The organism is Citrobacter sp. RHBSTW-00881 (genome assembly GCF_013728515.1).
Lineage (GTDB): Bacteria > Pseudomonadota > Gammaproteobacteria > Enterobacterales > Enterobacteriaceae > Citrobacter > Citrobacter braakii.
Genome location: NZ_CP056269.1, coordinates 1,671,367 through 1,729,037 on the forward strand (window position 1 = coordinate 1,671,367; position 57,671 = coordinate 1,729,037).

54 protein-coding genes, 1 tRNA gene and 2 pseudogenes (2 of these 57 only partly in view) are annotated in these 57,671 nt (G+C 53.1%); 37 read left to right on the top strand and 20 right to left on the bottom strand.

The features are described from left to right. From HV311_RS07890 to mgtE, 6 genes are all read left to right on the top strand, one after another. A protein-coding gene (locus HV311_RS07890; RefSeq protein ID WP_016157015.1) for a porin OmpC crosses the window boundary here: on the top strand, positions 1–114 show its end. It extends 1,011 nt beyond the left edge of the window; the window shows 114 of its 1,125 coding nt (coding positions 1,012–1,125); the start codon falls outside the window, past its left edge; it ends in the stop codon at positions 112–114. Positions 115–229: 115 nt separating this feature from the next. Then, the gene (gene apbE, locus HV311_RS07895) at positions 230–1,282 is read left to right on the top strand and encodes an FAD:protein FMN transferase ApbE (protein ID WP_016153786.1); all 1,053 of its coding nucleotides are present in this window, start codon (positions 230–232) and stop codon (positions 1,280–1,282) included. Positions 1,283–1,361: 79 nt separating this feature from the next. Further along, on the top strand, positions 1,362–2,426 hold the full coding sequence (ada, locus tag HV311_RS07900) for a bifunctional DNA-binding transcriptional regulator/O6-methylguanine-DNA methyltransferase Ada (RefSeq protein ID WP_151222484.1): 1,065 nt from the start codon (positions 1,362–1,364) through the stop codon (positions 2,424–2,426). Beyond that, the gene (gene alkB / locus HV311_RS07905) at positions 2,426–3,076 is read left to right on the top strand and encodes a DNA oxidative demethylase AlkB (protein ID WP_016153784.1); all 651 of its coding nucleotides are present in this window, start codon (positions 2,426–2,428) and stop codon (positions 3,074–3,076) included. The genes ada and alkB overlap by 1 nt, the downstream gene beginning before the upstream one ends. Before the next feature lie 75 nt (positions 3,077–3,151). After that, the gene (locus tag HV311_RS07910) at positions 3,152–4,795 is read left to right on the top strand and encodes a multidrug ABC transporter permease/ATP-binding protein (protein ID WP_016157011.1); all 1,644 of its coding nucleotides are present in this window, start codon (positions 3,152–3,154) and stop codon (positions 4,793–4,795) included. Between the two features lie 105 nt (positions 4,796–4,900). Beyond that, positions 4,901–6,337, top strand: coding sequence for a magnesium transporter (gene mgtE, locus HV311_RS07915; protein WP_016153782.1), 1,437 nt, complete (start codon positions 4,901–4,903; stop codon positions 6,335–6,337). Here mgtE and HV311_RS07920 read toward each other — a convergent pair. Beyond that, complete coding sequence (locus HV311_RS07920; protein ID WP_191220940.1) at positions 6,300–7,547, bottom strand: SulP family inorganic anion transporter; 1,248 nt, start codon at positions 7,545–7,547, stop codon at positions 6,300–6,302. The two genes, mgtE and HV311_RS07920, sit on opposite strands and share 38 nt — an antisense overlap. A 277-nt stretch (positions 7,548–7,824) precedes the next feature. Here HV311_RS07920 and mqo point away from each other — a divergent pair, with 277 nt between their 5' ends. Next, the gene (gene mqo, locus HV311_RS07925; RefSeq protein ID WP_191220941.1) at positions 7,825–9,486 is read left to right on the top strand and encodes a malate dehydrogenase (quinone); all 1,662 of its coding nucleotides are present in this window, start codon (positions 7,825–7,827) and stop codon (positions 9,484–9,486) included. 47 nt (positions 9,487–9,533) lie between these two features. Here the strand turns inward: mqo and eco are convergent, their stop codons facing one another. After that, the gene (gene eco, locus HV311_RS07930) at positions 9,534–10,031 is read right to left on the bottom strand and encodes a serine protease inhibitor ecotin (protein ID WP_029139607.1); all 498 of its coding nucleotides are present in this window, start codon (positions 10,029–10,031) and stop codon (positions 9,534–9,536) included. Positions 10,032–10,443: 412 nt separating this feature from the next. Here eco and napF point away from each other — a divergent pair, with 412 nt between their 5' ends. The 15 genes from napF (at position 10,444) to HV311_RS08005 (ending at position 22,629) form a co-directional block, all read left to right on the top strand. After that, positions 10,444–10,935, top strand: coding sequence for a ferredoxin-type protein NapF (gene napF / locus HV311_RS07935; protein WP_016157008.1), 492 nt, complete (start codon positions 10,444–10,446; stop codon positions 10,933–10,935). Next, positions 10,925–11,188 carry a chaperone NapD gene (napD, locus tag HV311_RS07940; protein WP_016153776.1) on the top strand — a complete coding sequence of 88 codons (264 nt, stop codon included), beginning with the start codon at positions 10,925–10,927 and terminating at the stop codon, positions 11,186–11,188. The genes napF and napD overlap by 11 nt, the downstream gene beginning before the upstream one ends. Continuing rightward, positions 11,185–13,671, top strand: a complete 2,487-nt coding sequence (napA, locus tag HV311_RS07945; RefSeq protein WP_016153775.1) for a nitrate reductase catalytic subunit NapA — start codon at positions 11,185–11,187, stop codon at positions 13,669–13,671. Before napD ends, napA begins: the two co-directional genes overlap by 4 nt. A gap of 6 nt (positions 13,672–13,677) precedes the next feature. Further along, positions 13,678–14,373, top strand: a complete 696-nt coding sequence (gene napG / locus HV311_RS07950) for a ferredoxin-type protein NapG (RefSeq protein ID WP_016153774.1) — start codon at positions 13,678–13,680, stop codon at positions 14,371–14,373. Continuing rightward, positions 14,360–15,223, top strand: coding sequence for a quinol dehydrogenase ferredoxin subunit NapH (napH, locus tag HV311_RS07955; RefSeq protein WP_019077252.1), 864 nt, complete (start codon positions 14,360–14,362; stop codon positions 15,221–15,223). The genes napG and napH overlap by 14 nt, the downstream gene beginning before the upstream one ends. Further along, positions 15,220–15,669 carry a nitrate reductase cytochrome c-type subunit gene (gene napB, locus HV311_RS07960; RefSeq protein WP_016153772.1) on the top strand — a complete coding sequence of 150 codons (450 nt, stop codon included), beginning with the start codon at positions 15,220–15,222 and terminating at the stop codon, positions 15,667–15,669. The genes napH and napB overlap by 4 nt, the downstream gene beginning before the upstream one ends. A 9-nt stretch (positions 15,670–15,678) precedes the next feature. After that, on the top strand, positions 15,679–16,281 hold the full coding sequence (gene napC / locus HV311_RS07965; RefSeq protein WP_003027548.1) for a cytochrome c-type protein NapC: 603 nt from the start codon (positions 15,679–15,681) through the stop codon (positions 16,279–16,281). A 20-nt stretch (positions 16,282–16,301) separates the two neighbouring features. Beyond that, entirely contained in the window at positions 16,302–16,922 is a 621-nt protein-coding gene (gene ccmA, locus HV311_RS07970; RefSeq protein ID WP_016153771.1) for a cytochrome c biogenesis heme-transporting ATPase CcmA, read from the top strand. Next, a complete protein-coding gene (gene ccmB, locus HV311_RS07975; protein ID WP_003027542.1) occupies positions 16,919–17,578 on the top strand; it encodes a heme exporter protein CcmB in 660 nt (219 codons plus the stop codon). The genes ccmA and ccmB overlap by 4 nt, the downstream gene beginning before the upstream one ends. Positions 17,579–17,654: 76 nt before the next feature. Continuing rightward, on the top strand, positions 17,655–18,392 hold the full coding sequence (locus HV311_RS07980) for a heme ABC transporter permease (RefSeq protein ID WP_016153769.1): 738 nt from the start codon (positions 17,655–17,657) through the stop codon (positions 18,390–18,392). Further along, positions 18,389–18,601, top strand: coding sequence for a heme exporter protein CcmD (gene ccmD / locus HV311_RS07985; protein WP_016153768.1), 213 nt, complete (start codon positions 18,389–18,391; stop codon positions 18,599–18,601). The genes HV311_RS07980 and ccmD overlap by 4 nt, the downstream gene beginning before the upstream one ends. Further along, positions 18,598–19,077: a cytochrome c maturation protein CcmE gene (gene ccmE / locus HV311_RS07990; protein ID WP_016153767.1), complete on the top strand. Its 480-nt coding sequence runs from the start codon at positions 18,598–18,600 to the stop codon at positions 19,075–19,077. The genes ccmD and ccmE overlap by 4 nt, the downstream gene beginning before the upstream one ends. Beyond that, positions 19,074–21,029, top strand: a complete 1,956-nt coding sequence (locus HV311_RS07995) for a heme lyase CcmF/NrfE family subunit (RefSeq protein ID WP_191220942.1) — start codon at positions 19,074–19,076, stop codon at positions 21,027–21,029. The genes ccmE and HV311_RS07995 overlap by 4 nt, the downstream gene beginning before the upstream one ends. Further along, entirely contained in the window at positions 21,026–21,583 is a 558-nt protein-coding gene (gene dsbE / locus HV311_RS08000) for a thiol:disulfide interchange protein DsbE (protein ID WP_003834613.1), read from the top strand. The genes HV311_RS07995 and dsbE overlap by 4 nt, the downstream gene beginning before the upstream one ends. Next, a complete protein-coding gene (locus HV311_RS08005) occupies positions 21,580–22,629 on the top strand; it encodes a cytochrome c-type biogenesis protein CcmH (protein WP_016153765.1) in 1,050 nt (349 codons plus the stop codon). The genes dsbE and HV311_RS08005 overlap by 4 nt, the downstream gene beginning before the upstream one ends. 59 nt (positions 22,630–22,688) lie before the next feature. Here HV311_RS08005 and narP read toward each other — a convergent pair whose 3' ends face one another. Further along, on the bottom strand, positions 22,689–23,336 hold the full coding sequence (gene narP / locus HV311_RS08010; RefSeq protein ID WP_016153764.1) for a nitrate/nitrite response regulator protein NarP: 648 nt from the start codon (positions 23,334–23,336) through the stop codon (positions 22,689–22,691). A 402-nt stretch (positions 23,337–23,738) separates the two neighbouring features. Between narP and HV311_RS08015 the strand changes: the two are divergent. The 4 genes and pseudogenes from HV311_RS08015 to HV311_RS08030 all read left to right on the top strand — a co-directional run. Beyond that, positions 23,739–23,996 (top strand): annotated as a pseudogene (locus tag HV311_RS08015) (transposase); the annotation flags it as partial. Between the two features lie 67 nt (positions 23,997–24,063). Then, entirely contained in the window at positions 24,064–25,215 is a 1,152-nt protein-coding gene (locus tag HV311_RS08020; protein WP_001254932.1) for an IS30-like element IS30 family transposase, read from the top strand. Positions 25,216–25,224: 9 nt separating this feature from the next. After that, positions 25,225–25,629 (top strand): annotated as a pseudogene (locus tag HV311_RS08025) (IS3 family transposase); the annotation flags it as partial. A gap of 166 nt (positions 25,630–25,795) precedes the next feature. Further along, a complete protein-coding gene (locus HV311_RS08030) occupies positions 25,796–26,113 on the top strand; it encodes a hypothetical protein (RefSeq protein ID WP_094761810.1) in 318 nt (105 codons plus the stop codon). A 374-nt stretch (positions 26,114–26,487) separates the two neighbouring features. Here HV311_RS08030 and HV311_RS08035 read toward each other — a convergent pair. The 3 genes from HV311_RS08035 to HV311_RS08045 all read right to left on the bottom strand — a co-directional run bounded on the left by HV311_RS08035 (position 26,488) and on the right by HV311_RS08045 (position 28,658). Next, positions 26,488–26,564, bottom strand: a tRNA-Pro gene (locus tag HV311_RS08035). 74 nt (positions 26,565–26,638) lie between these two features. After that, positions 26,639–28,399, bottom strand: a complete 1,761-nt coding sequence (gene yejM / locus HV311_RS08040; protein WP_191220943.1) for an LPS biosynthesis-modulating metalloenzyme YejM — start codon at positions 28,397–28,399, stop codon at positions 26,639–26,641. Between the two features lie 31 nt (positions 28,400–28,430). Continuing rightward, on the bottom strand, positions 28,431–28,658 hold the full coding sequence (locus tag HV311_RS08045; RefSeq protein WP_003027506.1) for a YejL family protein: 228 nt from the start codon (positions 28,656–28,658) through the stop codon (positions 28,431–28,433). A gap of 134 nt (positions 28,659–28,792) precedes the next feature. Between HV311_RS08045 and yejK the strand changes: the two genes are divergently transcribed. Next, positions 28,793–29,800: a nucleoid-associated protein YejK gene (yejK, locus tag HV311_RS08050; protein ID WP_016157002.1), complete on the top strand. Its 1,008-nt coding sequence runs from the start codon at positions 28,793–28,795 to the stop codon at positions 29,798–29,800. Positions 29,801–29,920: 120 nt separating this feature from the next. On the opposite strand, the gene rplY is transcribed toward yejK, so the two are convergent. Both rplY and HV311_RS08060 read right to left on the bottom strand, forming a co-directional pair. Next, a complete protein-coding gene (gene rplY, locus HV311_RS08055; RefSeq protein WP_016153758.1) occupies positions 29,921–30,205 on the bottom strand; it encodes a 50S ribosomal protein L25 in 285 nt (94 codons plus the stop codon). 124 nt (positions 30,206–30,329) lie between these two features. Continuing rightward, on the bottom strand, positions 30,330–32,090 hold the full coding sequence (locus HV311_RS08060) for a DEAD/DEAH box helicase (protein WP_191220944.1): 1,761 nt from the start codon (positions 32,088–32,090) through the stop codon (positions 30,330–30,332). Between the two features lie 150 nt (positions 32,091–32,240). Between HV311_RS08060 and rsuA the strand changes: the two genes are divergently transcribed. The 3 genes from rsuA (at position 32,241) to HV311_RS08075 (ending at position 34,832) form a co-directional block, all read left to right on the top strand. Continuing rightward, positions 32,241–32,948 carry a 16S rRNA pseudouridine(516) synthase RsuA gene (rsuA, locus tag HV311_RS08065; RefSeq protein WP_016153756.1) on the top strand — a complete coding sequence of 236 codons (708 nt, stop codon included), beginning with the start codon at positions 32,241–32,243 and terminating at the stop codon, positions 32,946–32,948. A 15-nt stretch (positions 32,949–32,963) separates the two neighbouring features. Next, complete coding sequence (locus HV311_RS08070; protein ID WP_016153755.1) at positions 32,964–34,154, top strand: Bcr/CflA family multidrug efflux MFS transporter; 1,191 nt, start codon at positions 32,964–32,966, stop codon at positions 34,152–34,154. 333 nt (positions 34,155–34,487) lie between these two features. Beyond that, entirely contained in the window at positions 34,488–34,832 is a 345-nt protein-coding gene (locus HV311_RS08075; protein WP_029139605.1) for a YejG family protein, read from the top strand. A gap of 3 nt (positions 34,833–34,835) precedes the next feature. On the opposite strand, the gene yejF is transcribed toward HV311_RS08075, so the two are convergent. From yejF to HV311_RS08120, 9 genes are all read right to left on the bottom strand, one after another. Then, a complete protein-coding gene (gene yejF, locus HV311_RS08080) occupies positions 34,836–36,425 on the bottom strand; it encodes a microcin C ABC transporter ATP-binding protein YejF (protein ID WP_049268560.1) in 1,590 nt (529 codons plus the stop codon). 1 nt (position 36,426) lies between these two features. Further along, on the bottom strand, positions 36,427–37,452 hold the full coding sequence (locus tag HV311_RS08085) for an ABC transporter permease (protein ID WP_053389538.1): 1,026 nt from the start codon (positions 37,450–37,452) through the stop codon (positions 36,427–36,429). Continuing rightward, a complete protein-coding gene (locus tag HV311_RS08090) occupies positions 37,452–38,546 on the bottom strand; it encodes a microcin C ABC transporter permease YejB (RefSeq protein WP_016153751.1) in 1,095 nt (364 codons plus the stop codon). The genes HV311_RS08085 and HV311_RS08090 overlap by 1 nt, the downstream gene beginning before the upstream one ends. Then, positions 38,547–40,361, bottom strand: coding sequence for an extracellular solute-binding protein (locus HV311_RS08095; RefSeq protein WP_047500957.1), 1,815 nt, complete (start codon positions 40,359–40,361; stop codon positions 38,547–38,549). A gap of 99 nt (positions 40,362–40,460) precedes the next feature. After that, the gene (locus HV311_RS08100) at positions 40,461–42,020 is read right to left on the bottom strand and encodes a cyclic di-GMP phosphodiesterase (protein ID WP_016156997.1); all 1,560 of its coding nucleotides are present in this window, start codon (positions 42,018–42,020) and stop codon (positions 40,461–40,463) included. 172 nt (positions 42,021–42,192) lie between these two features. Continuing rightward, entirely contained in the window at positions 42,193–42,762 is a 570-nt protein-coding gene (mepS, locus tag HV311_RS08105; protein WP_003027474.1) for a bifunctional murein DD-endopeptidase/murein LD-carboxypeptidase, read from the bottom strand. Positions 42,763–43,175: 413 nt separating this feature from the next. After that, entirely contained in the window at positions 43,176–43,889 is a 714-nt protein-coding gene (locus HV311_RS08110; protein ID WP_181630643.1) for a phosphatase PAP2 family protein, read from the bottom strand. 35 nt (positions 43,890–43,924) lie between these two features. Beyond that, entirely contained in the window at positions 43,925–44,911 is a 987-nt protein-coding gene (locus tag HV311_RS08115; RefSeq protein ID WP_016153747.1) for a CobW family GTP-binding protein, read from the bottom strand. A 119-nt stretch (positions 44,912–45,030) separates the two neighbouring features. Beyond that, the gene (locus HV311_RS08120) at positions 45,031–46,497 is read right to left on the bottom strand and encodes a mannitol dehydrogenase family protein (RefSeq protein WP_191220945.1); all 1,467 of its coding nucleotides are present in this window, start codon (positions 46,495–46,497) and stop codon (positions 45,031–45,033) included. 202 nt (positions 46,498–46,699) lie between these two features. Between HV311_RS08120 and uxuA the strand changes: the two genes are divergently transcribed. Then, positions 46,700–47,890, top strand: a complete 1,191-nt coding sequence (gene uxuA / locus HV311_RS08125) for a mannonate dehydratase (RefSeq protein WP_016156994.1) — start codon at positions 46,700–46,702, stop codon at positions 47,888–47,890. A gap of 45 nt (positions 47,891–47,935) precedes the next feature. Here uxuA and pdxR read toward each other — a convergent pair whose 3' ends face one another. After that, on the bottom strand, positions 47,936–49,408 hold the full coding sequence (pdxR, locus tag HV311_RS08130) for a MocR-like pyridoxine biosynthesis transcription factor PdxR (RefSeq protein ID WP_016156993.1): 1,473 nt from the start codon (positions 49,406–49,408) through the stop codon (positions 47,936–47,938). A 165-nt stretch (positions 49,409–49,573) separates the two neighbouring features. Between pdxR and torC the strand changes: the two genes are divergently transcribed. The 3 genes from torC to torD are packed head-to-tail and all read left to right on the top strand — an operon-like array spanning position 49,574 to position 53,837. Further along, on the top strand, positions 49,574–50,713 hold the full coding sequence (torC, locus tag HV311_RS08135; RefSeq protein WP_191220946.1) for a pentaheme c-type cytochrome TorC: 1,140 nt from the start codon (positions 49,574–49,576) through the stop codon (positions 50,711–50,713). A 3-nt stretch (positions 50,714–50,716) separates the two neighbouring features. Then, positions 50,717–53,215, top strand: a complete 2,499-nt coding sequence (gene torA, locus HV311_RS08140) for a trimethylamine-N-oxide reductase TorA (protein WP_191220947.1) — start codon at positions 50,717–50,719, stop codon at positions 53,213–53,215. Continuing rightward, positions 53,205–53,837, top strand: a complete 633-nt coding sequence (gene torD, locus HV311_RS08145) for a molecular chaperone TorD (protein WP_191220948.1) — start codon at positions 53,205–53,207, stop codon at positions 53,835–53,837. The genes torA and torD overlap by 11 nt, the downstream gene beginning before the upstream one ends. Positions 53,838–53,893: 56 nt before the next feature. Here torD and yeiP read toward each other — a convergent pair whose 3' ends face one another. Beyond that, the gene (gene yeiP / locus HV311_RS08150; RefSeq protein ID WP_016153740.1) at positions 53,894–54,466 is read right to left on the bottom strand and encodes an elongation factor P-like protein YeiP; all 573 of its coding nucleotides are present in this window, start codon (positions 54,464–54,466) and stop codon (positions 53,894–53,896) included. A 157-nt stretch (positions 54,467–54,623) separates the two neighbouring features. Between yeiP and HV311_RS08155 the strand changes: the two genes are divergently transcribed. Further along, positions 54,624–54,878, top strand: coding sequence for a YkgJ family cysteine cluster protein (locus HV311_RS08155; RefSeq protein WP_181627205.1), 255 nt, complete (start codon positions 54,624–54,626; stop codon positions 54,876–54,878). Here the strand turns inward: HV311_RS08155 and setB are convergent. Continuing rightward, a complete protein-coding gene (setB, locus tag HV311_RS08160; RefSeq protein WP_191220949.1) occupies positions 54,875–56,056 on the bottom strand; it encodes a sugar efflux transporter SetB in 1,182 nt (393 codons plus the stop codon). The two genes, HV311_RS08155 and setB, sit on opposite strands and share 4 nt — an antisense overlap. 368 nt (positions 56,057–56,424) lie before the next feature. Between setB and fruB the strand changes: the two genes are divergently transcribed. Together fruB and fruK are read left to right on the top strand one after the other, a co-directional pair. Next, positions 56,425–57,555, top strand: a complete 1,131-nt coding sequence (gene fruB / locus HV311_RS08165) for a fused PTS fructose transporter subunit IIA/HPr protein (RefSeq protein ID WP_016156988.1) — start codon at positions 56,425–56,427, stop codon at positions 57,553–57,555. Further along, a protein-coding gene (fruK, locus tag HV311_RS08170; RefSeq protein WP_003834544.1) for a 1-phosphofructokinase crosses the window boundary here: on the top strand, positions 57,555–57,671 show its 5' end (the start). It continues 822 nt past the right edge of the window; only the first 117 of its 939 coding nucleotides appear in the window; the start codon lies at positions 57,555–57,557; its stop codon lies beyond the right edge, outside the window. The genes fruB and fruK overlap by 1 nt, the downstream gene beginning before the upstream one ends.

Sequence of the window (57,671 nt, forward strand, 5' to 3'; positions counted from 1 at the left end):
ATGTCTACCTATGTTGATTACAAAATCAACCTGCTGGATGACAATGCGTTTACCCAGGCAGCAGGTATTGCTACCGATGATATCGTAGCGCTGGGTCTGGTTTACCAGTTCTAATCTGCGCTCATGTCGTTAAAAGGCCCTGCGGGGCCTTTTTTAATGCCGTTTTTTCGTCGTACAAACAACGATTTTTGGTGTACTCTTGCGCCCGTTCGCATGAGGATAATTACGTATGGAAGTGAATTTCTATCGCGCAGCACTACTGGCTGTGACGATCTTTTTTGTCGGGTGCGATGAAGCCCCGAAACCTGCCCAGACCACACAACCTGCCACCGTTCTGGAAGGTAAAACCATGGGCACTTTCTGGCGGGTCAGTGCGGTGGGCGTAGATGCCAAACGCGCCGGGGAACTGCAGGCGAAGATCCAGGCTCAGCTGGATGCCGACGATCAGCTTCTCTCTACCTATAAAAATGATTCTGCGTTAATGCGCTTTAACCTGTCGAAAAGCCTGTCGCCATGGCCGGTTAATGATGCTATGGCCGATATCGTGACTTCGGCGCTACGCATTGGCGCAAAAACCGGTGGGGCCATGGATATTACCGTGGGTCCGTTGGTCAATCTGTGGGGCTTTGGCCCGGATCAGCAACCGGTGCATATTCCTACGCAGGCGCAAATTGACGCCGCAAAAGCGCAAACCGGGCTTTCACATCTGAAGGTTGTTAATGAGGCGCATCGGAACTACCTGCAAAAAGATTTGCCCGAGCTGTACGTGGATCTCTCGACCGTTGGCGAAGGTTATGCCGCCGATCATCTCGCACGATTAATGGAGCAGGAAGGGATCGCCCGTTATCTGGTATCCGTTGGTGGAGCATTGAACAGCCGCGGTATGAATGCAGACGGGCTTTCGTGGCGAGTCGCGATTCAGAAACCGACCGATCGCGAAAACGCGGTGCAGGCGATTGTCGACATTAACGGGCATGGCATTAGCACCTCCGGCAGCTACCGTAACTATTATGAGCTGGATGGTAAGCGCCTTTCCCATGTTATTGATCCGCAAACCGGTCGTCCGATTGAACACAACCTGGTGTCTGTAACGGTAATCGCACCAACGGCGCTGGAGGCTGACGGCTGGGATACCGGATTGATGGTTCTCGGCCCGGAAAAGGCCAAAGAGGTTGTGCGTCGTGAAGGACTCGCGGTCTATATGATTATAAAAGAGGGCGAGGGGTTTAAAACCTGGATGTCGCCGCAGTTTAAAAGCTTCCTGCTCAGCGAAAAAAATTAAAAAGCAAGATTGCGGGTTTTTGTATCCGGCTATGGGGACACTCTGAGGCTAAGCGCTATGCTTAACAAAGGAGTCCATAATGAAAAATCGTTTACACATAACTGATGATGACCGCTGGCAGTCCGTTGTGGATCGTGACGCTGACGCTGACGGTCAGTTTGTTTTCGCCGTCCAGACTACCGGCATTTTCTGCCGTCCGTCCTGTCGGGCGAAACATGCGCTGCGCAAAAATGTCACTTTCTTTGCCGATGCCCGGCAGGCGCTGGCCGCCGGTTTTCGTCCCTGTAAACGTTGTCAGCCGGATAAAGACAGCGCCCACCAGCATCGGCTGGAGAAAATAGCCCACGCCTGCCAGTTGCTGGAGCAGGAATCTCCCCTCACGTTGGACGAGCTGGCTCAGCAGGTGGCGATGAGCCCGTATCACTTACATCGCCTGTTCAAAGCCACAACGGGCATGACCCCCAAAGCGTGGCAGCAGTCCTGGCGCGCCCGCCGTCTGCGCGATGCGCTGGCGAAAGGCGTTCCGGTAACGCAGGCAATTCTCAACGCCGGATTTCCCGACAGCAGCAGCTACTACCGAAAAGCGGATCAGACGTTAGGCATGACCGCAAAGCAATTTCGTAAAGGTGGTGACAACGTTTCTGTACGCTATACCCTGGCAGATTGCTCTCTGGGTCGCTGTCTGGTGGCGGAAAGCGAACGCGGTATCTGCGCGATCTTACTTGGTGATGATGACGCTACGTTGGTTGCGGATCTGCATGAGCTGTTTCCGGCCGCTCAGGATGTGCCAGCAGATACCGATTTTCAGCAGCGCGTGCGCGAAGTGATCGCCGCAATCAATGCGCGTGACGCGCCGTTATCGCTGCCGCTGGATATCCGGGGAACCGCATTTCAGCAGCAGGTGTGGCAGGCGTTGCGCGCAATTCCGTGCGGCGAAACGATGAGCTACCAGCAACTGGCCAGCGCCATCGGCAAACCGAAGGCGGTGCGTGCGGTGGCCAGTGCCTGTGGGGCGAATAAACTGGCAATCGTCATCCCGTGTCACCGGGTGATCCGCGGCGATGGCGCGCTTTCGGGCTACCGGTGGGGCATTGCGCGCAAAGCACAGTTACTGCAACGTGAAACGACTGGCGAGGAAACATAATGCTCGATCTCTTTGCGGATGCGAAACCCTGGCAGGAGCCGCTGGCGTCAGGCGCGGTTATTCTGCGACGCTTCGCTTTTGACTGCGCACCGTCTCTGCTGCAGGCGATAGCGGCTATCGCCAGACAGTCGCCGTTTCGCCAGATGGTGACGCCCGGCGGCTACACGATGTCGGTGGCAATGACCAACTGCGGTCGTCTGGGTTGGACAACGGATCAACATGGTTACCTTTATTCTCCTTTTGATCCGCTAACCGGCGCGCACTGGCCGCCGCTGCCGGATGCATTCGCTGACCTGTGCCAACAGGCAGCGACGGCGGCGGGCTATGCTGATTTTCAACCCGATGCCTGTCTGATTAACCGCTACACGCCAGGGGCAAAACTGTCCTTACATCAGGATAAAGACGAGCCCGACCTGCGGGCGCCGATTGTCTCGGTGTCGCTAGGATTGCCGGCCATCTTTCAATTTGGCGGCTTGCGCCGTAATGACCCCTTAAAGCGTTTGCTGCTGGAACATGGCGATGTGGTGGTGTGGGGCGGTACTTCGCGGCTGTTTTATCATGGGATCCAGCCGCTTAAGACGGGGTATCATCCGTTGACCGGAGACTGTCGCTACAATCTGACGTTTCGTCAGGCGGGTAAAAAAGAATAAAAATAAGAATTATTATTGCTGTCAGCGAAGAGATGTTTAAACTGCGGGCTGTTATTACTTGTCCGGGTTGTTCGCATGGAACTTTTACTTCTTGTCTGGCGGCAGTATCGCTGGCCATTTATCAGCGTCATGGCGCTCAGCCTCGCCAGCGCTGCGTTGGGGATTGGGCTGATTGCGTTTATCAACCAGCGTCTGATTGAAACGGTCGACACCACGCTGATGGTGCTGCCGGAGTTTCTTGGCCTGTTGCTGCTATTGATGGTTGTCACTCTCGGCTCTCAGCTGGCGTTGACCACGCTCGGCCACCACTTTGTCTACCGTCTGCGTAGCGAATTTATCAAACGTATTCTGGATACCCACGTCGAGCGTATTGAACAGCTTGGCAGCGCCTCGTTGCTGGCCGGTTTAACCAGCGATATTCGCAACATCACCATCGCCTTTGTTCGTCTGCCTGAGCTGGTGCAGGGGATTATCCTGACCATCGGATCGGCGGCGTATCTGGCGATGCTGTCGACCAAAATGCTGCTGGTGACGGCTATCTGGATGGCAATCACCATCTGGGGGGGATTTGTGCTGGTGGCGCGGGTGTATAAGCACATGGCTACCCTGCGCGAAACAGAAGACAAGTTGTACAACGATTATCAGACGGTGCTGGAAGGGCGCAAAGAGCTGACGCTCAACCGCGAGCGCGCCGAGCATATCTTTAATCAGATGTACGTCCCGGATGCCAAAGAGTACCGTCACCATATTATTCGCGCCGATACCTTCCACCTGAGCGCGGTCAACTGGTCAAACATTATGATGCTGGGCGCCATTGGCCTGGTGTTCTGGATGGCCAATAGTCTGGGCTGGGCGGATACCGCCGTGGCGGCGACTTACTCACTGACGCTGTTATTCCTGCGTACGCCGCTGCTCTCTGCCGTTGGCGCGCTACCGACCCTGCTCACTGCGCAGGTGGCTTTCAACAAGCTGAATAAATTCGCACTGGCACCTTTTAAGGCCGAATTCCCGCGCCCAACCGCTTTTCCAAACTGGCAAACGCTGGAACTGCGTAACGTGGTTTTCCACTATCAGGATAATGCCTTTTCCGTAGGGCCGGTCAATCTGACGATTCATCGCGGTGAACTGATTTTCCTGATTGGCGGCAACGGCAGCGGGAAATCTACGCTGGCGATGTTACTGACCGGGCTATACCAGCCGCAGTCAGGTGAAATTTTGCTTGATGGTAAGGCCGTGGCTGTTGAAAAGCCGGAAGATTATCGCAAGCTGTTCTCCGCCGTGTTTACCGACGTCTGGCTATTCGACAAACTGCTGGGGCCGGAAGGTAAAGAAGCCAATCCGCAGCTGGTAGCGAAGTGGCTGGAACATCTAAAGATGGGTCACAAGCTGGAGATGAACGATGGTCGCATCCTCAATCTGAAGCTGTCGAAAGGGCAGAAGAAACGCGTGGCGCTGCTGCTGGCTTTGGCGGAGGAGCGCGACATCATTCTGCTGGATGAATGGGCTGCCGATCAGGATCCCCATTTCCGTCGTGAGTTCTATCAGGTCCTGTTACCGCTGATGCAAGAAATGGGTAAAACTATCTTCGCCATTAGCCATGACGATCACTATTTTATTCACGCCGATCGTCTGCTGGAAATGCGTAACGGACAGTTGAGTGAACTGCTGGGCGATGAGCGTGATGCCGCCTCGCGTGACGCGGTGGCCCGCACTGCGTGATCCCACATGCCGCCGGTTTTTTATCCACCCGGCGGCACTGTTTATTGTTATTTACATAAATCGGCATCATGATTAATGATATTTCATATAATGGATTTATGATTAATGCCTGTAACAAACAAAAACAGCGCCAGACTGCGTGATGAAGAGCGTGCGCGTCTTATCTGGCTGCTGACCACTGATAAAGCCGTTGTTTCAACGCTATTGGGCAAGCTTACCCTGGCTGAGCAATATGACGTCGGCACGTTAGCCGACGATATTGCTGAGGTAGGGGCGCTGGTCGCCCACCTGCCGCCGCCCGATCTGGCGGATACCCTCGAAGCATTACCTTCTGAAGAGCGTCACGCCCTGTGGCGGCTGGTCGAAAGTGAAAAGCGCGGTAACGTCCTGCTTGAGGCGTCAGAAAACGTCTGGGACGACCTGATCGATGAGATGAGCGACCGTGAGCTGCTGGATGCGTTGCAATACCTTGATATCGACGAACAGATTTATCTGGTTCAGCACCTCCCTCGTAACCTCACGGGTCGACTGCTGGCGACGTTACCGGCCGAGGAGCGGGCGCGCGTCCGCCAGGTGCTGCACTACGAGAAGAATCGCGTCGGTGCGATTATGGAGTTCGAAGTTATCACCGTGCGTCCGGACGTGACGCTGGAAGTGGTGCAACGCTACCTGCGGCGGCTGGGAAAAATGCCGGAGAACACCGATAAACTCTTCGTGACCGACCGCAATAAAGTGCTGGTCGGGGAACTGACGCTCACCTGTATTCTGCTCAATGACGTGCAGCGAAAAGTCAGCGAGGTGATGGAAGATGATCCGCTCACCTTTTCTCCGGAAGATATCGCCGAACACGCCGCGCGAACCTTTGAACGTGACGACCTGGTCAGTGCCGCGGTCGTTGACTCTTCAGGTAAACTGATGGGCCGTTTAACCATCGATGAGATCGTCGATGTGGTCTATGAAGAAACAGATACCGATCTGCGTCGAATGGGCGGCTTAAGCGCCGGAGAGGATGTGTTTGCCCCCGTCACGAAAGCGGTAAAAACCCGCTGGGCGTGGTTGGCCGTTAACCTTTGTACCGCCTTTATTGCTTCGCGAGTGATCGACGGCTTTGAACATACAATTTCGCAACTGGTCGCGCTGGCCTCGCTGATGCCGATTGTGGCGGGGATCGGCGGCAACACCGGGAATCAAACCATCACCATGATTGTTCGCGCGCTGGCGCTACAAAATATTCAGCCGGGAAACCTGACGTTTTTGATCCTGCGCGAAATGGGCGTGGCGTTGATTAATGGCCTCGTGTGGGGCGGAATTATGGGCGGCATTACCTGGTGGCTGTACGATGACATGGCGCTCGGCGGCGTGATGACCCTGGCGATGATGCTCAATTTGCTGATGGCGGCGTTGATGGGCGTTATTATTCCGATGACGATGGTGAAGCTCGGGCGCGACCCGGCGGTCGGCTCGAGCGTCATGATTACGGCAATCACCGATACCGGTGGTTTCTTTATTTTTCTCGGTCTGGCAACGCTGTTTCTGATGTAGCCGCACGTTTGCCTCTGACGATACGCGGCAGAATGAGCATCGTCATCACCCCGGCAACCACGCCAAGCGCCAGGTTGCCGGTTGACACCGTCGCCGCGACGGTCATCAGCATCACCAGCGTTTCAGTAACGGGGAGTTGCCGCAGCGTAGCGGGCTGGATGCTGTACCAACTGAAGGTTTTCACCGCCACAATCACCATAATTCCCGCCAGCACTGACATGGGGATTTTCGCCATTACTTCGCTTAACGCGGTGACCAGCAACAACAGCACCAGCCCGGCGGCGACCGTCGAGACGCGGCTGCGTCCTTTGCCCATCTCGACGTTAACGATGGTTTGACCAATCATCGCACACCCGGCGATGCCGCCATAAAAACCGGCCAGAATATTGGCTATCCCCAGCCCGGCGCTCTCGCGATTCTTATTCGACGGCGTAACCGTCAGGTCATCCACCAGACGGGCGGTTAACAGCGACTCCATTAATCCGACAAAAGCGATGCTCAGCGCGCAGGGCCAGATAATCGCCAGCGTTTGCAGGTTGAGCGGTACCAATAACTGCGTGAATCCCGGCAGGCCGCCGCGCATTGAACCTTCGTCACCGACGGTCGGTAATAGTTGTCCGCTGGTGACAGTGAACACCGTCAGCAGCACGATGGCGATAAGCGGCGCGGGGATCGCTTTAATAAACCGCGGAACCCACAGCACAATCAACAGGGTCAGGACAAACAGCCCCCAGATTAGCGGGCTTTTACCCCAGAAGTGCGGGACCTGGGCAAAGAAAATCAAAATACCCAGCGCGTTCACAAAACCGGTCATGACGGCTGTAGGAATGAATCGCATCAGACGCGCCATCCCCAATACGCCAAACAGGATCTGAATAATTCCGGCCAGCACCACCGCAGGCAGGATGTACTGGACGCCGTGTTGATGCACCATCGGGCCAATCACCAGCGCGACCGATCCTGCCGCTGCGGTAACCATTGCCGGACGGCCACCTAAAAATGACATTGCCAGGCACAGTACGACTGAAGCTATCAGGCTGACTTTAGGATCGACGCCGGCGATAACGGAAAAAGAGATCACTTCCGGGATCAGCGCCAGGGCGGTTACCACACCGGCCAGCGTTTCGCGAACCAGTAAACGGGGTTGACGCAGCACTGCGCGCGTCGCGTGCTCCGCTACTGCGACAGAGGAGGGTTGAGTTGCAGACATCGTTACTCTTAGGTCAAAAATGGCCCGATACAGCAGACCGACAGGCATCCGTGCGGTGAATAGCAAAGCGCAGCATAGTACCTGTCTGACGGATCGGTTTCCAGAAATGATTGTCAATAACCGTATAAACTATCAACGTATTAATAACATTTTTAAAAATTAAATATAATTTATAAACAATATTTAAATATTTTTACTTAAGTGTTACCGTTGATACCGCTCGATTTTCACCTGCATTAAAAGCAAAAAGCGATACTAAAAGTAAGGCATTAACATTATGAAAAAAGTGACTGCCATGCTCTTCACCATGGCCGTTGGGCTGAATGTTGTCTCGATGGCGGCAAAAGCGAAAGCGGCGGAAGAGCAGGAAACGGATGTACTGTTGATTGGCGGCGGCATCATGAGCGCCACGCTGGGAACCTATTTACAGGAGCTGGAACCGCAATGGTCAATGACCATGGTTGAGCGACTGGATGGTGTAGCGCAGGAAAGCTCAAACGGCTGGAATAACGCTGGAACAGGCCACTCCGCACTGATGGAGCTGAACTACACGCCTAAAAAGGCCGACGGTAGCATCAGCATTGAAAAGGCAGTCGAAATCAACGAAGCCTTCCAGATCTCCCGCCAGTTTTGGGCCTATCAGGTCAATAATGGCGTAATGCATGAACCACGCTCATTTATCACCACCGTTCCGCACATGAGTTTTGTCTGGGGTGACGAGAACGTGAACTTCCTGCGTGCCCGTTACACCGCACTGCAGCAGAGCACGTTATTCCGTGGTATGCGTTATTCCGAAGATCACGCGCAGATTAAAGAGTGGGCGCCGCTGGTCATGGAAGGCCGCGATCCGAAGCAGAAAGTCGCGGCAACGCGTACCGAGATTGGTACTGACGTAAACTACGGCGAAATCACGCGCCAGCTGATTGCCTCGTTGCAGAAAAAGCCCAACTTTGCGCTGCAGCTGAGTACCGAAGTGCGTGGCTTTAAACGCAATGCCGACAATAGCTGGACCGTCACGGTCGCCGATCTGAAAAATAACGAAGCGGAACACGATATCAAGGCGAAGTTTGTCTTTATCGGTGCCGGTGGCGCTGCGCTGAAGCTGTTGCAGGAAACCGACATTCCTGAAGCGAAAGGTTATGCCGGATTCCCGGTTGGCGGGCAGTTCCTGGTTGCGGATAATCCGGACGTGGTGAATCGCCACCTGGCGAAAGTGTACGGCCAGGCCTCCGTTGGCGCGCCGCCGATGTCCGTGCCGCACATCGATACCCGTATCCTTGATGGCAAACGCGTCGTGCTGTTTGGGCCATTCGCGACATTCTCCACCAAGTTCCTGAAAAACGGTTCATTGTGGGATCTGCTCAGCTCGACCACCACCTCGAACTTTATGCCGATGGTCAACGTGGGTCTGGATAACTTCGATCTGGTGAAATATCTGGTAAGCCAGGTGATGCTCAGCGATGACGACCGTTTTGCCGCGCTGCAAGAGTACTATCCGCAGGCGAAAAAAGAAGACTGGCGTTTATGGCAGGCGGGCCAGCGTGTGCAGATCATTAAAAGTGATGCGGAGAAGGGCGGTGTGCTGCGTCTGGGTACCGAAGTCGTCAGCGATAAAGAGGGCACCATCGCCGCGCTGCTGGGCGCTTCTCCGGGTGCATCAACCGCGGCGCCGATTATGCTGCATCTGATGGAAAAAGTGTTTAAAGATAAAGTGGCCAGCCCTGAATGGCAGGCGAAACTGAAAACCATTATTCCGTCTTATGGTACCAAGCTGAACGGTAACGTTGAAGCTACGGAACAAGAGCTGCAATACACCAGTGATGTTCTGGGACTGAAATATGACAAGCCGCAGGCTGCTGATGAAGCGCCGAAACCTCAGCTGAAACCTCAGGCGCCACCGCAGCCTGAGCAGAAAGCTGTAGCGGATATCGCACTGTAAATAAAATGCCGGATAAGGCGGTACGCCGCCCTCCGGCACATTCTTACTTATCGCGCGACTGCGTCCTGAATCTTCTCTTCCGCTTTCCAGATACGGTATTTCACTTCCACGTTCTCCGGCGTATAGACCACAATCGGTAACTTGCTGTTGTAGCGCAGCATGCCGTCATCACCCAGATACGCGGTAATAAATTTCTTCTCTTTCTTGCCGTCCGGGCAGGCCATCATGGTTGAAACCGGAGACGTCACTTTGTCGAAGACATAGTAGTCATATCCCCAACCTTCCAGCGTTTTGCTGTCCAGTTCTCCGCCCAGGCGGTGTTGGTTGCAGTCAACTTCCAGCGTTTGTCCGATTAGCAGTTCTACTTTCAGAGTAGATTCATCTTTCTCAGGAGTAAGCTGGATAACCTGGCGCTTCATACCCTTTTCCGCCTTAGGATAAGGGGCGACTTTTTCCAGCGGCTGAGCGCCGGCATCGTTACTGGCAGCCCATGCAGAGGCGCTGGCAAAGGCGGCGAAAAGTACGGCAGGGACAATTGTTTTCATCTTATTGTTCACAGTGTTTCCTTTCTTCTGTCTTATGAACGAGTCTGGGGCAGGTTAACATATTTACATAATCGATTAATCTGGATTTACTTATATTTTAAGTGTATTTGGTAGAAGTCTGCTTTCAGATTAGCGATATATTCTAAGAATAATCTTAATTATAAAATCATTCTCTTTTTGAGTTGTTCGTTATATACAGTGTTATATAACTCATTGAAATGTGAGCAAAAGCGCATTTTTTCCCGCCAACTCAACACTCCTTTGATCCGGCAACAGCATTTACCCCGATTGGGGTATGCACCTCTAACACATCCTGAAATATCTTACGACTAAAAATAACTACTCATAAATAGTGCAGTTTTTATGTCGTTCAACCCACCAGCGGAGGGCGTCATTATGGAAGGACAATGTCATGGTTGATTTATCCCGTCGAGGCATGTTGACAGGCAGTTGGCGAAACGCCAACTCAGGGATCCGTCCGCCCTGGAGCAAGGAAGACTCTCACTTTCTGGCCCATTGCCTTCGTTGTGACGCCTGCATCCAGGCGTGTGAAACCGACATCCTGCAGCGAGGCCAGGGCGGTTACCCGAGCGTAAATTTCAAACACGGCGAGTGTAGCTTTTGCTATGCCTGCGCAGAGGCCTGTTCTGAATCCCTTTTTCTTCCGCGCCACACCAGGGCATGGGATCTGAATTTTACGATTGGGGAAAACTGTCTCGCACATCAGTCCGTTGAATGTCATCGCTGTCAGGATAGCTGTGAACCCATGGCTATAACCTTTCGTCCCACGCTGTCCGGCATTTATCAGCCGCAGCTCGACAATCAGGACTGTAACGGATGTGGCGCATGTGTCGCTATCTGCCCGGTATCAGCCATTAACGCGGAGTACAACCATGGACAATAACTGGCAGGTCTGCAGCCTGGTCGTTCAGGCCAAAAGTCAGCATATCAATGATATCGCCACGCAGTTGCGTTCGTTCCCAGGTTGCGAGGTTGCACTCAGCGATGTGGAAAGCGGTCAACTGATCGTGGTGGTGGAAGCTGAGCACAGCGAAACGTTAATGAAAACTATTGAGTCAGTGCGCAACGTTGCGGGCGTGCTGGCGGTGTCGCTGGTTTATCACCAGCAGGATGAGCAAGGTGAGGAAACACCATGAAACTCAGTCGTCGTAGCTTTATGAAAGCTAACGCCGTTGCGGCCGCTGCGGCGGCTGCCGGGTTAAGCGTGCCGGGCGTAGCCCGTGCGGTAGTCGGTCAGCAAGAAGCCATCAAATGGGACAAAGCCCCGTGCCGTTTTTGCGGGACGGGCTGTGGCGTATTGGTCGGGACGCAGCAAGGGCGTGTTGTGGCATGCCAGGGCGATCCGGATGCGCCGGTTAACCGTGGGCTTAACTGCATCAAAGGTTACTTCCTGCCGAAAATCATGTACGGAAAAGACCGTTTAACGCAGCCGATGCTGCGCATGAAGGACGGTAAGTATCACAAAGAAGGCGAGTTCACCCCGATTAGCTGGGACCAGGCCTTTGACGTGATGGAAGAGAAATTCAAAACGTCCCTGAAAGAGAAAGGCCCGGAGTCTATCGGTATGTTCGGCTCGGGTCAGTGGACGATTTGGGAAGGTTATGCCGCTGCCAAATTGTTTAAAGCGGGTTTCCGTTCGAATAACATCGATCCGAACGCGCGTCACTGCATGGCGTCAGCGGTCGTCGGCTTTATGCGTACCTTCGGTATGGATGAACCGATGGGCTGCTATGACGATATCGAGCATGCAGATGCTTTCGTCCTGTGGGGTGCGAATATGGCGGAGATGCACCCGATCCTGTGGTCGCGCATCACCAACCGTCGTCTGTCCGATCCCAATGTTAATGTCGCGGTGCTCTCCACCTTCCAGCACCGCAGCTTTGAGCTGGCGGATAACGGCATGGTCTTCACGCCGCAAACCGATCTGGTGATCCTCAACTACATCGCTAACTACATCATTCAAAACAATGCGATCAACCAGGATTTCTTTAGCAAGCACGTTAATCTGCGTAAAGGCGTGACGGACATTGGCTACGGTCTGCGTCCAACCCATCCGCTGGAAAAAGCGGCGAAAAACCCGGGATCCGATGCCTCTGAGCCGATGAGCTTTGAGGATTACAAAGCCTTTGTTGCCGAGTACACGCTGGATAAAACCGCCGAAATGACCGGCGTACCGAAAGATCAGCTGGAACAGCTGGCGCAGCTGTATGCCGATCCGAAGAAAAAAGTCATCTCCTACTGGACGATGGGCTTCAACCAGCATACCCGCGGCGTGTGGGCCAACAACCTGGTCTATAACCTGCACCTGTTGACCGGTAAAATCTCCCAGCCAGGCTGCGGTCCGTTCTCTTTGACCGGTCAGCCTTCCGCCTGCGGTACCGCGCGTGAAGTCGGTACGTTCTCCCACCGTCTGCCTGCGGACATGGTGGTTACGAACGAAAAACACCGCGATATCTGCGAGAAGCACTGGAATATTCCGGCGGGGACCATTCCGGCAAAAATCGGTCTGCATGCCGTGGCACAAGACCGTGCGCTGAAAGATGGCAAGCTCAATGTCTACTGGGCGATGTGTACCAACAACATGCAGGCCGGTCCGAACATCAACGAAGAGCGTATGCCGGGCTGGCGCGATCCGCGCAACTTCATCATCGTCTCCGATCCGTACCCGACGGTCAGCGCTCTGTCGGCCGACCTGATCCTGCCGACCGCGATGTGGGTAGAGAAAGAAGGTGCTTACGGTAACGCGGAACGCCGTACACAGTTCTGGCGTCAGCAGATTAAAGCGCCGGGTGAATCGAAATCGGATCTGTGGCAACTGGTGCAGTTCTCTCGTCGCTTCAAAACAGAAGAAGTGTGGCCGGAAGCGCTGTTGGCACAGAAACCGGAACTGCGCGGCAAAACGCTGTATGACGTACTGTTTGCCACGCCTGCAGTGACGAAATTCCCGGTGGCTGAACTGGCTGAAGATCAGCTGAACGATGAATCCCGCGAGCTGGGTTTCTATCTGCAAAAAGGGCTGTTCGAAGAGTACGCCTGGTTTGGCCGCGGTCACGGGCATGACCTTGCGCCATTTGACGATTACCACAAAGCGCGCGGTTTACGCTGGCCGGTCGTTGAGGGCAAAGAGACCCAGTGGCGCTACAGCGAAGGCAACGACCCTTACGTGAAAGCGGGTGAAAGCTACAAGTTCTACGGTAAGCCGGACGGCAAAGCGGTCATCTTCGCGCTGCCATTTGAACCTGCAGCAGAAGCGCCGGATAAAGAGTACGACCTGTGGCTGTCTACCGGACGTGTGCTGGAGCACTGGCATACCGGCAGCATGACGCGTCGCGTACCTGAGCTGCACCGTGCTTTCCCGGAAGCTGTGCTGTTTATCCATCCGCTGGATGCAAAAGCACGCGATCTGCGCCGTGGCGACAAAGTCAAAGTGGTTTCCCGTCGTGGTGAAGTTATCTCGATAGTTGAAACGCGCGGGCGTAACCGTCCACCGCAGGGGCTGGTCTACATGCCGTTCTTCGACGCCGCACAGCTGGTGAACAACCTGACGCTGGATGCGACGGATCCGCTCTCCAAAGAGACGGATTTCAAGAAGTGCGCTGTGAAACTGGCGAAGGTGTAACGCGTTATGTCCCGGTCAGCAAAACCCCAAAATGGCCGCCGCCGCTTTCTGCGCGATATGGTTCGCGCAGCGGGCGGACTGGCCGTCGTTGGCGTGGCGCTGGGGTTGCAACAGCAAACCGCACGTGCAACCGGCGTGCGGCTACGCCCGCCAGGCGCACTGAGCGAGGAGGCATTCGCCAGTGCCTGCGTGCGCTGTGGTCAGTGCGTTCAGGCCTGCCCGTATGACACGCTGAAGCTGGCGACGCTGGCCTCAGGGCTGGCTGCCGGTACGCCGTATTTTGTCGCGCGTGATATTCCCTGCGAAATGTGTGAAGACATTCCGTGCGCCAAAGTTTGCCCCAGCGGCGCGTTGGACAGGGACATTGAATCTATTGACGATTCACGCATGGGGCTGGCGGTACTGCTGGATCACGAAAACTGCCTCAACTATCAGGGATTACGCTGCGACGTTTGCTATCGCGAATGCCCGAAAATCGATGAGGCTATCACCCTGGAGCTGGACCGCAACATGCGTACCGGCAAGCATGCGCGGTTTATTCCGACCGTACACAGCGATGCCTGTACCGGCTGCGGGAAATGCGAAAAAGTCTGCGTCCTGGAGCAGCCAGCAATAAAAGTGCTGCCCCTGTCGTTGGCGAAAGGGGAGTTAGGACACCATTACCGCTTCGGTTGGCTGGAGGGGAACAATGGCAAATCGTAAACGTGACGCCGGGCGTGAAGCGCAGGCAAAAAAAGGATGGTGGAAGAGTCATCGCTGGCTGGTGCTGCGTCGTCTGAGCCAGTTTCTGATACTGGCGATGTTCCTTAGCGGCCCGTGGCTTGGCGTCTGGATCCTGCATGGCAATTACAGTAGCAGCCTGTTGCTGGACTCCATCCCGTTCACCGATCCGCTGATTACCCTGCAAAGCCTGGCCAGCGGACACCTGCCGGCGACGGTTGCGTTAACGGGGGCGGTCATCATCACGGTGCTGTATGCCCTGGCGGGTAAGCGACTGTTTTGCAGTTGGGTTTGTCCCATGAACCCTGTCACCGATTTAGCCAGTTGGTTGCGCAGAAGGTTTGACCTGAATCAGTCTGCAACCCTGCCGCGCCATATACGGTACGTCCTGCTGGTGGTTATCCTGGTCGGTTCCGCTCTGACCGGTACGCTGCTGTGGGAGTGGATAAACCCAGTCTCCCTGCTCGGACGGAGCCTGGTCATGGGATTTGGCAGCGGGGCGCTGCTGATCCTCGCGCTGTTTTTATTTGATCTACTGGTCGTTGAGCATGGCTGGTGCGGGCATCTTTGCCCACTGGGTGCGCTGTATAGCGTGGTGGGGAGTAAAGGTGCATTAACCGTTTCGGCAAAAGAACGTAACAGATGTAACCGCTGTATGGATTGTTTTCATGTTTGCCCGGAACCGCATGTGCTACGTGCGCCGGTGCTGGATGAGCAAAGTCCGGTGCAGGTAACCAGCCGCGATTGCATGGCCTGCGGTCGCTGTGTGGATGTCTGTTCTGAGGATGTTTTTACAATAACAACACGATGGAGTTCGGGAGCGAAATCATGAAAAGCCATGACCTGATTAAAGCGCTGAGTCAATGGACGGCTGCGCTGGCCCTGGTAGTCAGTGGGGCCGTTTGGGCTGCAAACGGAGTGGATCTGAGTCAGTCACCGGAAGTCTCAGGGACACAAGAAGGGGCGATTCGCATGCCGAAAGAGCAAGTGCGTATGCCGCTGAACTATGTGAATCAGCCGCCGATGGTTCCGCACAGCGTTGAAGGGTATCAGGTGACGACTAACACTAACCGCTGCCTGCAATGTCACGGTGTGGAAAGCTATCGCACCACCGGTGCGCCGCGCATCAGTCCGACGCACTTTATGGACAGCGACGGCAAGGTATTGGCTGAAGTCGCGCCGCGTCGTTATTTCTGCCTGCAATGTCACGTTCCGCAGGCTGACGCCGCGCCGATTGTTGAAAATACCTTCACCCCCTCGAAAGGTTACGGGAAATAAGAGGTCATTATGGAAAATTCTAACCGTAAACCAGGCTGGATTAAGCGCGTCTGGCAATGGTGGCGTCGCCCCAGCCGTCTGGCGCTCGGCACGCTGTTGTTAATCGGCTTTGTGGGCGGCATTATTTTCTGGGGCGGCTTTAATACCGGTATGGAAAAGGCCAATACAGAAGAGTTCTGCATTAGCTGTCACGAAATGCGCAATACGGTGTACCAGGAATACATGGAAACCGTACACTACAACAACCGTAGTGGTGTGCGAGCGACTTGCCCTGATTGCCACGTCCCACATGAGTGGGGTCCGAAAATGATTCGTAAGATCAAGGCCAGTAAAGAGCTGTACGCGAAAGCACTGGGGTTGATAGATACACCGCAGAAATTTGAAGACCATCGTTTAACGATGGCGCAAAATGAGTGGCGGCGTATGAAAGATAACAATTCGCAAGAGTGTCGAAACTGTCACAACTTCGAGTTTATGGATTTAACCGCCCAGAAAGGCGTTGCGGCCAAAATGCACGACCAGGCCGTGAAAGACGGGCAAACCTGTATTGACTGTCATAAAGGGATAGCGCACAAACTGCCTGATATGCGCGAAGTCAAACCGGGATTTTAACAGGATGTAGATAACCAGGTATGCTTGAAGCCAGAGAATTACTTTGCGAGCGGGATGACAGAATACTGTTCAGCGATTTGTCATTTCGCGTCAACGCAGGGGAATGGGTACAAATTACCGGCAGCAACGGCGCAGGGAAAACCACTTTGCTGCGGTTACTTACCGGGCTGGCGCGTCCCGACGCAGGGGAGGTTTGCTGGCAAGAGCAACCGCTGCATCACGTGCGGGACAGCTACCATCAACAACTGCTGTGGATCGGACATCAGCCGGGGATAAAAACCCGGCTTTCGGCGTTGGAAAACCTGCGTTTCTTCCACCATGACGGCGACGTCGCACAGTGTCTGGCTGCGCTGGCGCAGGCGGGGCTTGCCGGATATGAAGACATCCCGGTGAATCAACTCTCCGCCGGACAACAGCGGCGCGTGGCGCTGGCCCGTTTGTGGCTGACCCGCGCCCGGCTGTGGATCCTCGACGAACCCTTTACCGCCATTGATGTGAACGGCGTTGAGCGACTGACTCAGCGTATGGCGCAGCATACGGAGCAGGGCGGTATTGTTATTCTCACCACCCACCAACCGCTCAATGTAGAGACCGATAAAGTGCGACGTATTGCGCTGACCAGCGAGAGGGCAACGCAATGATGTGGCGAATCTTCCGTTTAGAACTACGAGTTGCGTTTCGTCATAGTGCGGAAATCGCCAATCCTTTATGGTTCTTCCTGATTGTTATTACGCTGTTCCCGCTGAGCATTGGGCCGGAGCCGCAACTGCTGGCGCGTATTGCACCGGGCATCATCTGGGTTGCGGCGCTGCTGGCGTCGTTGCTGGCGCTGGAGCGCCTGTTTCGTGATGATCTGCAGGACGGCAGCCTTGAGCAACTGATGCTGCTGCCGCTGCCGCTGCCGGCAGTGGTACTGGCGAAAGTGATGGCGCACTGGGTCGTGACCGGCCTGCCGCTGCTGATCCTCTCGCCGCTGGTGGCGTTGCTGCTGGGCATGGATATGTACGGCTGGAAAATTATGGCGCTGACCTTGTTACTCGGGACGCCTACGCTGGGCTTCCTCGGCGCGCCGGGCGTGGGGTTGACGGTGGGCTTAAAGCGCGGCGGCGTGCTGTTAAGCGTACTGGTACTCCCGCTCACCATACCCTTACTGATTTTTGCGACCGCGGCGATGGATGCGGCTTCCATGCACTTACCGGTTGAAGGGTACATGGCGATTCTGGGCGCGTTGCTGGTCGGCAGCGCCACGCTAAGCCCGTTTGCCACAGCTGCGGCGTTACGGATAAGCGTGCAGTAGCGCAGTTGAGATATGCAGGCCGGGCAAGGCGCTCCGGCACAATGGATATTAATTTACGGAGTCTGGTGACTGAACTATGTGGAAAACACTTCATCAATTGGCGATGCCTCCTCGGCTCTATCAGATCTGCGGCTGGTTTATCCCGTGGCTGGCGATTGCCAGCGCGGTGGTACTGATAACCGGATTGATCTGGGGCTTTGGCTTCGCGCCTGCGGATTATCAGCAGGGGCAGAGCTATCGCATTATTTATCTGCACGTTCCGGCAGCAATCTGGTCGATGGGGATTTATGCATCGATGGCCGTTGCCGCGTTTATTGGCCTGGTCTGGCAGATGAAAATGGCCAATCTGGCGCTGGCTGCGATGGCGCCCATTGGTGCCGTGTTTACCTTTATTGCGCTGGTGACGGGCTCTGCATGGGGCAAACCGATGTGGGGCACCTGGTGGGTCTGGGATGCCCGACTCACCTCTGAACTGGTATTGCTGTTTCTCTACGTCGGCGCCATTGCGCTGTGGCATGCCTTTGACGACCGCCGTCTGGCTGGTCGCGCTGCCGGCATTCTGGTGCTGATTGGCGTGGTCAACTTGCCGATTATTCACTACTCGGTCGAGTGGTGGAATACGCTGCATCAGGGGTCGACCCGTATGCAGCAGAGTATCGATCCGGCAATGCGCGCGCCGCTGCGTCTGGCGATCGTCGGCTACCTGTTACTGTTTGTCACGCTGGCGCTGATGCGCATGCGTAACCTGATTTTGATGATGGAAAAACGCCGCCCGTGGGTGAGCGAACTGATCTTAAAAAGAGGCCGCCAATGACCCCTGCATTTGCATCATGGAGTGATTTTTTCGCGATGGGCGGTTACGCCTTGTATGTCTGGCTGGCTGTGGCGATGAGCATTGTCCCGCTGGTGGCGCTGGTGCTGCATTCTGCGTTACAGCATCGTGCAATCTTACGCGGTGTCGCGCAGCAGCGGGCGAGAGAAGCGCGTATGCGCGCGGCACAAGTGCAACGGGAGGCGGCGTGAATATTCGACGTAAAAATCGGTTATGGATAGCCTGCGCGGTCCTGGCAGGTCTGGCTTTGACCATTTCGCTGGTGCTCTACGCGCTGCGTTCCAATATCGACCTGTTCTATACGCCGGGAGAAATACTCTACGGTAAGCGCGAAACGCAGCAAATGCCTGAAGTCGGCCAGCGCCTGCGCGTGGGCGGTATGGTTATGCCTGGCAGCGTAAAGCGCGATCCGCAGTCGCTGAAGGTGAATTTCAGCATCTATGACGCCGAAGGTGTGGTGGATGTCACCTATGAAGGCATTCTGCCGGATCTGTTCCGCGAAGGGCAGGGCGTCGTCGTTCAGGGCGAACTGGACGGGGGAAATCATGTGCAGGCCAAAGAAGTGCTTGCTAAACATGATGAAAATTACACCCCGCCGGAAGTCGAAAAAGCGATGCAGGAAAACCACCGTCGCCCGGAAAGTGTTTATAAGGATAAAACGTCATGATGCCTGAAATTGGCAATGCGCTGTTGTGCCTTGCGCTTGGCGTTGCATTACTGCTGTCGGTCTATCCGCTGTGGGGCGTAGCGCGCGGCGACGTGCGGATGATGGCCTCCGCGCGTCCCTTTGCCTGGGTACTGTTTATCTGTGTGATGGGGGCGTTCCTGATTCTGATCAACGCCTTCGTGGTTAATGACTTTACCGTGACCTACGTCGCCAGCAACTCCAACACCCAGCTTCCGGTCTGGTATCGGGTGGCGGCGACGTGGGGGGCGCATGAAGGCTCGTTGCTGCTGTGGGTGCTGCTGATGAGCGGCTGGACGTTCGCCGTTGCGGCGTTCAGCCAGCGCATGCCGCTGGATATCGTCGCCCGCGTGCTGGCGGTCATGGGAATGGTCAGCGTCGGTTTCCTGCTATTTATTCTGTTTACCTCCAACCCGTTTGCCCGCACGTTGCCGAACTTCCCGATTGAAGGACGTGACCTGAACCCGCTGTTGCAGGATCCGGGGCTGATTTTCCATCCGCCGCTGCTGTACATGGGGTATGTCGGCTTCTCGGTCGCTTTTGCGTTTGCGATTGCTGCGCTGATGAGTGGACGACTGGACAGCACATTCGCCCGTTTTTCGCGTCCGTGGACGCTGGCCGCGTGGGTGTTTCTGACGCTGGGCATTGTGCTCGGTTCGGCCTGGGCCTATTACGAGCTGGGCTGGGGCGGCTGGTGGTTCTGGGATCCGGTTGAAAACGCCTCGTTTATGCCATGGCTGGTGGGAACGGCGCTGATGCACTCGTTGTCGGTAACCGAACAGCGCGCCAGCTTTAAAGCCTGGACGCTGTTGCTGTCAATCTGCGCATTCTCACTTTGTCTGTTAGGTACTTTCCTGGTGCGCTCCGGCGTACTGGTGTCGGTGCATGCTTTCGCCTCCGATCCGTCGCGCGGGATGTTTATTCTGGCCTTTATGGTGCTGGTAATTGGCGGCTCCCTGCTGCTGTTTGCGGTGCGCGGTCACAAGGTTCGCTCACGGGTGAACAACGCGCTGTGGTCGCGTGAATCACTGCTGCTGGGGAATAACGTCCTGCTGATTGCCGCCATGCTGGTGGTGCTACTGGGCACACTGCTGCCGCTGGTGCACAAACAGCTGGGGCTGGGCAGCATTTCGATTGGCGAGCCGTTTTTCAACACCATGTTCACCTGGCTGATGGCGCCGTTCGCTCTGTTGTTGGGGATTGGGCCATTAGTGCGCTGGGGCCGTGACCGACCGCGTAAACTGAAAACGTTATTGCTTATCGCGTTTGTCACCACCCTTGTTCTGTCGCTGCTGCTGCCGTGGCTGCTTGAGGATCGCATTGCCGCCATGACAGTGGTGGGGCTGGCGATGGCATGCTGGATATTCGTACTGGCGATGTCCGAAGCGTTCCTGCGTATTTCCCGTGGGACAAAGCTGACGCCAAGCTACTGGGGCATGGTATCGGGTCACGTCGGGCTGGCGATTACCATTGTTGGTATTGCCTTTAGCCAGAACTACAGCGTTGAACGCGATGTGCGCATGAAAGCGGGTGATAGCGTTAGTATCCATAACTATCAGTTCACTTTCCGCGAAGTGAAAGATATTACCGGGCCAAACTACCGGGGTGGCGTTGCCATTATTGGGGTTACCCGAGATGGTAAGCCAGAAGCTACGCTGCATGCGGAAAAACGCTTCTATAACAGCACCAGTTCGATGATGACCGAAGCGGCAATTGACGGCGGATTCACGCGCGATCTGTACGCTGCGCTGGGTGAAGAACTGGATAATGGCGCATGGGCTGTACGCCTGTACTACAAACCGTTTATTCGCTGGATTTGGGCCGGAGGATTGCTGATGGCGCTGGGCGGGTTGTTCTGCCTGTTTGATCCACGCTATCGCCAGCGGACGCGTCCTCGCGCCGCGGTGCAAAAAAATGCGTCGGAGGCTGTATGAAGCGCAACGCACTGTTAATTCCGTTTATTATTTTTCTCATCATTGCGGCGGCGCTGTTGTGGCAGCTCGCGCGTAACGCTCAGGGGGACGATCCCACTAATCTGGAATCGGCGCTGATCGGCAAACCTGTTCCAACATTCCGCCTGGAGTCACTGGAAAATCCGGGTCAGCACTATCAGGCCGATGTGCTGACGCAGGGCAAACCGGTATTGCTGAACGTCTGGGCGACCTGGTGCCCGACCTGTCGCGCCGAGCATCAGTATCTGAATCAGCTGTCTGCGCAAGGCGTGCGGGTAGTGGGTCTGAACTATAAAGATGATCGTCAGAAAGCCATTGTCTGGCTGAAAGAGCTGGGTAATCCTTACTCATTAAGTCTGTTTGACGGCGACGGTATGCTCGGTCTGGATCTTGGCGTGTACGGTGCTCCGGAGACGTTCCTGATCGACGGCAAAGGCATTATTCGCTATCGCCATGCCGGCGATCTGAACGCCCGGGTGTGGGAGAGCGAGATCAAACCGTTATGGGACAAGTACAGTAAGGAGGCTGCGCAATGAGATTTTTACTGGGCCTGCTAATGCTGGTTATCTCGGGATCCGCGCTTGCGACTATCGACGTGATGCAGTTTAAGGACGAAGCGCAGGAGCAGCAGTTCCGCCAGCTTACTGAGCAACTGCGTTGTCCTAAATGCCAGAACAACAGCATTGCCGATTCTAACTCGATGATTGCCACCGACCTGCGTCAGAAAGTGTACGAACTGATGCAGGAAGGAAAAAGCCAGAAAGAAATTGTCGATTACATGGTGGCGCGCTACGGCAACTTCGTCACGTACGATCCGCCGTTAACGCCGCTCACCGTGCTGCTGTGGGTGATGCCGGTGGTAGCGATTGGTCTGGGGGGCTGGATTATTTTCGCCCGTACTCGCCGACGCGTTCGGGTGAAACAGGAAGCGTTTCCTGACGATGTTATTCCGAATGGCAAGCGCGGTGGATTCGGGCTGTTTGTGCCTGGTATCGTGGTGGCGCTGGTGGTTGGCGCAGTAAGCTATTACCAAACCGGCAGCTATAAGCAGGTTCAGGTCTGGCAGCAGGCCACCGCTCAGGCTCCGGCGCTGCTGGAGCGAGCGTTGGATCCGAAAGCGGAACCGCTCAATGAAGAAGATATGGCGCGTCTGGCGCTGGGGCTGCGTACGCGTTTACAAGCCGATCCCGCAAATGTTGAAGGCTGGATCATGCTTGGACGCATTGGCATGGTTCTCGGTAACGCCAGTACGGCCACTGAAGCCTATGCCAATGCCTATCGACTGGATCCTAAAAACAGCGATGCGGCGCTGGGCTATGCGGAAGCGCTGACCCGTTCTTCCGATCCTGATGATAACCGTCGGGGAGGGGAGCTGTTACGCCAACTGGTGCGTGGCGAACATGCCAACGTGCGAGTTCTCAGCATGTACGCTTTCAACGCCTTTGAACAGCAGCGCTTCGGCGAGGCGGTTGCGGCGTGGGAGATGATGCTGAAACTATTACCTGCCAACGATACCCGTCGGGCGGTAATAGAACGGAGCATTAAGCAGGCGATGGAGCAGCTAACGCCGCAGGAGAAATAAGTATCCAGAATAGCCCCGATAGCGCTTAGCATATCGGGGCTATCCGGCCTCTTCATGGATTACTGCATTCCACGCGTTTGTAAAAACAGGATGGTAGCTGCAACGCGAGAGCGCACATTGAGTTTGCGCAGCAGGTTGCGAATATGCACTTTCACGGTCTGTTCGGAAATATTCAGCACTGACGCAATCTGCTTGTTCGACAGCCCCTGAGCCAGTTCATGCAATACATCCAGTTCACGTTCGGTGAGAATGCTGAAGGGATCTTCTTGTGCGCCGAACAGATCGCGTTCGCGCAGATATTCGCTGACGCGTGTGCTAAAAGCTTTACCGCCTTTGGCGCCGCTGCGAATGGCCTCCAGCAAGACTTCAGGATCGCTGTCTTTGAGTAAATAACCATCCGCGCCGGCATCAATTAAGGCGTACACATCGCTGGCGGCATCCGAGACGGTAAGAATAATAATTTGCGCGGTGACGCCATCCCGGCGCAGCGCATTCAGGGTGTCCAGTCCGCTCATGCCTTTCATATTGAGATCCAGCAGGATCACATCCAGGTCCAGACGGTTAGCCAGATCGATAGCGCTGGCACCGTCACCTGCTTCCGCGACTACGTTAAATGCGGGATCCAGTTGCAATAATTGACTAATTCCTCGCCGCATTAGTGGGTGGTCGTCGACAATCAGCACCCGAAAAGGCGTTGCTTCAGGCATACTATTCTCCTGAGTTTTTATTAGTATCATTATTGTTTTCAGCGCATCACTCGTCTAGTTTCATCGCGCTGATGAGAGGGTAAATTTTACCCCAATTTGTGCATGGGTAAGTAGTAAAACCTGTGCTAAAGGCCGGGGTAATAATAAGGAACGTGGAATCGCAGGCATAAAAAAACCAACCATGAAGGTTAATGCCGATCATTTAAGGATCGGTTGACCGATCCGGTGGTTGATGTAAAAAGGGTTCATGTCTCTACATGGACCTTTTTAAATGGAACTTTCACAGGCTCTCGGCATTATTCATCTCACTACAAAGTGAACGGGCCCGTTCACTTTGTAGTGGCACACTGAATTTGGCCACCTGAACAGAGGTGATATCCTCACCTCTGTTCAGGTGCCTCAATGAAGAAAAGAAATTTCAGCGCAGAGTTTAAACGCGAATCAGCCCAACTTGTTGTTGATCAAAACTACACTGTTGCTGATGCGGCCAGTGCTATGGATGTGGGGCTCTCCACAATGACACGATGGGTAAAACAGGTGCGTGATGAACGCCGGGGCAATATCCCAAAAGCCTCCCCAATAACCCCGGAACAAATCGAAATACGTGAACTGAAAAAAAAGCTACAACGTATTGAAATGGAAAATGAAATATTAAAAAAGGCTACTGTAGATTCAATTGGTCAACGCAACAGTTATGTGAAAACATGGGGTTGCGGAGGTTTTTTGAATGAGACGAACATTTACAGCAGAGGAAAAAGCCTCTGTTTTTGAACTATGGAAGAACGGAACAGGCTTCAGTGAAATAGCGAATATCCTGGGTTCAAAACCCGGAACGATCTTCACTATGTTAAGGGATACTGGCGGCATAAAACCCCATGAGCGTAAGCGGGCTGTAGCTCACCTGACACTGTCTGAGCGCGAGGAGATACGAGCTGGTTTGTCAGCCAAAATGAGCATTCGTGCGATAGCTACTGCGCTGAATCGCAGTCCTTCGACGATCTCACGTGAAGTTCAGCGTAATCGGGGCAGACGCTATTACAAAGCTGTTGATGCTAATAACCGAGCCAACAGAATGGCGAAAAGGCCAAAACCGTGCTTACTGGATCAAAATTTACCATTGCGAAAGCTTGTTCTGGAAAAGCTGGAGATGAAATGGTCTCCAGAGCAAATATCAGGATGGTTAAGGCGAACAAAACCACGTCAAAAAACGCTGCGAATATCACCTGAGACAATTTATAAAACGCTGTACTTTCGTAGCCGTGAAGCGCTACACCACCTGAATATACAGCATCTGCGACGGTCGCATAGCCTTCGCCATGGCAGGCGTCATACCCGCAAAGGCGAAAGAGGTACGATTAACATAGTGAACGGAACACCAATTCACGAACGTTCCCGAAATATCGATAACAGACGCTCTCTGGGGCATTGGGAGGGCGATTTAGTCTCAGGTACAAAAAACTCTCATATAGCCACACTTGTAGACCGAAAATCACGTTATACGATCATCCTTAGACTCAGGGGCAAAGATTCTGTCTCAGTAAATCAGGCTCTTACCGACAAATTCCTGAGTTTACCGTCAGAACTCAGAAAATCACTGACATGGGACAGAGGAATGGAACTGGCCAGACATCTAGAATTTACTGTCAGCACCGGCGTTAAAGTTTACTTCTGCGATCCTCAGAGTCCTTGGCAGCGGGGAACAAATGAGAACACAAATGGGCTAATTCGGCAGTACTTTCCTAAAAAGACATGTCTTGCCCAATATACTCAACATGAACTAGATCTGGTTGCTGCTCAGCTAAACAACAGACCGAGAAAGACACTGAAGTTCAAAACACCGAAAGAGATAATTGAAAGGGGTGTTGCATTGACAGATTGAATCTACAACCGCGCTCTTGATGTCAGACTCCCTGAACAATTCTCGTTAATCGGGAAGCTCAGGGCGCGTTATCCAGTGGCCACACTCTGCCACGTGTTCGGGGTTCATCGCAGCAGCTACAAATACTGGAAAAACCATCCTGAAAAGCCAGACGGCAGGCGGGCTGTATTACGCAGCCAGGTTCTGGAGCTGCATAACATCAGCCATGGCTCTGCTGGCGCAAGAAGTATCGCGACCATGGCAACGCTGAGAGGTTTCCGGATGGGACGATGGCTTGCCGGCAGACTCATGAAAGAGCTGGGGCTGGTGAGTTGTCAGCAGCCTACTCACCGTTATAAGCGCGGCGGTCATGAACACATCGCTATCCCGAATCACCTTGAGCGGCAGTTCGCAGTGACAGAGCCTAAGCAGCTTAATTCGTGGCAATGAATCCTGACAGGGTTACTACTTTACAGTGCATGGGTTATGTATTTACGGAGCGTGATTAATTATTTTCTATTGATTCAGATCACAACTTTACAAAATGTTTCGATTTACATTAATTTACATTGTCTAGGTAATTCCTTAGGTGTTAATAAAAATGAAGATTAAGTTATTGATGATGGCGGCAGTTTCTTTAGTTGTACTCAGCGGTTGTACAAATGACCCTAATAGCATGTGGAACAGTCGTTATGCTTTTAAATCAGTTGGTCAGGTAATGGCGATGTGCGATAGCGGTGATAAGGCGGCTTGTTACGCTGCCGCTGATATGCAAGGTCTTACGAATGGATTGAATGCGGCGAACCAGCAAATGCAGCAGCAACAAGCCGTGCAACAGCAGCAGCAACCAGCAGCACCGACTATGACTACGACAACCTGCAACCCTATGGGTAATGGCGTTGTGTGCAACACCTATTGATTTGTACTCCATTCAAGAATATCAATGCCGCCCCATAGAAATGTTCCTGTGGGGTTCTGTGGTTTTGATTCTCCTCAAATAAATTCCCTTTTACAGTGTCCTGCTCTTCACGGTGTTGAGGGCTGAAAAGCTCGATTGATTTTTTCGGCACGTAGCGCAGCCTGATAGCTCATGCCGTAATGAAATGGCGGTATGATTTTTTGCACCTGTCATAGTGGCGTAATATTTGTAATGAACTTCACAAAGTGCGAATTGACAATGCAAGGGATTTATGTAGAAGTGTCGGGGCAAAAGATCAAGTCTGCATACACAAAATCCTAGCCCCGATTAGATTTCCAACTACATAACTAACTTGTTGAAAATAGGGTATTAGTTGGTCGGCACGAGAGGATTTGAACCTCCGACCCCCGACACCCCATGACGGTGCGCTACCAGGCTGCGCTACGTGCCGACGCTATGGCTGCTAATACTACTGCTTTCCGCTGCGAATGCAAGGGGAAGCATCGCTAAGTGATTTATAATTAATCAGTTAGCAATAAATCGTTTCTCATCCGTCAGAACCTGTAGCAGCAGGCTTAGCTGCGGTTTCTGATCTTTTATTTTTTCGCCGCGTAAATCATAGGTCTGATAATTACCGTTGTTGTTCAGCACCAGCGTCATCTCTGGCGTGGTAACGGCCATCGTGCTGCCGTCGGCGGCGGTAACCCAGTAATGGCGGCGGTTTGCATTGAACAGATCCTGCCCCTGCGAGTATTCGTTAGCAGGCGTGCTGACGTGCAGCAGGCGCTGCATGAGCGTTGTCATCAGGTCTGTATGATCGGTCAGGCTATTGATGCGTTGGGCAGGCGTTCCCGGCCAGTGAATAACCAGCGGAACCTGCAGATGGCCACGCGACCAGGCAAAATTGTTCTCTTCCTGAGTCAGCGGCACGCCCCGACCCGCGGTAATAATCACCACTGTGTTGTTCAGTTTACCGGAGTCGCGCAGGGCACTAAGAACACGGTTAATATTGGCATCCACATCCTGAGCGGCGCTGGCATAGCGTTTGGCAAAGTTCTTCTGGTTGCTGTTATCAAGGTTCGTCCCGTTAAAGGAGACCCACGAGAACCAGCGGTTATCTTCCTGCGCGTAGCGTCCCAGCCAGTTAATCCACTGGCTTGCGGTTTGTTCGTCAGATTGCGTTTGTACGCTTGGCATGGAGAAGTCTGACAGCAGCGCCTGGCGATACAGCGGGCTGGTAAAGCCATCCGAGGAGAATAGCCCTAACTGGTAACCCTGCTGGTTCAGTGCAGTAATCAGCGCCGCAGGCGTACGGGTCGACAAAATGCCGTCCATGTAGCTTGGCGAAACACCATAGAACAGGCCAAAGATGCCGTTATCCGTGGTGTTGCCTGAGCTCATGTGACGCGTAAACGAGATATTCTGCCCGGCGAATTCAGCCAGCGCAGGCATCTGTTTTTCAAAGCGTGAGTAGTTCAGACCGTCGACGGTAATCAGCAGCACGTTCTGACCGGTGCCCATATCGCGATAGCGCAGTTCGCTGAGCGGGTACTGCACGGAAACCGCTTCCGGATTGCCCTGTTCGATCAGGCGCCGCTGATACTCTTGCGCATCCAGCAGGCCATGTTTTTCCAGGAATTTACGTGCCGTCATCGGGTAGGAGAGCGGCAGATTCGCACGCTGCATGGTAATCGGGCGATAGAAATTGGCATCCGCCCAGATATACACCACGTGCGAGGCGATAAAGGAAACGAAGAAGAATGCTGCTAACGGTTTGGCAAAATGGCGACGACGCGTCAGGCTGCGCAGCTTTTGCCAGCTCCAGGTCGCAAACAGCATTTCAATTAACAGAATAACCGGTACGCTGATAAACATCAGCTGCCAGTCACGCGCCGCTTCATTCTGGTCTGGGTTGATGACCAGTTCCCAGACGATCGGATTGAGATGCAGGTGGAAGCGGGTGAAAACTTCGCTGTCGATTAGCAACAGCGTCATGCCAGTCGTCGCCAGAATAGCTGATAAGAATCGCATCAGCCTCTGGGACATGACGATAAACGTCAGGGGAAACAGGATCAGCAGATAGGTGGCGAACACCAGAAAGCTAAAATGCCCGACAACGCTCAGGTAGGAATAAACACGACCTGCAAGGGTTGTCGGCCAGTCGGCGACAAACAGGTAACGGCTACCGAGCACCATGGCCAACAGAATGTTGAACAAGGCAAACCAGTGCCCCCAGCTAACCATCTGGGAGACTTTCTCACGGTAGCGTTGACGATGAGTTACCATAAACTGTTGTTCGTTTCCCCGGAGCAGGCTCTTAATGCGCTTGGTCGTCGTTTACCGAAGACTGCAATGCGCGGGCAAAAGAGTTGGCAATCGCCTGGCGCTGGGCCGGTGCGATGCTTGTATTGATAAGGTTAGTCACCATATTTCCCAGTACCATCAGGGAAAGGTCGGTTGGCGCCTTATGTTTTTCCAGTACGTTGAGCATCTCATTCAGCAGTTGTTCAACGTGTTCGTCACTATAGCGGGAAATTTGTGGCATAAATCGAAATCAGTCTGTTCATGAAAGGGCAACATATTACCGTACAGACAGTTTTTTTTCTGCTTTTTTATCTTCTATTGCGTCACTGCCCGGTAGGTGGTTGAATACCGCCCGGTCTAAAAGGAGAGTTTATCATGAGTCTGGATATCAACCAGATTGCCCTGCACCAGCTTATCAAACGTGACGAGCAGAACCTTGAGCTGGTCTTGCGCGATTCATTACTGGAACCGACAGCGACCGTTGTCGATATGATGGCTGAGTTGCATCGGGTGTACAGCGCCAAGAATAAAGCTTATGGCCTGTTTAGCGCAGAGAGTGAACTGGCGCAAACGCTGCGTTTACAGCGTCAGGGCGAAGAGGATTTTCTGGCCTTTAGTCGTGCAGCGACTGGGCGCTTGCGAGACGAACTGGCGAAATATCCTTTTGCTGATGGCGGCATTGTCCTGTTCTGCCATTACCGCTATCTGGCGGTAGAGTATCTGCTGGTCGCCGTGCTGAACAATTTAAGCAGTATGCGCGTCAATGAAAATCTGGATATCAACCCGACGCACTATCTGGATATCAATCATGCGGATATCGTGGCGCGTATTGATTTAACCGAGTGGGAAACCAACCCGGAGTCCACGCGCTATCTGACGTTCCTGAAAGGGCGGGTAGGGCGCAAAGTCGCCGATTTCTTTATGGACTTCCTGGGCGCCAGCGAGGGGCTTAACGCCAAAGCGCAAAACCGCGGCCTGTTGCAGGCGGTCGATGACTTTACCGCCGAGGCGCAACTCGATAAAGCTGAACGCCAGAACGTGCGTCAGCAGGTGTACAGCTACTGCAACGAGCAACTGCAGGCCGGTGAAGAGATCGAGTTGGAGTCGCTGTCCAAAGAGCTTTCCGGCGTCAGTGAAGTCAGCTTCAGCGAATTTACCGCTGATAAAGGCTACGAGCTGGAAGAGAGCTTCCCGGCGGATCGCAGCACGCTGCGTCAGTTAACCAAATTTGCCGGAAGCGGCGGCGGGTTAACCATCAACTTCGACGCCATGTTACTGGGTGAGCGTATTTTCTGGGATCCAGCCACAGATACTTTGACCATCAAAGGTACGCCGCCGAACCTGCGCGATCAGCTACAGCGTCGTACCTCGGGCGGGAAATAAAGCCGTTTGCCGGATGGGGGCGTTAACGCCTTATCCGGCTTGCGTGATTCATCTTTACCGCCAACAAAATCCCATAAAAAAACCCCGCCGAGGCGGGGTTTTTCTTCAACTTGTAGGCGATTACGCGCGAACGAAGTCGATGTGTGCCAGCTTCGGCTTGAACGGGTGACGCTGTACTGCCTGAGCTTTAACTTTCACTTCTTTACCGTCAACAACGATGGTCAGAACTTCGCTGTAGAATTCAGCTTTAGCTTGCATGTTCATAACTGCATCGTGATCCAGTTCGATAGCAACCGGGGCTTCTGCGCCACCATAGATGATTGCCGGGAACTTGTTAGCGGCACGCAGGCGGCGGCTCGCACCCTTACCCTGCTCTTTACGTACTTCAGCGTTGATAGTAAACATTTAAATCTCTCTTTAATAATTCCTGCTACAGGCGACCCAGCAACAGGTAAGTGATCTGCTTTGCGTATGCAAAAGCGGGCGAGATTCTATACTTAAACGGCTGGTACATCAATCAAAAGTACGATTAACCGCGTAATTCATGTGCCCGACGATAGCGTCCTTCATAATCGAAGACCTTTTCACGGACCTGCCAGTACTGACCTTTCATGCGCGCCACCACGAAATCAGGATGACGTAACAGCGCCTGCTGGGCGAGGATATCGGCGGCGGTTATCCAGCGTAAGGGAATACCGGGCGTTCGGGTATGCGGGCGAATAAACAGTTGCTCGAAAGCCGTACGTTGCGCGGGAGTATGCAGGCGAAAGCGTTCGCTAACGTCGGCACCATCTTCATCGTAATAGGTGATTTTTAGCCATTCGCCTTTTTCATCCTGGCCGTTTTGTAACACCATGCCGCTACAGCGCAGGACCAGCGCATCTTTGAGCCTGAGCGCGGCTTTCAGCATGTCATCCGGGTCAACCAGCACCGTGTCGCACTCCCGGCAACGGCGGGCGGCGATATCATTTTCCGCGTTGCATTGTGGGCAGTTTTTAAAACGAAAACGAAAATCGCACTGTTCGCGATGGCCGTCATCATCTTCAAACCACCCCTGACAGCGGCGACCAAAGTGTTCAATCAGCGTGCCGTCTGCCGTTGTTTTGCCCCAGAAGGTGTTTGCAAACCCGCAGGCGGGACAGAACACCTGCACCGGAACGTTATCGCTTTTCCCTTTCGGCGCCCCCACTTCCGGCGCGTAAAGATCGTGCGGGTTACCGGCATAATCGAGGATCAGACAGTCGGTTTTATCCGGCGCCAGGCGCAGGCCGCGACCGACAATTTGTTGGTAAAGGCTAACTGACTCCGTCGGGCGCAGAATGGCGATAAGGTCGACGTGCGGGGCATCGAAGCCAGTGGTCAGGACCGACACATTCACCAGATAGCGAAAGCGCTGGGCTTTGAACTCTTCAATCAGCACATCACGCTCTGCACCAGGCGTGTCTCCGGTGATTAGCGCGGCATCGTCAGCAGGCAGCAGGCCCAGAATTTCTTTGGCGTGCTCCACTGTGGCGGCGAAAATCATCACCCCTTTGCGCGTCTGGGCAAACTCGACAATCTGGCTGATGATATGCGGCGTTATTCGCTGCTGCTTTTTCAGTTCCTGATTCAGATCCGTTTCGCTAAACAGGCCGTTACTCTGCGCCTGCAGGCGGCTGAAGTCATACTGCACTACCGGCATGTCGAGGCGTTCTGGCGGCGTCAGGTAGCCGTGTTTAATCATGTAACGCAACGGTAATTCATAAATGCAGTCACGAAACAGCGCTTTTTCATCGCCGCGCACCATACCGTGATAATGAAAGTGATAAATCCAGCCTTTGCCCAAACGAAAAGGAGTGGCAGTAAGCCCGAGCAGGCGTAAGTGGGGATTTACTTTGGTCAGGTGAGTGAGGATTTGCTGATATTGACTCTCGTCATCATCACCAATACGGTGACATTCATCGACGATAAGCAGCGAGAATTCTCCCTGAAAGGCGTCAAGATTACGCGCTACCGACTGTACGCTGCCAAATACCACTTTCCCGTGGCTCTCTTTACGCTTCAGTCCTGCGGCAAAAATATCGGCTTCCAGCCCCAGCGCGCGATATTTGGCATGGTTTTGCGCGACCAGTTCTTTAACGTGCGCCAGTATCAGCACGCGACCACGCGCCACGCGGGCCAGTTCAGCAATCACCAGGCTTTTTCCCGCACCGGTTGGCAGGACGATAACCGCTGGCGTGCGATGGTGGCGGAAATGGTTGAGCGTGGCATCCACGGCTTCTTTTTGGTACGGGCGAAGAGTAAAAATCATGGGCTCATTAAGGTAAGCAGCAACAATGTATAGTATGCCATGAATCATTTCCCTTGAGGGATGGTGTAACGCCGCTATACTGGGCGGATAATCGTCCCACTTTTCGGGCGCAATCCCGCTTCTTGTTTTTTACAGGCAAAAATCACACTCATGCGACTTGATAAATTTATCGCTCAGCAACTCGGCGTCAGCCGCGCTATTGCCGGGCGTGAGATCCGTGCTAACCGCGTTACCGTCGACGGTGAAATCGTCAAAAACAGTGCCTTTAAGCTGCTGCCAGAACACGACGTAGAATATGACGGTAATTCCCTGATTCAACAAAATGGCCCGCGCTATTTTATGCTGAATAAACCTCAGGGTTATGTTTGTTCAACGGATGACCCGGATCACCCGACAGTGCTCTATTTCCTTGATGAGCCGGTTGCCTACAAACTGCATGCGGCAGGGCGTCTGGATATCGACACCACCGGACTGGTGCTGATGACCGATGACGGACAGTGGTCGCATCGCATCACTTCGCCACGTCACCATTGTGAGAAAACCTATCTGGTGACGCTGGAGTCGCCGGTGGCAGATGATACCGCTGAACAGTTTGCCCATGGCGTACAACTGCATAATGAGAAAGACCTGACCAAACCGGCCGTGCTGGAGGTTATTACGCCAACTCAGGTGCGATTGACCATCAGCGAAGGGCGCTATCATCAGGTTAAACGTATGTTTGCCGCCGTCGGTAACCACGTTGTGGAACTGCACCGTGAACGGATTGGTGACATCAAGCTTGATGAGGATCTGGAGCCGGGTGAATACCGTCCATTGACCGAAGAAGAAATCGCCAGCGTTAACTTAACCCCGCGTTAATTTCAGGAGCTAAATGTGACCACCCGGCAGAACTCGTCAATTGCCATTGTCTTTATCCTTGGCTTGTTAGCCATGCTGATGCCGTTGTCGATTGATATGTATCTTCCGGCACTACCTGTTATCTCTGAACAGTTTGGTGTGCCTGCAGGTAGCGCGCAGATGACCCTCAGTACCTATATTCTTGGGTTCGCGGTGGGGCAGTTACTCTATGGTCCAATGGCTGACAGCATTGGGCGCAAGCCGGTGATTCTGGGCGGGACGCTGGTGTTTGCGGCGGCGGCAGTTGCCTGTGCGCTGGCACAAACTATCGATCAACTGATCGTGATGCGTTTCTTCCATGGTCTGGCTGCGGCTGCGGCGAGCGTGGTTATCAACGCCCTGATGCGCGATATCTATCCGAAGGAAGAGTTTTCGCGCATGATGTCATTTGTCATGCTGGTCACGACAATTGCACCCTTACTGGCACCCATCGTGGGCGGCTGGGTATTGGTATGGCTGAGCTGGCACTACATCTTTTGGATCCTCGCCGTGGCGGCTATTCTGGCATCGGTGATGATCTTTACGCTGATCAAAGAGACCTTGCCGGTTGAGCGCCGCCAGCCGTTTCGCTTGCGTACTACTCTCGGCAACTTTGCCTCGCTGTTTCGCCACAAGCGTGTACTGAGCTATATGCTGGCCAGTGGGTTTAGTTTTGCCGGGATGTTCTCGTTCCTGAGCGCCGGACCTTTTGTTTACATTGAGATCAACCACGTTTCACCGCAGCATTTCGGCTATTACTTCGCGCTGAACATTGTTTTCCTGTTCGTGATGACCATCATCAACAGCCGCTTTGTTCGTCGGGTTGGGGCGTTGAATATGTTCCGTACTGGCCTGTGGATCCAATTCGTGATGGCGGGCTGGATGGTCTTTAGCGCGCTGTTCGGGGTTGGTTTCTGGGCGCTGGTGGTGGGCGTTGCGGCGTTTGTTGGCTGCGTGTCGATGGTGTCATCCAACGCCATGGCGGTCATTCTGGATGAATTTCCACATATGGCGGGAACGGCGTCATCGCTGGCAGGGACGTTCCGTTTTGGCATTGGCGCCATCGTTGGGGCGCTGCTGTCACTGGCGACCTTTAACTCGGCCTGGCCGATGATCTGGTCGATAGCGTTTTGCGCTACCTGCTCAATTCTCTTCTATCTCTACGCCAGCCGCGCTAAAAAACGGTGATCTATTACACAACCTGGGGGCGATAGGGCCTCCAGAGTTGATGTACATCAACCGAAAATCTATCAATTTCCCCGCTTATGTTTATTTTATGTAAAATCAATTTATGTAAAAAGTCACATCATTGTAGTTAAAAAGGTTGAGTTAGATCGCAGAAACGAGTACATATAGCGCGGAAATATGCCAGAACCGTTGAATAAATTTAAATATTTGGTTCGGAAAGCAGCATAAAGTCAGGGTGTAAACGTTTACGAACTGTTTAAAGACGTATTGTCAATGATGTGTTAATATTGATGTAAAATAATTGTGAAGTGATTGTACTTCCAGGGAAAGAAAGTGATGACATTACAACTCTCAATCGTTCATCGTCTGCCACAGTGCTATCGTTGGTCGGTGGGTTTCGCAGGTTCAAAGGTTGAACCGATTCCGCAAAACGGTCAGAGCAATGAGAACAGCCTGGTGGCGCTCAAATTGCTTAGCCCTGATGGTGACAGTGCGTGGTCAGTCATGCATAAACTCAGCCAGGCCCTCAGCGACATTGAGGTACCTTGTTCCGTGTTGGAATGCGAAGGGGAGCCGTGCCTGTTTGTGAATCGTCAGGATGAATTTGCCGCGACCTGCAGACTGAAAAATTTCGGCGTGGCCATCGCAGAGCCGTTTTCAAATAACAATCCGTTTTGAGCGTCAGCTTAGCGCGAGCAGCTGACGCGTATATGCCTGCTGTGGCGCGTTAAATACGTGCTCGCATTGTCCTTGCTCCACGACCTCTCCCTGCCTTAGCACAATAACCTGATGGCATAACGCGCGTACTACGTGCAAATCATGGCTGATAAAGATATAAGCCAGGCGATGCTTTTCCTGTAAAGACTTTAATAACGTCAGGATTTGCGCCTGTACGGTTCTGTCGAGCGACGATGTTGGTTCATCCAGAATGATCAGGGAAGGCTTGAGAATCAAGGCTCTGGCAATGGCTATGCGTTGACGTTGACCGCCGGAAAACTCCGCCGGGTAACGATGCCGCGTTTCGCTATCCAGTCCCACTTCCGCCATTACCGCTTTCACCTGCGCTTCGCGCTGTTCGGCTGACAGAGTTGGCTGATGAACGCGCAGTCCCTCCTCAATAATCTGTAGCACGCTCAGGCGCGGGTTCAGCGAGGAGTTGGGATCCTGAAACACGACCTGAATGCGGTGACGTACCGGTAACAGCTGGCGGCGATTTAAGGTATGCAGCGCCAGGCCATCGAACACAATGCTTCCCTGTGAGGTGATTAACCTCAGTAGCGCCAGCCCGGTAGTGCTTTTCCCCGATCCTGACTCCCCGACCAGCCCCAGCGTTTCACCGGGGCGGAGGGAAAAACTGACGTTGTTAACCACAACGTTATGGTCCACCACGCGCTTCAGAATACCTTTACGGATGGGGAAGGCGACGCAGAGTTTTTCCACTTCCAGCAATGGAGCTTGCCCGGCAGGTACAGGCACCGGATCGCCGGAAGGTTCGCTGTTTAACAATTTCTGCGTGTAGGGATGCGTTGGCGCAGTGAGCAGCTGTGCTGCTCGATTTTGCTCAACGCACTGGCCGTTTTGCATCACCGCAACGGTATCGGCCAGTTTTTTCACAATGCTGAGGTTGTGGGTGATAAACAGTAATCCCATGTTCAGTTCGCGCTGTAGCTCCCGCAGCAACTGCAGGATTTGCGCCTGTACGGAGACATCCAGCGCGGTGGTCGGTTCATCGGCAATAAGCAGCTCCGGTCGCGTCAGCAGCGCCATGGCGATCATCACGCGCTGGCGTTCACCGCCGGACAGCTGGTGCGGATAGTCTGCGAGACGTTTGGCCGCCTGACGGATGCCGACCCGATCCAGACAGGTCAGTATTTCTGCCCGCGCGGCCTCCCGACGCATTCCCCGATGCAGCGACAGCACTTCATACAGCTGTTTTTCAAGGTTGTGAAGCGGGTTTAGCGACACCATTGGTTCCTGGAAAATCATGGCGATTTTATTCCCGCGAACGCCGCGAAGCGTCTGCTCATCGGCATGAAGCAATGATTCACCATGAAAACGGATGTCGCCGGAAAGGTAGACTGCGGGAGGGGTCGGTAATAACCGTAGAATAGAAAGCGCGGTCACGCTTTTACCCGAACCGGACTCGCCCACCAGCGCCAGAGTTTGCCCGGCATCAACCCTCAGTGAGAGGGTATTGACCACGGTGCGCACGGTTTCCTGTTGGCGAAAACCTACCGATAAATTTTCAATAGCTAACAGTGGTTGTGTCATCTTAAATCGCCTTGTTGGGATCGAACGCGTCGCGTACCGCTTCACCAATAAATATCAGTAGCGATAATAGCAGGGCAACGGAGATGAACGCGGTGATGCCAAGCCACGGTGCCTGCAGGTTGTTTTTACCCTGTAACAGGAGTTCTCCCAGCGACGGCGAGCCAAGCGGTAAGCCGAAGCCAAGAAAATCCAGCGAGGTCAGAGTGGTGATCGAGGCGCATAATATAAACGGTAAAAAGGTCAGGGCGGCGACCATCGCATTGGGCAGCATATGGCGCAGAATAATACTGCGATCGCTCACGCCGAGCGCCTGGGCAGCACGAATGTAATCAAAGTTTCGGGTACGTAAAAATTCCGCGCGTACCACGCCAACCAGGCTCATCCAGCCAAACAGCACGGTAATGCCCAGTAGCCACCAGAAGTTTGGCTGGACCACGCTCGACAGCAGTATGATCAAAAACAGCGTTGGCATACCTGACCAAACCTCAATGAATCGTTGCCCCCACAGATCCACCTTGCCGCCATAATAGCCCTGGATTGCGCCAGCCATAATCCCCATCACGCTGGAGCACAGGGTTAGCATTAATCCAAACAGGACAGAAATACGAGTGCCGTAGAGGATCCGTGCCAGCACATCACCACCGTTGGCGTCCGTTCCCAGCCAGTTTTGTGCAGAAGGCGGGGAAGGGAAGGGCTTATCAGTGGCAAAGTTAATGCTGGTGGCTCCAAAGCGTATCGGCGCCCACAGGATCCAGCCCCGGTTTTCCAGGCGCTGCTGTAACCACGGATCCTGATAATCAGCCTGGGTTGCCAATGGTCCGCCGAAGTCGCTTTCACTGTAGTTTTTGAACAGGGGGAAATACCAGCTATTGTCGTAGCGCACCAGTAGCGGCTTATCATTGGCAATCAGTTCTGAACACAGGCTAAGGCCGAAGAGCAGTAGAAAAATCCACAGCGACCAATAGCCGCGACGGTTATGGCGAAAACGCGCCCAGCGGGCCTGATTGACGGGGCTTAATCGCGACATTAGCGTCCCTCAAAATCAATACGGGGATCGACCAGCGTATAGCTGATGTCGCTGAGGATATTCAGCAGCAGACCGATCAGGGTGAAGATATAGAGCGTGCCAAACATTACCGGGTAGTCACGTGATACGGTGGATTCATAACCCAGTAGTCCCAGACCGTTAAGCGAAAACATCACTTCAATCAGCAGCGAACCGGTAAAAAACATGCTGATAAACGTTGCCGGGAAGCCAGCGATTACCAGCAACATGGCATTGCGAAACACATGTTTCCACAGAATGTTTTTCTCGCTGACCCCTTTGGCGCGCGCGGTGACGACATACTGTTTGCGTACCTCATCCAGAAATGAGTTTTTGGTCAGCATGGTTAGCGCGGCAAAACCCCCAACCACCGTCGCCAGCACTGGCAGGGTAATATGCCAAAGGTAGTCGGTCACTTTCTGATACCAGGGCAGGGAATCAAAATTGGCGGAAACCAGTCCGCGAAGCGGGAACAGGTCGTAATAGCTGCCCCCGGCAAAAAAGACGATCAGTAAAATCGCAAACAAAAAGGCCGGTATGGCATAGCCAATAATAATGAATGCGCTGCTCCAGACATCAAATCGGCTGCCGTTGTGAACGGCTTTGCGGATCCCAAGCGGTATCGACACCAGATAGATAATGAGCGTACTCCATAGCCCCAGCGTGACGGAAACAGGCAGGCTGTCTTTGATAAGCGTCAGCACTGAGGCGCTACGAAACAGGCTGTCGCCGAAATCGAAACGAATATAGTCCCAGAGCATTTTAAAATAACGCTCATGAATGGGCTTATCGAACCCGTAACGGCGAGTGATTTCGGCGATCACTTCCGGGTCAAGACCACGGCCGCCTCGGTAATTACTGTCGCTGATATTGCCGACGCCGGTTTGCGCGTGGCTGGCGCGAATGCCTTCACTACCCGCGCCGGGTAATGCCCCGCTTTGTCCGAACTCAATAGCGGCGACGGCCTGCTCAACCGGACCACCGGGGGCAATCTGCACGATAAAAAAGTTGATGGTGATGATGGCCCAAAGCGTTGGGATCACCAGTAGCAGACGTCGAATCAGATAAGCGCCCATTTATTCTCCCTGCCGTCTGGCTGCTGGCAGTTTCGCCGCTTTGTTAACGTCGTACCACCAGTTGTCGAGACCAATGGTATAAATGGGGCGAATAGCTGGATGCGAAAACTTATCCCACCAGGCGATGCGATCCTCTGCCATAAACCACATCGGCAACATGTAGTAGTTCCAGGTTAATACCCTGTCCAGTGCCCGACCAAGTGGGATTAGTTTGGCTTTATCACCCTGCGCCGCGATGATTTGGTTGATCAGTTTATCGATCACCGGGCTTTGCACGCCCGGGGCGTTATAGCTGGAGTCAATATATTCAGAGGCCCAGAGAATTTGCAGGTCCGAACTTGGCCACGGCATTGCGCGATACAATCTCGGCATCATGTCATAGTCACGACTGCGCAGCCGGTTTGTGATTTGTGAGTTATCAACCTGGCGGATGTTCATTGTAATGCCTAAGCGCTGCAGGTTGTGCTGGAACGGCAGCACCCACTGACTGTTACTGCCCGCCGGGAGCAACAGTTCAAAGCTCAGAGGTTTACCGTTGGCGCTGTTTACGCGCTGTTGTCCCTTAAGTACCCATCCGGCCTGCTCCAGTAAGGCATCGGCTTTCAACAGGTTGTCACGATCGTAGCCATCGCCTTTTGATTTCGGCGGCTGATAAATTTGGCTGAAGACCTCAGGGGGGAGATCTTTTTTCAAGGGCGCAAGTATTACCAGTTCATCCGCATCGGGGTAATTTTTAGCGGCATACTCGGTATTCTGAAAATAGCTGTTGGTCCGGCTCCAGGCGTTATAGAACAGAGCTTTATTCATCCATTCAAAATCAAAGGCCAGGGTGATGGCTTCTCGCACCCGTCGGTCGCTGAACACCGGGCGCTGAATATTAAACGCCAGCCAACGCGTATCCTGGGCGGATTCGTTTTTTTGCTCATCTTTGATGATGTAATGATTCGCGAAATTTTTACCGGTATAACGTGTCGCCCAGTTTTTGGCATCGTTTTCAAGACGCAGGTCAAACGCTCCGGCCTTAAACGCTTCAAAGGCGACGTTGTCATCCAGATAGTAGTCGTAGCGGATGGTATCAAAGTTCCAGCGGCCACGGTTGACGGGCAGATTAGCGGCCCAATAATCGTTGACGCGCGAATAGACAATGTACTGACCCATCTTCCATTTCGTGATGCGATAAGGACCGCTGGCGAGCGGAGGCGATGATAAGGGATCGCTGAGCTTATGATCTTTCCAGTACTTCTCTGGCATCACGGGTAATGAAAACAGGCTGAGCATGTCCTCTTTACCCGGTTTGGCTAATTCAATACGTACGGTTAATGGCGCGATCGCTTTTACCGTTGTTCCCTTGTAGACCAGGCGAAATTGCGGCACGCCTTCAGTCATAAATTTGTGGAAGGTGAATGCGACATCGCTGGCAGTAATGGGTGAGCCATCGTGAAAACGTGCTCGCGGATTGATGGCGATTTCTACCCAGGAATAGTCATCAGCATAGCGTGCGCTGTCGGCGATGAGCGGATAATAGCTGCCAGGTTCATCGTCAGAGGTAGTAAACAGCGTATCGTAAAGCGTTTCGGTACGTGCTCCGGGATTACCGCGCATCGCATAGCGGTTGAAGTTATCGAACGTGCCGATGGCGGAGAGGGTGATTTGCCCGCCTTTGGGGGCCGCAGGGTTGACGTAATCAAAGTGATTAAAGTTAAACGCGTACTTCGGTTCGCCCAGTACGGCAAAAGCATAGCTTTCTTTGATGGACTGCGCCTCGGCGCTAAACCCGATGAGGGCGATAAACAGCAGCAATACGCGAGGGATCATTAAATGCGATTTCCTTTTCCTGCCACAACCCGACGGGCATCATGCCTGAAAGATAAGGGATGTGGCGGCGAGTGAGAGTATATGATTCGCATACTGCGATCACCACGTCGGCTTATTGGGCTGCGCCATCCAACGCACGAAATCAGCAAGTTTTAATGGTCGGCTAATCCAGTATCCCTGGAAAAAATGCACTCCACGATCGCGTAGCCAACGGGCTTGCTCAGGCGTTTCAACCCCTTCAGCCACCGTCAGCATATTAAGACGCTTAGAGAGTGTCAACACGGCGTCCAGAACCGGAGAGGTCAGGGTCTCTGTTCCAATGGCGTTAATAAAGCCGCGATCGATTTTCAGGTAGTCAACGGTAAAGCGTTCCAGATAAATCAGCGCGCTATGACCGGTGCCAAAATCATCAATGGCAATTTCAAAACCTGCTGAATGAAGCCATTCAAAAAGCTTTGTGGCCTCGTGTTGATTAAGCATATCCCGTTCGGTGATTTCCAGCACCATCTGGAAATGGTTTGCGGGAAGCGAGGCCTGCAGGTGATGAATGTCGTCTTTAAACGTCTCGCCGTGCAGATGCGTTGGCGCGATATTGATCCCCAATTTTGCACCAGCGGGTAACACTTTTTGCAGCATCGGTGCGTCCTGGGCTATCAACTTAAAGAGATGCTGGGTCAGCGGGACAATCATTTTCTGGGATTCGGCGTAGTGAATAAAAGCATCCGGAGGGATCTCACCCGTTGTTGGATGATTCCAGCGTAATAACACCTCTACACCTTTCACCTCCAGTGTCTGCACCTCTACGACGGGCTGGTACACCACATAAAACTGGTTATGTTTGATAGCGTTGAGGATATCTTTGCCCGGACGTAAACGGATGGTGTAGATGTAGTACCAGAGAAGAAGCGCGGCAATAATCCCCGCCATGCATCCCAACATAATCGAATACCAGATGTCGGTATAGGTCCACTCATCGGCATATAAACGAATCTGTAGCGGAATACCTTCCAGGGTCGCCTGCCGCCAGTGAGAGTGGGGCAGAGCGGAGGCATCAATAATCCGTGATGAAAATGTTGAAATCGCGTTATCACCGACGACTATGGCAATACCGTTAAAATCATCCTGTCGGGCGGTGTAAAGCAGATAAGGGGCCAGATTAATATTCAGTGAGGTAAACACGCCGCTATCAGTGAACGATGGGTTCCGGTGCCAAATCATTATCGCCGGCTTGTTCGGCATCATGGGCGTACCGGGGAGTAATTCCACATCAATATTTCTGCTGATATCGAGGCTTGGGACCAGATCTAAAATCGGGGTGAACATTGCGCCCGTTGCGGAGGAGCAGAAAGCAATGCCGTTTTTGACCAGTAAAAATGCGCGAACGTTGAGGCTAAAGGCCGCGCTGGAGGTCAGTTGAGCAGCGACTTGTTGGCAACTGTTGGCGACCAGTGGCTGAAGGTCATCTGTGGTGGATTTGAGATCGGCGAAGTAGCTGCTGACATAATTCTGGATATCGGAAAGAAGCGTGTCGTACTTAATGTCTCGTTTATGCCAGGTCACGAAAAATTGCAGGGTACTCACCAGGAGCGCGACGATAAGCCCCGTTAACATACAGGAAAGCAGGATTTTCTGATTGGATGAAGAGGAGCGTTTAAACATAGTTCCTTATGTTTACCTGAGTTAACCGCTTATTCTGTATGAATATAACCTGAAATGACTCACCTTGTGAGATTTTTCTTAGTCACAAGACAAAGCAAAAAAAAAGCACCGCCGAAGCAGTGCTTTTCAAAATGTCTCATCAGGATAGCCAAGGGATAGCTGCCAAACGAAATTAACTGCGGCTCAGGACCCGGCGAGCTTCGTTGTAACGTTTTTTCCAGTAAGGTTCGTTCATGCTGGAAATGATAACGCCGCTGCTGGTCGAGGCGTGTACGAACTGGTTGTTGCCGATATAAATACCGACGTGACGGCCAGTGGAGCCAGCACGGAACAGAACCAGATCGCCTGTGCGCAGGTTAGTGCGCGAAACGGATTTACCCGTTTCCTGTTGTTCGTAGGTTGAGCGAGGAAGCTCTAAACCAAATTGCTCGCGGAACGTACGTTGTACGAAGCTTGAACAATCAATACCTTTTTTGGTGCTGCCGCCAAGGCGGTAACGCACGCCTTTCCAGTCAGCATACTGGTCCATAATACGTGATTTAACATCTATATTACGGACCATATTTTCAAATTCATCCTGAGAGGCTTGCAGTGAAGAGTTATCTCCATTGCCCACAGCATGCGTCTCAGAATGCATATTCCTGGCGGTGTTCGTTGTGCTACATGCAGAAAGCAGAACCGCAACTGCTATCGCGGGTATGCCCCGCAAGATATATCTCAAAATCGGTTGAGATTTGACCATTTTGTTTGTTTTCCCTTGAAGTCCTTAACGATAAATATCGTTATAAAAAATGCCAAACGTGACGAGACTAATTACCATCGCACGATGAGACAATTCTTTAAGGTCAAATCTGTGGCAGAACGCACAAATTTATTCCTGAAGAGAATAATTATCCCGCGAGGCAAAACGAGTTCGAGATTACCCGATCGGTCCGGTCATTGCGAGTGAATTTACGTGATTTCTTATAAGAAAAATTGATACAGAAAGTGAATAACCGGCATTGCCTAAATTAAGAACAATCGGGATAAAAAAGACGCAACCCAATCATTTTAAAGATGAATAAGATGACAGGAGAATGACAGCCAGAATGATGAAATATTGACAAGCATCATCAGGGAATCAGAGTTTTCCCTGATGATGTTAATAACTCTGCGTTATTTGTTTAAGAATTGTTTGTTTTTACCGGGCAGATAATTCGCAAACAGAGTGACTAATCGGTCGCTTAACGGTGTCATTAGCCACCAGGGCAGACCAATCAAGACGACAGTCATGGAACCGATCACGATATCGGTGAGCCAGTGAGCGCCAATCATTATGCGTGGAAAGGCAAAAACCACAGCGATAATAAGGCCGATTATTCCGGCGACTTTTCCGAAATAACGCAGCATAAATGCGGAAAAAATAAGCAGCATCATACCGTGATCGCCGGGGAAACTGTCTCTGGACGCATCTTTAGTCGGAATATGCAGCAGTTCGCTGACGCGATAAATATTATCCAGCATCAGAGTAGGGCTGGCGCGTTTAACGGGAATAAGCGCCTGGCCTAACTGATTTAATACCACTGCGGTGAGCAGCATAACCAGGCCAATAGCGACAATGCGTCGGCGACCTTCCGACGTTTCTTTCAGCCAAAAATGCAGCATCAGGGCGCCCATTGCCAGCAATGAGCAACCATCAAATGCCCGGTTATTGGTAATAGCAACAATCCACAAGAACTGCGGGCTTTCCACCAGTTTCTGGTTAAAGAAGCGGAAAACGCCCGTATCCAATGAAGACCAGATCCCATGCCCGGCAGGAAGATACCAGGACAGAAACAGCGCCAGTCCCGCAATATTGAGTAGGAGAATAAGAGGGTATCGGGTTTTCATCATCGTTTACCATTGCTATAAAAACGAAGGCAACCTTACGCGTTAGCGTCTAAACGAAGTCTCAACAATGCACTCTGTAGCGTATTCCAGTCGGTCTCAGTATCGGCGATGAGTTCAATACGGCTATCCGGTGGCGCGACGTTTTGCGTCTCAATATGCCAGTCGTCTCCCTGGCGGTTAATGCGCACCAGCCCTTCCTTTATACGCATGACACCTTTCACGCGCCCCACGGGGGCAAGACGGGACCATTCCAGCAGACCGATGGTATCGAACACCGTATCGGCGTCAAAAATCCAACCGCAGGCCTGATGGCCCTGGCCGCTGTTCAGGCTGCGCCGCCAGCGCTGCTGTGACGGCAGACTCAATGCAGCCAGTCCCTTTTTGTCTGCATGGCTATGGGCGTGCTCTGCGCTTGCAGGAAGCTCTGCCAGGTTTAGTCGGGGTAAATCCAGTAACTGCCCGTCAATTTGCCCATGGTCGGCATGAACCAACTGGCGATTACCGCCGTAGTGTTGCCACCAGGTTTGCAAGGCGTTTTCGCTTTCCGCTGTGGCGCGGTCGGCTTTATTGGCAACAATGATATCTGCGGCGGCCAGCTGATCGCGGAAATTGTCATTGGCGACGCTTTTTTCATCCAGTAACAGCCGGGGGTCAAGAATACAGAGGGTCGCGCGCAGATCGATCCACGGTTCGTAAACCGGTGCGGTGAGTAAATCCAGAATTTGTTTAGGGTGTCCGAGGCCAGTAGGTTCAATCAGCAATCGATCGGGTTTTCCCTGACGCAGCAGCGTATTGAGGCCAACCTGCATCGGTAGACCGTTAACGCAGCACATACAGCCGCCGGGGATCTCTTTTAGCAATGCGCCGCTGTCGGCTAACAGGGCGCCATCAATACCTACTTCACCAAACTCATTGACCAGCACGGCCCACTTCTCTGCGGGATCCTTGTTCGCCAATAGATGAAGAATAGAGGTGGTTTTGCCACTGCCGAGAAAACCAGTGATGAGATTGGTTTTAGTCACAATTACTCCAGAATCATAAATTACCGTAATGGCATTTAACAATCCTGGCGAAAAATGGGGAAAAAGAGAAGGGGGGAGGGGACGAAGACGTGCTTCGTCCTGTTTAATGGCAGAAATCGTTAATTTTTTAACGTTTCAATGACAGCCTGATGCGCACCGTATTGGGCAATACGTTGCCAGGCCTGCTGAATGACCGCGACAAACTGCGGATTCTGTACGAGATCGGCGGAGAAAATCTCATGCAGAGAAAGCAGGGCGCTGACGCGTTCTGATTCAGTGCTCTGTGCCACCAGAGAGGCAATTTTCTCACTGAGCGGGTCACGAATATCAATCGTAGCGCCTGAATCATCCACACCGCTCACGTAGCGCATCCAGCCTGCGATGCCGAGCGCCAACAGCGGCCACTCGCTTTGACGTGCTAAATGCACGCGGATCCCTTCCAGCATTCGCTGGGGTAATTTCTGGCTACCATCCATCGCGATTTGCCAGGTTTTGTGTTTCAGCGCCGGGTTGGCAAAGCGGTCCAGCAGGCTTAAGGCATACTGGTTTAAATCAACATCGGTAATTTGCAGCGTGGGGGCCTGTTCGGTGAGCATTAGCCGGTAAGCGGCTTCACGAAATGCGCTATCCTGCATACAGTCGCTGATGTGCTGGAATCCGGCCAGATAGCCGAGATAAGCGAGAAACGAATGGCTGCCGTTCAGCATCCGCAGTTTCATTTGTTCCCACGGCAAGACGTTTTCAACCATCTGGACACCCGCGGTTTCCCATTGCGGACGACCACAGACAAAGTTGTCTTCAATCACCCACTGAATAAACGGCTCGCAGCTGATTGCGCAAGGATCGGCAACGCCCAGCTCATGGGCGATTTCAGCCAGCGACTCTTCGGTGGCGGCGGGAACAATCCGATCCACCATAGTACCCGGGAAACTGACGTGTTCCTGGATCCAGTGCGCCAGCTCAGGAGAGCGTTTTTCCGCCATCCCCAGTACGGCATTTTTTACCACATGGCCATTGTCCGGGATGTTATCGCAGGAGAGGACGGTAAATGGCTGCAGTCCACGTTCACGTCGGCGGTGCAGCGCTTCAACGATAATACCGGGGGCGGAGTGCGGTTCAGCCGGTGTCTGCAGATCGTGAATAATACGCGCATTAGAGAGATCTAACGAACCCGTTGCCGGATCGATGCAGTAGCCTTTTTCCGTGATGGTTAACGAGACAATCGCGACCTGAGGCTCGCAGAATTTTTCAATAATGGCCGCCAGCGAATCCAGCGTGGCGTTCAGGCATTCGTTAACGGCACCGATAACAATAGGCTGGTTGCCGTTAGTCCCTTTTTCTAACACGGTAAATAAATGATCTTGTTCGCGAAGCTGACGCATCAGCCGATCGCCACTGAACAGACTGATCTCGCAAATCCCCCAGTCTCCGCCCTGCGCATTCAGCACCCTGTCGGTTAATAACGCCTGATGGGCGCGGTGAAAAGCACCGAAACCAAAATGTACAATCCGCGTTTTTAATTGTTGGCGGTCGTACTGCGGCATCATGACATTTTCCGCCAGAGGCGCTGAGGCAATAGTTTTCATTAAATACACCTGATTAACCATTAATTAACAATGGCAGTATAAAGTTATATGATAGCAAATTGAATTGGTGTGCCTCATTTATCCGGGGAATGTGAGATGGATCAATCAATGATAGGCCATCTGTTGAACATCTCCAGGATGGCTGTATGGTAGTCGTCATTCAGGTAGTTTAATTTGGTATAACAACTTGTGGGGTGAAACAATGGAACAAACCTGGCGTTGGTACGGACCTAACGATCCGGTATCGCTTGATGATGTGCGTCAGGCTGGCGCAACGGGTGTTGTGACCGCCTTGCACCACATTCCCAACGGTGAAGTGTGGCCGGTAGAAGAGATTCAACAGCGTCAGGCTATTCTGGCTGAAAAAGGGCTGACCTGGTCGGTGGTGGAAAGTATTCCTGTCCACGAAGATATCAAAACGCGTTCAGGCCAGTACCAAACGTGGATTGCCAATTATCAGCAGAGTATCCGTAATCTGGCGACCTGCGGCATCGATACCGTGTGCTATAACTTCATGCCGATCCTCGACTGGACGCGTACCGATCTCGAATATCAGCTGCCGGACGGCTCCAAAGCGCTACGTTTTGACCAGATTGCTTTTGCAGCCTTCGAACTGCATATTCTTCAGCGCCCTGGCGCCGCAGCGGATTACACCGCAGAAGAACAACGCCAGGCGCTGAATTACTTCAATGCTATGAGCGATGCCGATATCGAAAAGCTGACCCGCAATATCATTGCCGGCCTGCCCGGTGCGGAAGAGGGCTATACGCTGGATCAGTTCCGTGCGCGTCTCGCTGAATATGACGGCATCAGCAAAGACGATCTGCGCGATAATATGGCGGTATTCCTGCGGGCGATTGTGCCTGTGGCGGAAGAAGTCGGCGTGCGTCTGGCTGTCCACCCTGACGATCCGCCGCGTCCGATCCTCGGCCTGCCGCGCATTGTTTCGACTATCGAAGATATGCAGTGGCTGAAAGAAACCGTCGACAGCATCAATAACGGTTTCACCATGTGCACCGGTTCCTACGGCGTGCGCGCCGATAACGATCTGGTGAAAATGATCGAAACCTTTGGCGATCGAATCCACTTCACGCATCTGCGCTCCACCTGCCGTGAAGATAACCCGAAAACCTTCCACGAAGGTGCGCACCTGCAAGGCGATGTGGATATGGTATCGGTGGTTGCTGCCATCCTGAGCGAAGAACAGCGCCGTAAAAAGGCGGGCGATTTGCGTCCTATCCCGATGCGTCCGGATCACGGACACCAGATGCTTGACGACCTGCACAAGAAAACCAACCCAGGCTACTCCGCGATTGGTCGCCTGAAAGGGCTGGCGGAAGTTCGCGGCGTTGAGCTGGCGTTAAAACAAACGCAGTTCCGCGATCTGCTGTAAGGTTAACAACAGGGATTGTGCCGCAGGCGCGATCCCTGAAATTCATCAAGGCTGCGCTAGCGCCTGCTCCAGTACCGACAGCACCTTTTTGATCTGCTGTATCTGCAATCCGCCAAACCCGAAAAACATAACAGCATCGCTGTTCTCCCTACGCCATGCGGCTCCTGAGCCATTTTCTATATCTGGCAGAGTGTCAAAGCGGATCCCTGCCAGCAGGCAGCGCTGTTGTAGCCTGGCGATCATATCAGGGTGTCTGTCAACGCGTAACGAGAGGTGCAGACCCGCCGTTGCGCCAGCGATTTTCCCTGACGGAAACAGAACAGAAAGGCCATCGCGTAACAGATTGAGGCGCGCCGCATAGTTGCAGGCCAGCTTGCTGATGTGCGAGTAAAACACCTGATTTTGCATTAATTCGGCTAAAAATTGCTGCAATAGCCACTGACTGCCGTTGTTGTTGAGCGCTTTCATATTCTTTACTGCCGGGAGCAGTTCATCAGGACAAATGAGATAGCCAAGACGCGTTCCCGGCCCCAGCGTTTTGGAAAATGTCCCCATGTAGATAACCCGGTTGTGATAATCCATAGCTTTCAGGGCAGGAAGGGGGTTCTCGCCATAGGTAAAAACAGCATCGTAGTCGTCTTCAAGGATATAAGCGCCGACGCGCTGCGCCCACGTCAATAATGACTGACGGCGCTCCAGCGAAAGGACGCTTCCCATTGGATACTGGTGAGCCGGAGTCACATAGCAAAGCTGGGTTTCATATTCGGGTAATTTATCTGTTTGCAGCCCGTGGTTATCTACAGCAATTGACGTAATGTCTGCACCGTAATAATTAAACAGATGCCATGCGCCAGAATAGCAAGGGGATTCGGCTACAACGTGGCACTTTTTTTGCTGACTGACGGCATGATGAACAATAAATATTTGACTGAGCAGCGACAATCCTTCCTGAATCCCATTGGTAATGATGATGTTCTCCGCCCGGGTATTAATGCCGCGAGATAAATTAAGGTACCTGGCTAGTTGCTCACGCAGTGAAAATAATCCATTTGATGAATGATATCGGGTAAACAATTGCTCTTTAAGTACGCTTGGCGCGTTATTCCATTTTCGCCAGCTTGCCCAGGGAAAAGCATTGGGATCGGGGACGCCCATCCGGCAGTAGCACTCCCGCCCAGGCTCTGCGTAAACATCGGTAGAGACCCCGGCCGCTTTTGGTGTTACTGGCGGAGAGCCCTGGGGTACGGACACATGCGCTGGGGTTACACGTACAGGCGTGGTGAATATCACCTCATAGCCAATGCCGTGTCGGCTCTTAATTAACCCAGCCGCCATCAGCTTATCATAGGCCATCACTACCGTTATTTTGGCAATGTTCAATGCCTGAGCCTGCTCGCGAATAGAGGGGAGTTTATCTCCACACAGCAAATCACCCCGCTGAATGGCCTGTAAATAAAATTGAAATATCTGCAACTGCAGCGGAGTCCGGCTTTCTCTATCGAGAGTCAGTTTGAGCATGATAAATTCCTTATTTATAGATGGTAATTATATTACGGACTTCTGCTCATTACTATTTGACGAACCTCATAGAGTGGATGCTGTTCCTATAATCTGCCTTCGCTGTCTCTATTTTTGATTTTTATTATCCCTTAGCGTGTCGCTATTAAAAAAATGGAGGCAAGCATGTCGTGGATAAGAAAAAACGCACTATGGTGCGCATTCGCCGGGGCGGTAGCAATGGCCCTGGCTATTTGGGGAACGTGGCAAGGCGTTCATTACACCAGTTCTACCGAGTTTTGTTTATCGTGTCACTCGATGCGCACATCTGGCGAGGAGTATAAAACCAGCGTGCATTTTCGTAATACTTCAGGTGTGCGTGCGGAGTGTAAGGATTGTCATATTCCGCCAGGCATCGTCCCAACGCTGGTTCGTAAAACGCAAGCCTTAAACGACCTCTACCACACCTTTATCTCTCCTTCGATCGATACCCCGGAAAAATTTGCCGCAAAGCGGGCGGAGTTGGCCCAGCGAGAATGGGCGCGCATGAGCGCGAATAATTCTGCGTCGTGTAAATCCTGCCATAGCTATGAGGCGATGGATCACGGTAAGCAATCGGCAAATGCAGCGGCGCAAATGACCGCGGCGGCGGCAAAAGACAGTAACTGTATCGATTGTCACAAAGGCATTGCCCATCACAAACCCGATATGAGCAGCGGTTTTCGCGATCGTTACAAGCAGTTGCAGCGTCAGGGAGAGCAGTTACCCACGGCGACGACGCTGTATTCGTTAGGCGAAAAATCACTGACTGCGACAGCAGAGAGCCCGGCAGGTAAAGCGATGCTGTACCCGGCAACGCAAGTGCGTGTGCTGAAAAGAGAAGGAAAAAACGTTCAGATAGAGCTGACCGGCTGGCGGGAAAGCAAAGGACGGGGACGGGTGATTACCCAGTATATGGGTAAACGCGTTTTTGCTGCCGTATTAGATGCCTCGCTGATGAGCAATGTGAAGGTTGAGCAAACACAGGTTGATCCGGAGTCACATCAGGAGTGGCAGCAGGTAAGCGTGACAGCCTGGAGTTCGGCGGAGGGGTTTACCGACAATATTGACCCCCTCTGGCAATACGCCGATCAGATGTTGCAATCCACCTGTAGCGCTTGCCACAGCACGCCGCCGCCGACCCGTTATTCCGCGAATGGCTGGATCGCCGGACTGAAATCCATGTCCACCTACTACCGGCTTAATCCGGTGGAAGACCGTACGTTGTTGAAATATCTCCAGACTCACGCCAGCGATATACCTCAACCTAACAATTCAAAAGGATAATTTATGGATATTCATGATTTTAATCCGTCACGTCGACGGTTTTTAAGCGGAATGCTGGCAGTCGGTGCCGTCAGCGCTTTAGGGCCAAATCCACTGATCTCAAAAGTCTGGGCAGCGGGTGAAAACCCGGAGCAATGGATCCAGTCTGGCTCGCACTTTGGCGCTTTTGAAGCCAAAGTCGTGAACGGTGAATGGGTCGATACCCGCCCCTTCAAACATGACAAATACCCCTGCGATATGCTCAATGCCGTTCGGGAGGTGGTCTACAACCCATCGCGTGTGCGCTACCCGATGGTGCGGCTGGACTGGCTGCGCAAGCGTGAAAAGTCAGATCGCAACCAGCGCGGCGATAATCGCTTTGTCCGTGTGAGCTGGGATCAGGCGTTGGATCTGTTCTATGAGGAGCTTGAACGAGTACAAAAGACCTACGGATCTTCTGGCGTCTTTACCGGGCTGGCGGACTGGCAAATTGTTGGCAAATATCATAAGGCCGGCGGCGCGATGGATCGGGGACTCGGCTTGCACGGTAGCTATGTAACGACCGTCGGCGACTACTCGGCAGCCGCAGCGCAGGTGATTTTACCGCATGTGATTGGTTCGCTGGAAGTTTATGAGCAGCAAACGTCACTCCCGCTGGTTATCGAAAATACCCAAACCATCGTGCTGTGGGGCTGCGATCCGATCAAGAATCTGCAGATCGAGTTCCTGGTTCCCGATCACGATGCGTTTGGTTATTGGCAGCAGATTAAAGAAGCGGTTGCGCAAGGTAAGATGCGCGTTATCAGCGTTGATCCGGTGCGTAGCAAGTCGCAAAACTATCTTGGCTGTGAGCAGTTGGCGCTACGACCGCAAACGGATGTCGCGTTATTGCTGGCGCTGGCGCATACCCTGTACGAAGAAAAACTGTATGACGTGGCGTTCATTAACGATTATACCGTGGGCTTTGAACAGTTCTTGCCGTATCTGCTTGGGGAAAGCGACAAGCAGCCGAAAAATGCCGAATGGGCGGCGGAAATCTGCGGTCTGACGGCGGAGCAGATCCGCGACTTCGCCCGCCTGCTGGTCAAAGGCCGGACACAGTTTATGGGCGGCTGGTGCGTGCAGCGTATGCACCATGGCGAGCAGTATCCGTGGATGCTGGTGGTGCTGGCCAGCATGGTTGGCCAAATTGGCTTGCCGGGCGGCGGAGTAGGGTTTGGCTGGCACTATAACGGCGGCGGGACGGTCACTTCTGCCGGTCCCGTCCTGTCCGGCCTCGGGAGCATCAACAATCCCCCGGCCGCGAAATACAAAGCGGATTTCCGCGGCGCTTCAGAGCATATTCCTACCTCGCGAATGATCGATTGTCTGCTGGCGCCAGGCAAAAAGATCGCTTTCAACGGTGAAACATTAACTTTCCCTGATATCAAAATGGCGATTTTCAGCGCCGCCAATCCGTTCCATGCGCAGCAGGATCGTAACCGCATGATCGAGGCGTGGAAGAAGCTGGAAACCGTGGTCGTTCTGGATCATCAGTGGACAGCATCCTGTCGTTTTGCCGATATCGTCCTGCCTGTGACCACGCGCTTTGAGCGTAATGACATTGAGCAGTTCGGTACACACTCGAATAAAGGGCTGATGGCGATACATCAGGTGGTTAAACCGCAGTTTGAAGCGCGAAATGACTTTGATGTCTTTGCCGGTCTGTGCAAACGCTTTGGTCAGGAAGAGACATACCGCGAAAAGCGGGATGAAATGCAGTGGATAAAAGCCATTTATGATGAGGGCGCGAAAACGGGAGCGTCCCTTGGCGTGAGTATGCCGAACTTCGGGAGCTTCTGGCAGGGCGAAGGATACATTGAATATCCTGCCGGGAAGCCGTGGGTGCGTCACGGAGAATTTCGCGAACAGCCGGATATCAACCCGTTAGGAACACCCTCTGGTCTGATTGAAATTTACAGCAAAACCATCGCGGGCTTTGCCTACGAGGACTGCCCGGGGCATCCGGTGTGGATGGAACCTTTTGAGCGTACCCATGGCAGCAAAACAGATAAATATCCGCTGCATCTGCAGTCCTGCCATCCGGATAAACGTCTGCACTCCCAGTTGTGCTCAAGCGAGGCGTTTCGTAACACCTATGCGGTGGCAGGAAGAGAGCCGCTGTACATGAGCCAGTCGGATGCCCGCGCACGTGGCCTGAAAGCCGGGGATATTGCGCGCGTGTTTAACGCCAGAGGCCAGGTGCTGGCCGGGGTGGTGATCAGCCCGGATTACGCGCCTGGCGTCGTCCGGATTCATGAAGGCGCGTGGTATTCGCCGCAGGAAGGCGGGAAAGCGGGCACATTATGCACTTATGGCGATCCGAATGTGCTGAGTGCGGATATCGGTACATCACAACTGGCGCAGGGGCCTTCGGCGCATACGGTGCTGGTCGAGGTGGAGCGATACCAGGAGAATGCCCCGCAGGTCACGGGCTTTGGCGGGCCGGAGGTTGTGAAAGAGGAGGGGGCAAGTGCAGCATAATCACATTCATCAACAGCGGGCGGCGGTGTACCAGTGGTTTTCGCAACTGCTGTTCCGCGAGCTGGACGAGGAGCAACTCATCCGCCTGGAAAGCGGGGAAAGCCGAAAGTGGCTGGCGTCGTTGACGGCTATCCCTGGGTTATCCGTTGATGTCAAAAACCTGGAACGTAGTCTCGTTCGGGCGCTGCGCCGGGAAAGCCGACAGCTGGAGCTGGCGGCGGACTATGCCTCGTTGTTTTTGCTGGCACCTCCTGGCGGTGTTTCTCCTTATGCGGGGCATTATCCGCATACGACCGTGCCTGAAGAACGCAAGGAAATGAATGTGCTGTTAGTCGAGCATGGGCTGACACCGCAGGACAACGAGCCTGCCGACCATATTGCTGTACAGCTGGCACTGATGGCGAGAATGGTTACCAAAAAGGAGACGTTATCGGCGCAATATTACTTTTTGCATCATCACATTATGTGCTGGGCACCCCTGCTACGGGAAAGTTGTTTACACCGGGACGAAGAGGGGGTTTATCCTCAGGCGGTTAACGTCATAACGCATTTTATGCGTGAGGATGAGCTGTATCTGGAATCTCTGTTGGTGGATGATTTTTACCTCAGCAGCCAGGGCTGAAAAGAACAAAGGGACAGCAAATGCTGTCCCTTTTCACCGCTGTCGCAGCAGAAAAGTTAGTCTGCGCGGCCCATGTAGCGACGTTCTTCGATATGAATACGGATTTTTTCACCTGCACTCAGATATTCAGGAACCAGGATAACCAGACCGGTGCTCATGGTCGCTGGTTTGTTACGCGCACTTGCTGACGCGCCTTTAATGCCCGGTGCCGTTTCAACGATTTCCAGGTCTACCGTTTGCGGCAGTTCAAGTGCCAGCAGCTGGCCGTCCCAGGTCAGTACCTGCATATCCGGCATTCCGCCTTCCGGGATGAACAGCAATTCTTCTTCAATCTGATCTTTGGTGAAGGTATACGGGGTATAGTCTTCTTTATCCATGAAGACGTATTCGTTGCCATCGACATAGGAGAAATCAACGCCACGACGGCTCAGGGTGACGGTATCAACGATGTCATCACCTTTGAAGCGCTCTTCAACTTTCAGACCGGTACGAACATCAGAAAAACGCATTTTGTACAGCGTGGCGGCGCCACGTGCGGTTGGTGATTGAATATCAATATCTTTTACAATCAGCAGTTTGCCGTTGTAATTCAGTACCATACCTTTTTTAATTTCGTTCGCTCTTGGCATCGAAAAAATCCTGTAATGAGGAGTGTCTAAAATATCGCGTAAAACTACTCGCGCCGGGGCATTCAGGCAAGCGGAATTGATGCTTTTGCTGGTGCAAAAAAGGTGTTACTGTGCGCTTCCTGCACAATCCGATGGTTTACGATAAAGAGAGTACTGTATGGAATGCCGTCCGGATTGTGGTGCATGTTGCACTGCGCCTTCAATTTCCAGTGCCATCCCCGGCATGCCTGATGGCAAGCCCGCTAATACACCATGCGTTCAGCTGGATGAATCCCTGCGCTGTAAAATTTTTGCTTCGCCTCTGCGGCCAAAAGTGTGCGCCAGTTTACAGCCCAGTGCGGAAATGTGCGGACAGACGACGCACCAGGCCATGGTCTATCTCATCGAGCTCGAGGCGCTGACCGCACCTTAAACGTCCTTGATGCGCGTCAGACACGCGACGGTGGCGACGATCATCACCAACGCAAACCAGAATACCGCGTGATAGTTCCAGATTTCAGCGGCAAGACCCGCCAACGATCCGGCAATAATCCAGCCCACGCGAATGGTATTTGTATAGAGAGTTGTGGCTGAACCCGCTTGTCCCGGCATCAGATCCTGGAAATAAAGCATGCCAATCCCGCCGAGGATGCCGATGTAAATCGCGTTCAGCAGTTGTAAGCCAAGCAATATCGCCGGAGAGTGGGCCAACAGCATGCCGGCATAAAAGAAAAATCCGGCGACAACGGCGATTCTCATCAACAGGCGTTTGCCCAGACGCTTCGCGAAGTATCCGGCAATCAACATGGTTGGGATTTCCAACCCCGCGGCAGTTCCCATCATGATGCCCGCCAGCTTTTCCGGCAGATGCAGTTCGTTGATAATAAACAACGGCATATTAATGATATAGAGACTGTTAGTCCCCCACATTAACGTGCAGATAACAAACAGTAGCAGCGTGTCGCGTCGATTGCGGCGCGGGGCTTCTACCGCGCCTGTCGCGAGAGGCACGTTTTTACTCATCGAGGGTAAGAACAGCCAGACCATTACGCCGCAGACAACAAACGCCACCGCCGCGCTGAGGTACATCACCGTAAAGCTAAACCCCATGGCGAGCGCGTAGGCCAGCGGCGGGCCAATCACCCAGGCCAGCGAAACCTGCGCACGTAATATTGAACTGAACATGACGGCTTCCCGACCCGTACGGTCGGCGTGCTCGCGGGCGAGAGCAAACATTTGCGGGTTGGCGGTCGAACCGAAGCTGCTGAGGAATACCCCGACAAACAGCAGAATAAAATAGTTACGGTTCCAGGCGAACAGCACGCAGGCCAGCATCCCCAGCACGCAGCAAAACACAATCAGGTTTTTGCGATCGCCTTTTTTATCTGAACGTCCGGCCAGAAACTGACTCACCAAAATGCCGATTACGGCGCTACCGGTAAAAAAGAACCCGACCATGCCGGGACGGGCATGGACTTCATCCGTCAGAAAAAGGCTGAGGGTTGGCGTCTGCAACGCACCGGCGATACCCGTCAGAAATGCGACAAGCAGGAACGCCGAAGACGTTAAATCAAACGCCTTGGGTGTGGCGGCTACGGGGGTGTTGTGCATGTTTTGATATCAATAATGTGAAGAGACGCGGAGTTTACGCTGCTTGTCAGAAAATAAACAGGGAGCCAAATCAAAATCGGCATCAAAAATCAAAATAGCATTTCAGTCAGAGTACGCAGTTTGCTGACGCTGCTGAATCTGACAGGCTGACGCCGTTTTTGCGTCAGCAATTTTTTCTCCTCCGCGGAGAAAATGTGCGTTATCTCTAAATTCAGCAAGTAATTTGTCAACTTTACTTGTGTGCTGAAGAAAAAAGAGCAAGACTTCTTGAAACGTTTCAGCGTCATCTTGCCATAACTGATGGAGTCAGGTGACGCCTTTTTTCTCATGTTAGCTGAATCGTTTCAAATCAGCGGGAGAGGAGAACCATGTTCCAGTTATCTGTTCAGGATATTCACCCGGGCGAACAGGCCGGGAATAAAGAAGAGGCTATTCGCCAGGTTGCCGCTGCCTTAGTGCTGGCAGGTAACGTGGCGGAAGGCTACGTCGATGGCATGCTGGCGCGTGAACAACAGACGTCCACGTTCCTCGGCAACGGTATTGCTATTCCTCACGGTACGACGGACACGCGCGATCGGGTGCTGAAAACCGGCGTGCAGGTGTTTCAGTTTCCGCAGGGTGTGATCTGGGGGGAAGGGCAGGTTGCTTATGTGGCAATCGGCATCGCTGCCAGCTCTGATGAGCACCTTGGTTTACTGCGTCAGCTGACGCATGTGCTGAGCGATGACTCCGTCGCTGAACAGCTGAAATCTGCGACCACGGCGGAAGAGTTGCGCGCGTTGCTGATGGGGGAAAAGCAAAGCGAACAGCTGAAGCTTGATAACGAAACGCTGTCGCTGGACGTCGTTGCCAACTCGTTGGTCACGCTGCAGGCTCTCAACGCCGCACGGCTGAAAGAGGTCGGCGCGGTTGACGCCACCTTTGTGGCCAGAGCCATTAATGAGCAACCGATGAATCTCGGTCAGGGGATCTGGCTGAATGACTGTGCTGAAGGCAATGTGCGCAGCGCCGTTGCGGTCAGCCGCGCAGCAACAGCGTTCGATGTACAAGGTGAAGCGGCAGCCCTGCTGGTGACCGTCGCCATGAATGACGAACAACCGGTTGCGGTGCTGAAGCGCCTTGGCGATCTGCTGCTGAATAATAAAGCTGACCGTTTGTTGAAAGCCGATGCGGCAACGGTGCTGGCGCTGCTGACCAGCGATGATGCCTTAACTGATGATGTACTGAGCGCCGAATTTATTGTGCGCAATGAGCATGGTTTACACGCCCGCCCGGGCACCATGCTGGTGAATACGATTAAACAATTTAACAGTGAAATTACCGTGACAAATCTTGATGGAACCGGCAAGCCGGCGAATGGACGCAGTCTGATGAAAGTTGTGGCATTAGGCGTGAAGAAAGGACATCACCTGCGCTTTACCGCCCAGGGTGAAGATGCTGAACAGGCGCTGAAAGCGATTGGCGAAGCCATCGCGGCGGGTCTTGGGGAGGGCGCGTAATGAGCAGACGTGTTGCTACTATCACCCTTAACCCAGCCTACGATCTGGTGGGTTTCTGCCCGGAAATTGAACGCGGTGAAGTGAACCTGGTTAAAACGACCGGTCTGCACGCGGCA

What these genes read in the sequence shown, in the direction of transcription:
- apbE (WP_016153786.1), top strand. Translation starts at nt 230, where the DNA reads ATGGAAGTGAATTTCTATCGCGCAGCACTACTGGCTGTGACGATCTTT.
- ada (WP_151222484.1), top strand. Translation starts at nt 1,362, where the DNA reads ATGAAAAATCGTTTACACATAACTGATGATGACCGCTGGCAGTCCGTT.
- alkB (WP_016153784.1), top strand. Translation starts at nt 2,426, where the DNA reads ATGCTCGATCTCTTTGCGGATGCGAAACCCTGGCAGGAGCCGCTGGCG.
- HV311_RS07910 (WP_016157011.1), top strand. Translation starts at nt 3,152, where the DNA reads ATGGAACTTTTACTTCTTGTCTGGCGGCAGTATCGCTGGCCATTTATC.
- mgtE (WP_016153782.1), top strand. Translation starts at nt 4,901, where the DNA reads ATGCCTGTAACAAACAAAAACAGCGCCAGACTGCGTGATGAAGAGCGT.
- HV311_RS07920 (WP_191220940.1), bottom strand. Translation starts at nt 7,547, where the DNA reads ATGTCTGCAACTCAACCCTCCTCTGTCGCAGTAGCGGAGCACGCGACG.
- mqo (WP_191220941.1), top strand. Translation starts at nt 7,825, where the DNA reads ATGAAAAAAGTGACTGCCATGCTCTTCACCATGGCCGTTGGGCTGAAT.
- eco (WP_029139607.1), bottom strand. Translation starts at nt 10,031, where the DNA reads ATGAAAACAATTGTCCCTGCCGTACTTTTCGCCGCCTTTGCCAGCGCC.
- napF (WP_016157008.1), top strand. Translation starts at nt 10,444, where the DNA reads ATGGTTGATTTATCCCGTCGAGGCATGTTGACAGGCAGTTGGCGAAAC.
- napD (WP_016153776.1), top strand. Translation starts at nt 10,925, where the DNA reads ATGGACAATAACTGGCAGGTCTGCAGCCTGGTCGTTCAGGCCAAAAGT.
- napA (WP_016153775.1), top strand. Translation starts at nt 11,185, where the DNA reads ATGAAACTCAGTCGTCGTAGCTTTATGAAAGCTAACGCCGTTGCGGCC.
- napG (WP_016153774.1), top strand. Translation starts at nt 13,678, where the DNA reads ATGTCCCGGTCAGCAAAACCCCAAAATGGCCGCCGCCGCTTTCTGCGC.
- napH (WP_019077252.1), top strand. Translation starts at nt 14,360, where the DNA reads ATGGCAAATCGTAAACGTGACGCCGGGCGTGAAGCGCAGGCAAAAAAA.
- napB (WP_016153772.1), top strand. Translation starts at nt 15,220, where the DNA reads ATGAAAAGCCATGACCTGATTAAAGCGCTGAGTCAATGGACGGCTGCG.
- napC (WP_003027548.1), top strand. Translation starts at nt 15,679, where the DNA reads ATGGAAAATTCTAACCGTAAACCAGGCTGGATTAAGCGCGTCTGGCAA.
- ccmA (WP_016153771.1), top strand. Translation starts at nt 16,302, where the DNA reads ATGCTTGAAGCCAGAGAATTACTTTGCGAGCGGGATGACAGAATACTG.
- ccmB (WP_003027542.1), top strand. Translation starts at nt 16,919, where the DNA reads ATGATGTGGCGAATCTTCCGTTTAGAACTACGAGTTGCGTTTCGTCAT.
- HV311_RS07980 (WP_016153769.1), top strand. Translation starts at nt 17,655, where the DNA reads ATGTGGAAAACACTTCATCAATTGGCGATGCCTCCTCGGCTCTATCAG.
- ccmD (WP_016153768.1), top strand. Translation starts at nt 18,389, where the DNA reads ATGACCCCTGCATTTGCATCATGGAGTGATTTTTTCGCGATGGGCGGT.
- HV311_RS07995 (WP_191220942.1), top strand. Translation starts at nt 19,074, where the DNA reads ATGATGCCTGAAATTGGCAATGCGCTGTTGTGCCTTGCGCTTGGCGTT.
- dsbE (WP_003834613.1), top strand. Translation starts at nt 21,026, where the DNA reads ATGAAGCGCAACGCACTGTTAATTCCGTTTATTATTTTTCTCATCATT.
- HV311_RS08005 (WP_016153765.1), top strand. Translation starts at nt 21,580, where the DNA reads ATGAGATTTTTACTGGGCCTGCTAATGCTGGTTATCTCGGGATCCGCG.
- narP (WP_016153764.1), bottom strand. Translation starts at nt 23,336, where the DNA reads ATGCCTGAAGCAACGCCTTTTCGGGTGCTGATTGTCGACGACCACCCA.
- HV311_RS08020 (WP_001254932.1), top strand. Translation starts at nt 24,064, where the DNA reads ATGAGACGAACATTTACAGCAGAGGAAAAAGCCTCTGTTTTTGAACTA.
- HV311_RS08030 (WP_094761810.1), top strand. Translation starts at nt 25,796, where the DNA reads ATGAAGATTAAGTTATTGATGATGGCGGCAGTTTCTTTAGTTGTACTC.
- yejM (WP_191220943.1), bottom strand. Translation starts at nt 28,399, where the DNA reads ATGGTAACTCATCGTCAACGCTACCGTGAGAAAGTCTCCCAGATGGTT.
- HV311_RS08045 (WP_003027506.1), bottom strand. Translation starts at nt 28,658, where the DNA reads ATGCCACAAATTTCCCGCTATAGTGACGAACACGTTGAACAACTGCTG.
- yejK (WP_016157002.1), top strand. Translation starts at nt 28,793, where the DNA reads ATGAGTCTGGATATCAACCAGATTGCCCTGCACCAGCTTATCAAACGT.
- rplY (WP_016153758.1), bottom strand. Translation starts at nt 30,205, where the DNA reads ATGTTTACTATCAACGCTGAAGTACGTAAAGAGCAGGGTAAGGGTGCG.
- HV311_RS08060 (WP_191220944.1), bottom strand. Translation starts at nt 32,090, where the DNA reads ATGATTTTTACTCTTCGCCCGTACCAAAAAGAAGCCGTGGATGCCACG.
- rsuA (WP_016153756.1), top strand. Translation starts at nt 32,241, where the DNA reads ATGCGACTTGATAAATTTATCGCTCAGCAACTCGGCGTCAGCCGCGCT.
- yejF (WP_049268560.1), bottom strand. Translation starts at nt 36,425, where the DNA reads ATGACACAACCACTGTTAGCTATTGAAAATTTATCGGTAGGTTTTCGC.
- HV311_RS08085 (WP_053389538.1), bottom strand. Translation starts at nt 37,452, where the DNA reads ATGTCGCGATTAAGCCCCGTCAATCAGGCCCGCTGGGCGCGTTTTCGC.
- HV311_RS08090 (WP_016153751.1), bottom strand. Translation starts at nt 38,546, where the DNA reads ATGGGCGCTTATCTGATTCGACGTCTGCTACTGGTGATCCCAACGCTT.
- HV311_RS08095 (WP_047500957.1), bottom strand. Translation starts at nt 40,361, where the DNA reads ATGATCCCTCGCGTATTGCTGCTGTTTATCGCCCTCATCGGGTTTAGC.
- HV311_RS08100 (WP_016156997.1), bottom strand. Translation starts at nt 42,020, where the DNA reads ATGTTTAAACGCTCCTCTTCATCCAATCAGAAAATCCTGCTTTCCTGT.
- mepS (WP_003027474.1), bottom strand. Translation starts at nt 42,762, where the DNA reads ATGGTCAAATCTCAACCGATTTTGAGATATATCTTGCGGGGCATACCC.
- HV311_RS08110 (WP_181630643.1), bottom strand. Translation starts at nt 43,889, where the DNA reads ATGAAAACCCGATACCCTCTTATTCTCCTACTCAATATTGCGGGACTG.
- HV311_RS08120 (WP_191220945.1), bottom strand. Translation starts at nt 46,497, where the DNA reads ATGAAAACTATTGCCTCAGCGCCTCTGGCGGAAAATGTCATGATGCCG.
- uxuA (WP_016156994.1), top strand. Translation starts at nt 46,700, where the DNA reads ATGGAACAAACCTGGCGTTGGTACGGACCTAACGATCCGGTATCGCTT.
- pdxR (WP_016156993.1), bottom strand. Translation starts at nt 49,408, where the DNA reads ATGCTCAAACTGACTCTCGATAGAGAAAGCCGGACTCCGCTGCAGTTG.
- torC (WP_191220946.1), top strand. Translation starts at nt 49,574, where the DNA reads ATGTCGTGGATAAGAAAAAACGCACTATGGTGCGCATTCGCCGGGGCG.
- torA (WP_191220947.1), top strand. Translation starts at nt 50,717, where the DNA reads ATGGATATTCATGATTTTAATCCGTCACGTCGACGGTTTTTAAGCGGA.
- yeiP (WP_016153740.1), bottom strand. Translation starts at nt 54,466, where the DNA reads ATGCCAAGAGCGAACGAAATTAAAAAAGGTATGGTACTGAATTACAAC.
- HV311_RS08155 (WP_181627205.1), top strand. Translation starts at nt 54,624, where the DNA reads ATGGAATGCCGTCCGGATTGTGGTGCATGTTGCACTGCGCCTTCAATT.
- setB (WP_191220949.1), bottom strand. Translation starts at nt 56,056, where the DNA reads ATGCACAACACCCCCGTAGCCGCCACACCCAAGGCGTTTGATTTAACG.
- fruB (WP_016156988.1), top strand. Translation starts at nt 56,425, where the DNA reads ATGTTCCAGTTATCTGTTCAGGATATTCACCCGGGCGAACAGGCCGGG.